The following is a 57,671-nucleotide window of genomic DNA, read 5'->3' as shown; positions in this document are numbered from 1 at the left end:
CGGCCAGGCCGAACCTGCCGCGCCCAGGCACGCGCCGCCCGAACGAGCTGCTCGGTCCGGCACACCACGGGCCCGGTCGCGCCGCGAATGTCGTACCCGAAGCACGCTGGCGCCCCCGGTGTGGCCCGCCGGTCGCGCACACCGCCGACGGCCCACTCTGGACCTGCGACGCCTGCGGTCAGGACTGGCCCTGCCCGACACTGCGGGCCACCCCGACGGACGCCGTCCGTCGGGCCACCCTGATCCCCGAGTTCTCCCGGATCACCCGCCGGGCGATCCGCGACCTGCGCGGTCAGCCGGGTGGCCCCGACCCGGTAGCCATCGTTCGCCGTTTCCTCTGGTTCCTGCCGCTGACCGACGAGGAGGCCCGTGCTGTCGCGCTGCGGCTGCGCTGAGCCGAGGTGGACGGGGCGCGCCGCCCTGACCGCACGCCTTCCTCGGCGTGAACGGCGAAGGCCGCCCCCGCCGAAGCGGGAGCGGCCTTCAACGATCGGTACGCGATCAGTTGGCGATCATGCGGCGCAGCACGTACTGCAGGATGCCGCCGTGCCGGTAGTAGTCCGCCTCACCCGGGGTGTCGATCCGCACCACGGCGTCGAACTCCACACCGGTGTCGGTGCTGACCTGCACGGTGCGCGGGGTCTCCCCGTCGTTGAGCGCTGTCACCCCGGTGATGGTGAACGTCTCGGTGCCGGTGAGGCCGAGCGACTCGGCGGTGACGTCCACCGGGAACTGCAACGGCAGCACGCCCATGCCGATCAGGTTGGAGCGGTGGATCCGCTCGTACGACTCGGCGATGACCGCCCGGACACCCAGCAGCATGGTGCCCTTGGCCGCCCAGTCCCGCGACGAGCCGGAACCGTACTCCTTGCCGGCCAGCACGACCAGCGGGATGCCGGCCTCCTGGTAGGCGACGGAGGCGTCGTAGATCGAGGTCTGCTCGCCGGTGAGGTGGTTGACGGTGAAGCCGCCCTCCACCCCGGGCACCAGCTGGTTACGCAGCCGGATGTTGGCGAACGTGCCCCGGATCATCACCTCGTGGTTGCCGCGGCGGGAGCCGTACGAGTTGAACTCGTGGCGCGGCACGCCGTGCTCGGCGAGGTACGTGCCGGCCGGGGAGTCGGCCTTGATCGCACCGGCCGGCGAGATGTGGTCGGTGGTCACCGAGTCACCCAGCTTGGCCAGCACCCGGGCGTCGGCGATGTCCACGACCGGGCTCGGCTCCTGCTGCATGCCCTCGAAGTACGGGGGCTTACGCACGTAGGTGGAGTCGTTCTCCCAGGCGAAGGTGTCACCCGTCGGGGTGGGCAGCGACTGCCACCGCTCGTCACCGGCGAAGACGTCGGCGTACGCGGCACTGAACCCGGTCGCGCCGATCGCCTGGGCGATGACGTCCTGGATCTCGGCGCTGTTCGGCCAGATCTCCCGCAGGAAGACCGGGTTGCCCTCGCTGTCCTCACCGATCGGCTCGTTGGCCAGGTCGATGTCCATCGTGCCGGCCAGGGCGTAGGCGACCACCAGCGGCGGAGACGCCAGGTAGTTCATCTTGACGTCCGGGTTGATCCGGCCCTCGAAGTTCCGGTTGCCCGACAGCACCGAGACCACCGACAGGTCGTGCTCGTTGACCGCTGCGGACACCTCCTCGGGCAGCGGGCCCGAGTTGCCGATGCAGGTGGTGCAGCCGTAGCCGACCAGGTTGAAGCCGAGCTTGTCCAGATACGGCGTGAGACCGGCCCGCTCGTAGTAGTCCATGACGACCTTCGAGCCGGGCGCCAGGGTGGTCTTGACCCACGGCTTGCGGGTCAGGCCCTTGTCGACGGCGTTGCGGGCCAGCAGCGCCGCACCGATCATCACCTGCGGGTTGGACGTGTTGGTGCAGGAGGTGATCGCGGCGATCACCACGGCACCGTGGTCCAGCTCGTACTCGACTCCGTCGCTGCCGGTCACCCGGACCGGGTTGCTGGCCCGACCGCCGCTGCCGACAGCAGCCGTCTCCAGGTCGCGCGGCTCGTCGGCCGGGTCGCTGAACTCGTTGGCCGGCGGGTCGCTGGCCGGGAAGGACTCGGCGCTCGCCTCGTCGGCGGGGCCGTTGGCGCCCACCGGCAGCTGCTCGCGGGCCACGCCCGGCTTGAGGTCACGCTCGCCGGCCGAGTCGTCGGCGACGTAGTCGGTCAGCGCCGAGCGGAACAGCGTCTTCGCGGCACCCAGTGGCACCCGGTCCTGCGGGCGCTTCGGGCCGGCGAGGGACGGCTCGATGCTGCCGAGGTCCAGCTCCAGGCGCTCCGAGTACTCCGGCTCCGCCTCCGGGTCGTGCCAGAGGCCCTGCTCCTTGGCGTACGCCTCGACCAGCGCGACCTGCGCGGCGTCGCGGCCGGTCAGCTCCAGGTAGCGGATCGTCTCCGCGTCGATCGGGAAGATCGCCACGGTGGAGCCGTACTCGGGGGACATGTTGCCGATGGTGGCCCGGTTGGCCAGCGGCACGGCGCTCACGCCGGGGCCGTAGAACTCCACGAACTTGCCGACCACACCGTGCTTGCGCAGCATCTCGGTGATGGTCAGCACCAGGTCGGTGGCGGTGGTGCCGGCCGGCATCTCGCCGGAGAGCTTGAAGCCCACCACGCGGGGGATCAGCATGCTGACCGGCTGGCCGAGCATCGCGGCCTCGGCCTCGATGCCGCCGACGCCCCAGCCCAGCACGCCCAGACCGTTGACCATAGTGGTGTGCGAGTCGGTGCCGACCACGGTGTCCGGGTACGCCTGGCCGTTGCGCTCCATGATCGTGCGGGCCAGGTACTCGATGTTCACCTGGTGCACGATGCCGGTGCCCGGCGGGACGACCTTGAACTCGTTGAACGCGGTCTGGCCCCAGCGCAGGAACTGGTAGCGCTCCTTGTTGCGCTCGTACTCCAGCTCGACGTTGCGGGCGAACGCGTCCTCGCGGCCGAACAGGTCGGCGATCACCGAGTGGTCGATGACCAGCTCGGCCGGGGCGAGGGGGTTGACCTTGGTGGCGTCGCCGCCCAGGTCGCGTACGGCCTCGCGCATGGTGGCCAGGTCGACCACGCAGGGCACACCGGTGAAGTCCTGCATGAGGACCCGCGCCGGGGTGAACTGGATCTCCACGCTCGGGGCGGCGGTGGAGTCCCACCCGCCGAGCTGGCGGATGTGGTCGGCGGTGATGTTCGCGCCGTCCTCGGTCCGCAGCAGGTTCTCCAGCAGGATCTTCAGGCTGTACGGCAGCCGAGCGTGGCCGTCCACCTTGTCGATCTTGAAAATCTCGTAGCTCGCGTCTCCGACGCGTAGCTGGGTCTTCGCACCGAAGGTGTCGAGGCTCGCCACGTTCTACTCCTTCACACCAGCGACCGTGAGTAGTCCTGAGCAGTCTGTCGCACCGGTCGGGGTGCCGCCGAGGTTAGGTGACACTTACCGCCGATTCCGCGCTCTACAAAACCGTACGTCCGTCTTGCTATTTGCGCAACCCGAGTGCCGGGCTCCGGTCCACGCCAACACCTAGCCTCCTAGGACGCCTTATGCGGGGTGCGGAAGGGCACTTCGGGCCGGTTGCCGCGGGTAGGGTTCGAAGCCCGGCCGGAGAAGGGGTCACCGTGTTCGACGTCCAGCACTGGCTCGTGTCGCTGCCACCGATCGCGGTATATCTACTTGTGGGCGGCGTCATCGGCGTGGAGAGCATGGGCATCCCGCTGCCCGGCGAGATCGTCCTGGTCAGCTCCGCGCTGCTCGCCGCCACGGGTGTGGTCGAACCGGAGTGGGTGGCCACCGCCGCGGCCACCGGTGCGATCGTCGGCGACTCCATCGGGTACGCGGTCGGCCGTCGCGGGGGCCGACCACTGCTGGCCCGACTGGGCCGGCGCTTCCCCCGCCACCTCGGCCCCGCCCAACTCGTCCGGGCCGAGCAGAGCTTCGCCCGCTACGGCGTCTGGGCCGTGTTCTTCGGCCGTTTCGTGGCACTGCTGCGGATCCTGGCCGGCCCGCTCGCCGGGGCGCTGCACGTGCCGTACCGGCGATTCCTGCTGGCCAACGCCGCCGGCGGGTTGGTCTGGGCGTTCGGCACCACCTACCTGTTGTTCAGCGTGGGTCGGGCGGCCGAGCACTGGCTCAAGGACATCTCCTGGGCCGGGCTGGCCATCGCGGTCCTCGCCGGTCTGGGCAGCACCTGGTGGCTGCGCCGCCGGGCCCACCGCATCGAGGCAGCCGAGCCGGTGGTGGACGTTGAGCCGGCGGAGCCCCTGGGGCCACGCGCTCGCTGAGCCCGTGCCTGACCGCTGGCGCTGGCGCTGGCGCTGGCGTTCGGTCGGCTGAGGGCTGGCGGCCGCGCGGAGTTGTGCCGCGAGCGTGCGGACCGGATACGGGCTGGGCTTGTGGGTTGGGTGTCCTTTCGAGCTGATGTCGTCAACGAATCATCTGCTCGGTTCGGTTCGGTTCGGCTCGGCTCAGCTCGGTTCGGTTCGGCTCGGCTCAGCTCGGTTCGGTTCGGCTCGGCTCAGCTCGGCTCGGCTCGTCGTGACTCGTTTACGGCATCAGCTCCAAAGGACTCGTGTGTAGTAGGCGGGCCGCTCCCGATCGCTCGAACTAGCCTGGATCTTGTTCGTTCTTTGACGTGGGCAACGCCGAAGGGCCGGTCCCCGTGGTGGGGTCCGGCCCTTCGGCGGTGGGTGCTGCTTAGCTGGTGGCGTAGCCGCGGGTGGCGATCCAGTCGGCGAGGTGCTCGACGGTCACCTCGTACGAGGCGGTGTTCGGGTTGGCGGAGTCGGCGATCTTGACGATGTTGCCGTTGTCGCGGTAGCCGACGACGCTGATGTAGTGCCCACCCTCGAAGGAGTGGATACCACCGTCGGTCCCCGACCACCCGACAGCACCCGCCACATCCGGCGAACCACCCAGCCAGCCAGTCCACCTGACCCGACACGACGGCCATGCGGCTTGATCGACTCGGATTCCTTGAAACCGCGCTGTCCCGATGCCGGGGATACCCCGACATCACAAAACACGAGTGGATCATGCCGCTCTGCGCCGTTCGAGCCCAGGCACCGACCCGCGCGAACACGAGCAGGGCCGAGCACGAGCAGGGCCGAGGACGAGCAGGGCCGAGCACGAGCAGGGCCGAGGCGCGGCCGACGGCACGTCCGGGATGAAGCACTCCACATGATCGTGCTCGGTCCAGGAAATAGGCCCTCGATGCGTCGACGAGGCCACTACAACCAGGATCGAGCGGATCAGTGGAGCCCGAGACCCCGCCTCGATGTCACGCCGCGGGGTGAACGTCCACCCGGGAGAGTCGGTGGTCAGGCGGTGTCAGCGGGCTTCGCGGCGTCGCCGGCCTGGGCGTGGCGTTCGCGCAGGCGCTGCCGGATCTCCTCCGGGGTGTACGCGCGTCGACGCCGTTCAGCCCGCGCGATGACCACGCCGGAGGCCGCCACGCCGGCGAGGCCGGCCAGCCCGAGGATCTTCCACCACCGCAATCCTTGCCGCATCGGCCTAGGCTAGTCCCTCATGAGCATCAGCCTGGATGAGGCCGTCGAGCTGACCCGCACCGGTGACGTGTGGGTGTTCCGGGGGCGCAGCGTGCCGGACCGGGCGATCCAGTTCACCACGAACAGCCCCGTCAACCACGTCGGGATGGCGGTGGTGCTCGACGACATGCCACCGTTGATGTGGCATGCGGAGCTGGGCAGGTCGTTGCCGGATCTGTGGTCGGGCACCCACCAGCGCGGCGTCCAACTCCACGACCTGCGGGACGCGGTCTGCGTCTGGGCCAACCGGTACGGCCAACGGGCGTGGCTGCGGCAGCTCGACCCGCCGGCCGGCGAGGAGATGGAGCGCGCGGTGCTGCGGACGATCGCGCGGTTGGACGGCACGCCGTTCCCGTCGACGGCCCAGTTGGCGTGGCGCTGGGTGCGCGGTCGGGTGCCGTCGCTGCCGAAGCTGGGCCGCCCGGCACTCCGATCGGCCGCGACGCCCCCGAGTGCGACGCCCCCGAGTGCGACGCCCCCGGCCGCGACGCCCCCGGCCGCGACGGCCCCGACTGCGACGCCTCCGGCCGCCACGCCCCCGGCCGCGCCGCCCCCGGCGACGATGTCCCCGGCCACTGGCGGGTCCGCGCGGGAGCGGGACCGGGCGCTGGAGACGGCGTACTGCGCCGAGGTGGTGGCGGTGACCTACGAGGCGATGGGGTTGCTGCCGGCGGGCCGGCGTCCGAACTGGTACGACCCGGGGCGGTTCTGGAGCGGGGATGACCTGGGGCTGGGCGCGGATGCACGCCTGGGTGCCGAAATTGAGGTCCGGGTGCCGCCGCGCTGACGGGGTGCGCCGACTGACCGGGACCGCCGGTGGGGTCGAGCCGTTTTCCGGGGCCTGCCGGCCGGTTGGTCCGTTCCGTACCCGCCGGGTGTCCGGTGGGTACGGTGCTGGCTACGCTGTCGCCTCGGTGGGACGAGGGGAGACCTGATGGCGGTGCGGCCAGATGGTGCGGCAGGGTCACGAGCGGCGCGGGTGTTGGCATCAATGCCGTGGATCGTGGTGCTGCTCGGTGTGTGTGCGCTGGTGGTGCTCCTGGTGATCGCGCTGCTGTCGTTCCGGACCAGGGAGCGGGACACCAGGCCGCTGGCCGCGCCTTCGGTGTTTCTGCCGACGGTGCCGGCTGCCGCGTCGGCCACCGGTGGGCCGACTCCGGGCGCGGTGGAGCGGCGTTCGGTGTCGCCGCGGCCGTCGCGTAGTAGCCGGACGCCGTCGCCGCGGGCCACGGTGACCGGTTCGCCGACGCCGGGGCGGACGAGCGCTCCGGCGGTGCCGGTGGCGCCGGTGGCGCCGACGGAGGGCACTGTGAGTGCCCGGTACCAGGTCGGCACGAACGGCTGGGACGGCGACGCGGCGGTGCTGTCGATCGCGAACGGGTCGAGTCGGTCGGTGGACTGGCTCGTGGAGTTGACGTTCGACGACGACCTGTGGGCGGTGCGGGTCGTCGACGACTCGGGTGTGTCGCTGCGCGGTCGGGGGGACGGCCAGTTCACGCTGCGCGGTACGAGTTCGCTGGCGGCGGGGGACTCCCGGACGCTGCGGTTGCGCGTCGGCTGGGGTGAGTCGGCGCAGCGGCCGCTCCGGTGCACGGTCAACGGGGTCGACTGCCGGCTCGGCTGAGTGGGGGTCGGGTCGGTGGCGCGCGGGGCGGGTCTTCGGGCGCTTCCGGCTCCGGCTGCCGATCGCTAGGCTGCCCGGACGGTGCGCTGAGGGAGGTACATGTCCGGCATGCGTCGTGCCCCGCGACTGTCGCACGGTCCGGCTGCGATCGTGTCGTCGCCCTGGATCGTGGTGGGCGCTGGTGTCCTCGTGATGGTGGTCCTGCTCTTCATGGCTCTGGGCGCGTACCGGGGGCGTAGTCCCGCACCTGACGGGGCACCGGTGCCGCCGGTGTTGCCGCTGCCGACGGCGGCGGAGGTGCCGAGCGTGCCCGGCCCGGCGTCGTCGCCTCCGCCGGTGCGGCCGGGATTGTCCGGGCGGGCGAGCGGGCTGCCGCCGAGCGCTTCGGCCGGGTCGCGGTCACCGTCGGGCAGCGCGTCCGTCCGTGCGACGGGCGGTGGGCCGGTGCTGACGCGGTCGCCGAGTCGCGCAGCGCAGGAGCCCTCGGCGATGACCGGGCGGTACCGGGTGGTGCAGAGCTTCGACGGGGGTTTCATCGGCGAGGTGGCGATGACCAACCGTTCTGGTGAGAGTCGTGCTTGGACGGTCAGGTTGGAGTTCTCCGGGGGGCGGTTGGTGACCGCCTGGGTGGAGGGCGTGCCGCAGGGGACGCTTCGCCAGTTCGGCGACGGGTTCACCTACGTCAGTGGGGTGGACGTGCGGCCCGGTGGTTCGGTGTCGTTGCGGTTCCACCTGGAACGGACCTCCAGCACGCCCCGGGAGTGCACTGTCGACGGGGTGCGCTGCGGCGGGTTCTGAGCGCTGTTAACGCCGCACGCTTCCGCAAGAATGCTGCTGTGTTGCGACAGTGTTTGCAAAGCATTGCAGATTGTTTCGGCGAGGGTTAGCGTGCGGCGCATCAGCGACCAGAGGAAGGCGTCGATGAAACCCACGCCGATACCGCGCACCGCCCTGCTGGCCCTCGTCCCCCTGCTCACCCTCACCCTCGCCGGCACTCCGGTCGCCGCGCATCCGGTCGCCGCCGTTCCCCAGGCGTCCGACACTGTCCCGCTCGCCGTGGGCGGCGCCACCCAGTGGCGTGCCGAACCCACCGCCGAGGCGCTGCTGACGGCGGGCGGCAACGCGGCGCGGGCCGAGCAGTTCTACTTCGTGCTGCCGGACCGGTTCGCCAACGGGGATCCCCGCAACGACAGGGGTGGCCTGACCGGTGACCGGTTGCGGACCGGGCTCGACCCGACCGACAAGGGCTTCTACCACGGTGGTGACCTCAAGGGCGTCATCGACAAGCTGGACTACATCCAGGGGATGGGCACCACTGCCATCTGGCTCGCACCGGTCTTCAAGAACCGGCCGGTGCAGGGCACCGGCGACGACATCTCGGCCGGCTACCACGGCTACTGGATCACCGACTTCACCCAGGTGGACCCGCACTTCGGCACCAACGAGGAGATGAAGCGGCTGGTCACGCTCGCCCACCGGCGCGGCATCAAGATCTACCTCGATGTGATCGTCAACCACACCGCCGACGTCATCAAGTACGCCGAGGACAAGTACGCGTACGTGGACAAGGCGACCTCGCCGTACACCGACGCGCAGGGGAGGCCGTTCGAGGACCGCAACTACGCCGACGGCAGCCGCGCGTTCCCGGCGGTCGACACCGAGTCGTTCCCGTACACGCCGACGTTCGCCGAGCCGGGTGACGCGAGCGTCAAGGTTCCGGCGTGGCTGAACGACGCGACCATGTACCACAACCGGGGTGACTCGACCTTCGCGGGCGAGAACAGCGAGTACGGCGACTTCTTCGGCCTCGACGACCTGTGGACCGAGCGGCCCGAGGTGGTTCGGGGGTTGACCAAGGCGTACGGGGACTGGATCGGCGCGATCGGCGTCGACGGGTTCCGGCTGGACACCGTGAAGCACGTCAACATGGAGTTCTGGCCGCAGTTCAGCCAGGGCATCGAGCGGGCCGCCGAGCAGGCCGGCAAGAAGGACTTCTTCATGTTCGGTGAGGTGTACAGCGCCGACCCGGAGATCAGTTCCCGCTACGTCCGGCAGGGTGGGCTGCCGGCCACCCTCGACTTCGCCTTCCAGGAGGCCGCCCGCGGTTACACCACCGGTGCCGGTTCGGCGAAGGCGCTCGCCGACGTGTACGCCCGCGACGACCTCTACGCCGCCCGGGACACCGACGCCGGCCGACTGACCACCTTCCTCGGCAACCACGACATGGGTCGGATCGGCTCGTTCGTCGCCGCCGGTGGCACCGACCCGGCCACGCACCTGCGCCGCGACCAGCTCGCGCACCAGCTGATGTTCCTGACCCGGGGCCAACCGGTGATCTACTCCGGTGACGAGCAGGGCTTCACCGGGCCCGGTGGGGACAAGGACGCCCGGCAGGACATGTTCGCCTCGAAGGTGCCCGACTACCTCGACGACGACCTGCTCGGCACCGACCGCACCCACGCCAGCGACCAGTTCGACACCGGCCACCCGCTGTACCGGACCATCGCCGAGCTGGGCCGGCTGCGTCAGGCGCATCCCGCCCTGCGCGACGGTGTGCAGGTCACCCGGTACGCCGCCGACGGCCCGGGAGTGTTCGCCGCCTCCCGGATCGCCCCCACCGACCGCACCGAGTACGTGGTGGCGGTGAACAACGCCGACACCGCGCAGACTGTCACAGTGGACACCTGGTCGGCCGGCGCCACCTTCACCGGCATCTACGGCGGAGCGGGCGGTGACCCTGCCGGCGGCGCGTCCCCGGCCGGTTCGACCGGGAAGGCCGGCACCGACGGCAGGCTGGCGCTGACCGTGCCGCCGCTGTCGGCGGTGGTGTACCGGGCCGGCACCCCCATCGCGCAGGCGGCCGGCAAACCGACAGTCACCATCACCGCGCCCGCCCCGGACGCGCCGGTCGCTACCCGGGCCGCGGTCACCGCCCAGGTGACAGGTGACCCCCTCGCCACCGTCACCGTCGCCGCCCGGGTCGCCGGTGGGAGGTGGACGTTGCTGGGCAGCGCCGACCACGCGCCGTACACCGTGCAACACGACCTGACCGGCCTGGCCGGCGGCACCCGCATCGAGTACAAGGCGGTGGTCCGCGACGGCCGGGGTCGCACCGCCACCGCCCGGTCCACCGCCACAGTGGGTACGCCCCCGCTGGGCGGCTCCCGGGAGTGGGCGGTGGTGCACTACCAGCGCCCCGCGGGCGGGTACGACGACTGGGGGTTGTACGCCTGGGGCGACCTCGACCCGGCGTACGTCACCGAGTTTCCCAAGGGGCAACCGTTCGCGGGGGAGGACTCCTACGGACGGTTCGCCTGGGTGAAACTCAAGCCGGGCGCGACGTCGGTGAGCTTCCTCGTGGTCGACGCCGGCGGCACCAAGGACGTGGCGCAGGACCGCAGCATCGACGTCACGGCCACCGGGGAGATCTGGCTGAAACAGGGCGACCCGGCGATCTATCCGAGCCGGCAGGCGGCCACCGGTGAGCCGGACCCACCGGTCGAGGAGGGCACCGCTGTCATCCACTACCGGCGGGCCGACAACACCTACGACGGGTGGGGTCTGCACGTGTGGGACGGCGCGGCCGACCCGACCGAGTGGTCGACGCCGTTGCGGCCGACGTCCGTCGACGCGTTCGGGGCGGTGTTCCGGGTGCCCCTGTCCGCCGGGGCGACCGGGCTGAACTACATCATCCACCAGGGCGACACCAAGGACCTGCCCGACGACCAGCGGCTCGATGTCGCCACAGTGGGCCGGGAGGTGTGGCTGCTCGCCGCCACACCGGGCCGGTTGCTGCCGACGACGGCGACGAGCGCCAGCGGGGACACCGACATCAGCAAACAGCAGGCGCACTGGATCGACAGGTCCACCGTGGCGTGGCAGACCCCGCCGACCGACGGCAGGACGTACGCGCTCGTCGTCGCGCCGACCGGCGGGGTCAGTGTGGTCGACGGGGAGCTGACCGGGGCGTACACCACCTTGCCGCTGCGGGCGCAGCGCAACGGGCTCACCGAGGCCCAGCGCACGGCGTTCCCGCACCTGTGGTCGTACCGTAGCTTCGCCCTTGATCGAGGTGACCTCGCGAAGGTGCCGGCGGCGCTGCGCGGGCAGTTGCTGGTGACCGAGCGCGACGCCGCCGGTGCCCTGCTCGCGGCGACCGGCGTGCAGATCCCCGGGGTGCTCGACGACGTGTACTCCGGGGCCACCGACGCCACCCTCGGGCCGACGTTCGTCGGGCGGACGCCGAGCGTCGCGCTGTGGGCGCCGACCGCCCGGAGCGTGCGGTTGCAGGTGTTCGACTCGCCCACCGCGTCGCCCCGGACCGTGCCGATGCACCGCGACGACCGCACCGGTGTCTGGTCGGCGCGCGGCACCGCCGCCTGGGTCGGCAGGTACTACCGCTACGAGGTGCAGGCGTGGCAGCCCGCCGCGCAGAAGATGGTCACCGCCGCGGTGACCGACCCGTACTCGGTGGCCCTGGCGGCGGACTCCACCCACAGCCAGTTTGTCGACCTGAACGACCCGGCGCTGGCCCCGGCGGGCTGGCGGACGCTGCGCAAACCGGCGCCGGTGCCCCCGGCGAAGGCGCAGATCACCGAACTGTCGGTGCGGGACTTCTCCATCGCCGACGAGACGGTGCCGGCCGAGCGGCGGGGGACCTATCTCGCCTTCACCGACCCGGCAACGGCCGGGATGGCCCACCTGAGGGCGCTCGGCGACGCCGGGGTCACCCACCTGCACCTGCTGCCGGCGTTCGACTTCGCGACGATCCCGGAACGGCGGGCCGACCAGCGTCAGCCGGCCTGCGACCTGGCGGCGCTCCCGCCGGACTCCGCCGAGCAGCAGAAGTGCGTGGCGGCGGTCGCCGAGACCGACGGCTACAACTGGGGGTACGACCCGTTGCACTACACGGTGCCGGAGGGCGGCTACGCCGTCGACCCGGTCGGTGCGGCGCGGACCACCGAGTTCCGGCGGATGGTGGCCGGGGTGAACGGCGCCGGCCTGCGGGTGGTGCTGGACGTGGTCTACAACCACACAGCGGCGGCCGGCACCGACGCGAAGTCGGTCCTCGACCAGGTGGTGCCCGGCTACTACCACCGGCTGTTGGCGGACGGCACCGTCGCCAACTCCACCTGTTGCGCCAACACCGCTCCCGAACACGCCATGATGGGCAAGCTGGTCGTGGACTCGCTTGTCACCTGGGCGCGGCAGTACAGGGTGGACGGCTTCCGGTTCGACCTGATGGGTCACCACCCGAAGGCGAACGTCCTGGCCGTGCGTGCGGCGCTGGACCGGCTGACCGTCGCCCGTGACGGCGTGGACGGCCGGTCGATCATGCTCTACGGCGAGGGCTGGAACTTCGGCGAGGTCGCCAACGACGCCCGGTTCGTCCAGGCCACCCAGGCCAACCTGGCCGGCACCGGCATCGGCACCTTCAACGACCGGCTGCGCGACGCGGTGCGCGGCGGTGGGCCGTTCGACGCCAACCCGCGGGCGCAGGGCTTCGCGTCCGGGCTCTACACCGACCCCAACGGCGACGACGTCAACGGGTCACCGGCCGAGCAGAAGGCCCGCCTGCTGCACGCCCACGACCTGATCAAGGTGGGTCTGACCGGCAACCTGCGCGGGTACCGGTTCACCGACACCGATGGGCGGCAGGTCACCGGGGCGCAGGTGGACTACAACGGCTCCCCGGCCGGCTACACCGCCGCGCCGGGGGAGGCCGTCAGCTACGTCGACGCGCACGACAACGAGATTCTGTACGACGCGCTGGCGTACAAGCTGCCGCAGGCCACCTCTGCGGCGGACCGCTCCCGGATGCAGGTGCTGGCCCTGGGCACCGTGGTGCTGGGTCAGGGCACCGGGTTCGTCACCGCCGGCACCGAGCGGCTGCGCTCGAAGTCGCTGGACCGCAACTCGTACAACTCCGGTGACTGGTTCAACCAGATCCGCTGGGACTGCGCACGGGGCAACGGGTTCGGTGTCGGTCTGCCGCCCGCGCCGGACAACGAGGACAAGTGGCAGTACGCCAAGCCGCTGCTGGCGGACCCGGCGCTGGTGCCGGACTGCGCGGCGATCACCACCACGAACGCCAGGTACGCCGAACTGCTGCGCATCCGGGCGTCGTCGCCGGTGTTCGGGCTGGCCACCGCCGAGCAGGTGCAGCGGCGGGTGGCGTTCCCGCTCTCCGGGGCGCAGGAGACACCGGGTGTGCTGACGATGACGCTGGACGCCCGGGGGCTGGGCGGGGCGTGGCGGTCGGTGACGGTCGTCTTCAACGGCACCCCGCAGGTGGCGAAGCAGACGGTGGCCGAGCTGCGCGGGGCGGACGTGGCACTGCACCCGGTGCTTGTCGAGTCGGTCGACGAGGCGCTGCGTACCGCCTCGTTCGACAGGGCCGCCGGCACGTTCACCGTACCGGCGCGCAGTGTGGCGGTGTTCGTCGGGAAGTGACAGGGGCCGGCCCCCTTCCGCGTCGCGCGGAAGGGGGCCGGCCGGTTGGGTCGTCGGTGATCAGGCGAAGCAGTTCTCGATGGCGCCGCCCGGGATGGCCAGGCAGTTCGTCGGGCGGTTCGCGGTGATCGCGGACTTGTCGTCCACGTTCACCGGCCCGAAGAAGGTGAAGACACCGCCCGGCGCGAAGGTGGAGAAGTTGTTGGCGACCTTCGTCCTCGACAGGTTGACCTCGCCGAAGATGTTGAAGATGCCGCCGCCGACCCCGATCGGGCCGATGGCCCGGTTGCCGACGACCTCGCTGTCGCGCAGCGTGGTGACGCTGCCAGCGTTGAAGACACCGCCGCCGAAGAAGCCGGCGGTGTTGTCCTTGATGCTGCTCTGCTCGAACGTGACAGCGCTGTCGAAGGCGATGGCCACACCGCCACCGACACCTGCGGTGCTGTTCTTCTCGATCGCCACGTGGTGCAGGTTGAGCTGGCTGTCCGCCGCGGCGAGGCCACCACCGGCGAGGATCGCGGTGTTCGAGGCGAACTTCGTCTCGTACGCCGTGGTGTTGCCCTCGATGTCGAGGTAGCCGCCGCCGAAGCCGAGCGTCTCGTTGTCGGTGATCTCGGCCTTCTTCAACTCGACGGTCCCGCCGTCGACGTTGTCGGTGAAGATCGGCGCGGCACCGTTGGAGATACCGCCACCACCGATCACGGCCGTGTTGTCGGTGATCTTCGACTCCTCGACCTTGAGCAGGCCGGCGTTGAAGACGCCACCACCGAAGAAGAAGGCGGTGTTGCGGGTGACGGTGCTGTGCCAGATCTTCGTGGTGCCGAAGTTGGCCACGCCACCGCCGTTGCCGCCGGACTGGTTGAGGACGATCTCGGACTCCAGGATCTCGGCGGTGCCGCCCGGCTGGACCAGGATGCCGGCACCGTCGTTGTCGTCCGGCTGCTCGACGAGCGGCGTGACGACACCCGGCGTGGCCTTCGGGGTGACCTTCGGCGCGGCCTTCAGACCCGCCTTCGGGTTGGCCTGTCGGGTGCTCAGCGCCTGGGCCAGCGGGGTGCCGGCCTTCACCTGCGCGGCGATCGCCTCGGAGTCCGAGTAGGACGCCCAGACGGCGGCCGGCGCGACGGCCTCGAACAGTTCGAGGGTCTGGCCACCCTTGATGGTCAGGCCCTTGATGGTGAGGTGACCGCCAGCGCCGACGTTGAGGATGCGGAAGTAGTCGGCGGTGGCTTCCCGGGCGATCGTGGTGTGCTCACCCTTGAGGGTGATGTTCTCGGTGATCACCGGGAGGCCGTTGCCCTGGTAGTCGTTGCGGCTCAGGTTGTAGGTGCAGCCCTTGGCCAGCTCCAGCACACCGCCGTGCTTGTTGTTGGCGAACACGATCGCCTGGATCAGCTTGTCGGTGTCGCAGGGCACCTCCTTCCCGCGCTCGTGGTCCTTGTCCCGGTCCTTGTCCTTGTCCCGGTCCTTGTCCCGGCCCTGGTCCTTGTCCCAGTCACCGTGCTGGTCGCCGTCCTTGCTGACCTGCGTGGTGTTCCAGTTCAGGCCGACCGCTCCGGCGCTGCCCGCGACGCCCACCGCCGCGAGGCTGATCACGCCTGTCAAACCGGCCACGCCACTGGCGAGCCAGAGCTTGCGGCGGCGCTTGGCCGTCGCCCGCCCGGAGGCTTCGTTGTTCGTTAGGTAGTTGGACATCGGAGCTCTCTGCCCTCTCCTCGTACCAGACAGGGTCGCCGCCGTCAGACGGGCGTCCCCTGCTACAAATCGGTTGTAGCTCCCAAAACCACCGTATGAGAAGGTTCCTCGCCTCGCGGGCTTATCCGAGAGAAGCCCACATTCGGTTCATGTTGCGCCCAGCTGGGGCCGGACCCCCACACCACCGCCCAAGCCGGCCGCGACGCCTGTGACCTGCCCAAATGGGTACGCCCCTCCGAACCGTGACCGGCTCGGAGGGGCGCGCCCTCTATGTGAATCAGCCCCACCCGATCAGGCGAAGCAGTCCGGAACGTTGAAGCAGTTGGTCGGGCGGTTGGCAGTGACAGCGGACTCGTCGTCAAGCGTCACGGTGCCGCCGAGGCTGTTGAAGATGCCCCCCGGCGGGAGGGTGGAGAAGTTGTGCGCCACTGTCGTCCGGTGGAGCGTCACCAGGCTCCCCTCGGTGTTGAGGATGCCGCCAGCACGGCTGAACGGGCCGAGGGCCCGGTTGCCGACGACCTCGCTGTCGCGCAACGTGGTGACGCTGTCGTCGTTGAAGAGGCCGGCACCGGAGAACCCTGCCTTGTTGTCCTTGATGGCGGTGTCCTCGATCGTCGCGGTGCTGTCCGAGACGACCGCCACACCGCCACCATCGCGCGCGGTGCTGTTCCCGGCCACCGTGGCGTGCTTGAGGGTGAGCTGGCTGTCGGCCACGGCCACGCCGCCGCCCGTGAGGACCGCCGTGTTGTCGGTGACCTTCGTGTCGTGCAGGGTCGTGGTGCCCTCGACGTCCAGGACACCGCCGCCGAAGCCGAGCGTCTCGTTGTCGGTGACCTCGCTCTTGTAGACCCAGACCGAGCCGCCGTCGACCTCCTCGGTGACGATCCGCGGCGCACCGTTGGCGATGCCACCGCCGCCGACGATCCCGGTGTTGTCGTTGATCTTCGACTCGTCGACCTGGAGTACGCCGGCGTTGAAGATGCCGCCACCGAAGAAGAAGGCGGTGTTGTGCGCGACAGTCGTCTTGCTGAGCCTGGTGCTGCCGAAGTTGGCCAACCCGCCGCCGTTGCCGCCGGACTGGTTGTAGAGCAGTTCGCTGTCCAGGATCTCCGCCTGTCCACCGGGCTGTACCAACACCCCGGCGCCGTCGTTGAACCCGGGCTCCTCGACCAGAGGCGCCACCGAGGTCCCGGCCGGCTTCGCCGCCGCGGCGATCGGCTTGGCGGCTGCCGCCGTCGCCGTCGCCTTCGCTGCGGGCTTGGCGGCCTCTGTTGCTGCGGCCTTTGTTGCTGCGGCCTTTGTTGCCGTGGTCGCCTGGCCTGCCTTGGCTGCCGTTGTGGCTGCGGGTTTCGCTGCCGTTGTGGCTGCGGGCTTCGCCGCGGTTGTGGCTGCGGGCTTCGCTGCCGTTGTGGCTGCGGGCTTTGCTGCCGTTGTGGCGGCCGGCTTCGCCGCCGGGTCGGCCGCGGTGGGCCCGATCACCGTCGAGTACGGCGCCCAGACCGTCGCGGGGTCAGCGGCCATCGGGGCCTGAAGGGTCTGGCCACCCCTGATGCTCAGACCCTTGAGGGTGAGGTGTCCGCCGGGGCCGACGTTGAGGATGCGGAAGTAGTCGGCAGTGGCCTCACGACCCAGGGTGGTGTGCTCGCCCTTCAGGGTGATGGGCTGGGTGATCACGGGAAGGCCGTTGCCGCCCTGGTTGCGGGTCAGGGTGTAGGTGCAGCCCTTGGCCAGTTCCAGCACGCCGCCGTCGTCGTTGTTCGCGAACGTGATGGCCTGGATCAGCTTGTCCGTGTCGCACGGGACCTGCTGGGCGCGGTCCTTCTCGTCGCGCTTGTCGTCCTCGCGCTTGCCGGCCTTGCCGGACCGGTCGTCGAAGCCGCTCCAGTCGTCGCCGCTCCACTCGTCGTCCCGGGCGTCGGTTTCCTTGGCGCCGCCTTCGTCCGTGCCGCCAGCGTCGCTGGCGTTCTGCCGGTTGGTCGACGGCTGCGCGTCGGAGACCTGGTCGGATTTGGGCTTGTCATCCCTGGCGGCCACTCCGCCGAGGGCCGCCAGACCGACCACCCCGGTCAGCCCGGCCACGCCGGCGACCCACAGCGCCCGCCGTCGTCGTGTCGGCGGAGCTGTTGAGGCCCCGCCGTCGGTACTCGTTACGTCGTTGGACATCAGAGCCTTCCGCCCTTTCCTGCTACCAGACGGGGTCGCACCGCCTGAGGCGCCACGACCAGCTACAAATGGGTTGCAGCCTCTGATCCCCACCGTATGAGAACCATCTTCGCGATGCGGACGTATCCGAGATAACCCCGCATTCGGCGCAGGTTAGATGTCGCCGGGCAAGCGGTCCCGGGCTGGCGAAAAGGGGGTGAGCAGCGCAAAGCGGTGACGCTGGCGGGTGAATGTCACCGCCAGCTGCGGCTCGGCTGGCAAGCAACCTGCGCGACCGCGCTGCGCAGGAACGGAGACCACCCATCCGGCCCGCGTGCCGCCCGACGCCCGCGCCGCAGGCCCGCCGAAAGCATGATCCACTCGGGTTTCATGGAAACCGTGGTGTCGGCGGGGTTTGGATAGCGCGGTTTCCGTGAACCCGAGTGGATCACGCCCGAGTGGATCACGGGGGAGGGTGCTTGGCCGGCCGCCTCCGGCTGGGCCGGAGGTCTTGTCGACGACGACGCACCGGCGCCGCCTGGCCGTTGGTCGGCCGGCGACGCCGGTGCGGTGAAAGCTGGGGCGGTGAAAGCTGGGGCGGTGAAAGCTGGTGCGGTGAAAGCTGGGGCGGTGAAAGCTGGGGCGGTGATCTGGCGGGCTGGTCAGCCGGGCAGGCGGGGGCCGGCCTCGCGCTGCTCGGCCAGCCAGGTCTCCACCTCGTCGGAGGTGCGCGGCAGCCCGGCCGACAGGTTCACCGCGCCGGTCGCGGTGACCAGCACGTCGTCCTCGATCCGGATGCCGACGCCGCGCAGCTCCTCGGGGACCAACTCGTCCTCGGGCTGGAAGTACAGACCCGGCTCGACGGTGAGCACGTAGCCCTCGCCCAGCGCGCCGTCGCGGTACGTCTCCTTGCGGGCGTTCGAGCAGTCGTGCACGTCGATGCCGAGCATGTGACCGAAACCGTGCAGCGTCCACCGCCGGTAGACGGTCGACTTCTCGTCCATCGCCTCGTCCACGCTCACCGGCAGCAGACCCAGGTCGGACAGGCCCTCGGCGAGGACCCGCATGCAGGTCAGGTGGACGTCCTTGAACTTCACGCCGGGGCGGATGGCCTCGATGCCGGCCTGCTGCGAGGCGTACACGATGTCGTAGACCTGGCGTTGCAGGGCGGTGAACCGCCCGTTCACCGGGAGCACCCGGGTCACGTCGGCGGTGTAGAGGTTGCGGCCCTCGACGCCCATGTCCATCAGCAGCAGGTCACCCGGGCGGGTGGCGCCGTGGTTGTGCACCCAGTGCAGGATCGTGGCGTGTTCGCCCGCGCCGACGATCGAGCTGTAGCCGACGTCGTTGCCGTCGTGCCGGGCACGCAGCGCGAAGACGCCTTCGAGGAGCCGCTCGGAGACCGCCCGGTCGGCCGGCAGGATCCGGGCCACGTCCTCGAAGCCGCGGACGGTGGCGTCGATCGCGTCCTGGAGTTGGCCGATCTCCCACTCGTCCTTGACCAGCTTCATCTCCGAGATGGCGATGGCCAGCTCCCGGTCGCGGGCCGGCTGCCCGTCGGCGCGCGGGCCGTCGTAGGGGCGCACTGCCGCGTCCACCTGGGCGTCGAAACCGCGCAACACCCGGGTACGCCCCGGCGCCAGGTCGGCGAGAGTCGCCTCCAGGCCGGTCAGGTCGGCGGTGGGCAGGCCCAGCTCGGTCGACTTCTCGTTGAGGGTGTGTCGCCGGCCCACCCACAGCTCGCCGTTGCGGCTGCGGAAGAACTCGTCGGTCTCCCGGGAGGATCGGGGCCGCATGTACAGCGTCGCGTCGTGCCCGGAACCGTTGGGGCGCAGCACCAGCACGCTGTCGGCGTCATGGTCGCCGGTCAGGTAGGCGAAGTCGCTGCCCGGCCGGAACGGGTAGTCCGTGTCGTTGGCGCGGACCTTCTCGGTGCCGGTGGGGATGACGAGCGTCTCGCCGGGGAAGGCCGCGGAGAGCGCGGCGCGCCGCTTGGCGTAGTTGGGCGTCTCCGGCCGGGGTGCCACGGGGAGCGCGGTGTCGCGCCAGCCCTGCCGCATGAAGGACAGGAACGCCTCCGGGAAGTCCGGATCGTGTGATTCCGTGCCGTCCGTCGGCGTACCGCCGGTTTGTCCCTCGGTCATTGCGCCGCTCCCTCCGCTTCGTTGCTGATCCCGACGGTACCGCGCGCCCGGTTCGCGCCGACGCCCCCGGCGGCCGGATCGACGGACGGCTGCGACGGGCCGACAGCACGCGTGGAAAGATGACGACCATGTGCGGACTTCTGGCCTTCTTCAGCGCGAACGGCAATGCCGCCGCGCACCGCGACCACATCGCCGGAGCGTTGGAATGCCTGCACCACCGCGGCCCCGATGAGACAGGGGTCGAGGTGGTCGGCGACGCTTCCGGCCGGTACGCGGACGGCGTGTTCGCCCACAAGCGGCTGGCCATCATCGACGTCGCGTCGAGCCACGAGCCGCTGCCCTACGCGAACGGTCGTTACCTGCTCACCTTCAACGGTGAGATCTACAACTACATCGAGCTGCGCGAGGAGTTGATCAGGAACTTCGGTGCGCAGTTCGCCACCGCCGGTGACGGCGAGGTGATCGTGGCGGGCTACCACTTCTGGGGCGAGCAGGTGCTCACCCGGCTGCGGGGCATGTTCGCCTTCGTCATCTGGGACCGGCAGGAGCGGCGCGCGTTCGGCGCCCGCGACTACTTCGGCATCAAGCCGATGCACTACCTGGAGACCGCCGACGGCCTCTACCTGGCCTCGGAGAAGAAGGCGCTGCTGCCGTTCGCGCACAGCAGCTACCAGGGTGACGCGGGTGTCGACCCGGCCAATCTGAGCCACTACCTGACGCTGCAGTACGTGCCGGAGCCCGGCACCCTGCACAAGGGCATCAGCCGGATCGGCTCGGGGGAGTACCTGAACTGGACCCCGGGCGGGCGCATCGACGTACGCCGGTGGTACCGGCCGGTGTTCCGGCCGGCGCCGGTCGACGACGAGCAGAAGCTGTACCACGAGATCCGGGAGACCCTGCGGGAGAGCGTGCGCATGCACATGCGCTCCGACGTGCCGGTCGGCTCGTTCCTGTCCAGCGGCATCGACTCGACAGCTGTGGTGGCGCTGGCCCGGGAGTTCAACCCGAACATCCTCACCTTCACCGTCGGCTACGACGTGCCGGGATATTCGGAGATCGACGTCGCGCAGGACTCGGCGCGGCACCTGGACGTCACCACCATCCCCACCAAGATCGGTCCGCAGGACATGATCGACGCGCTGCCGAAGATCGTCTGGCATCTGGACGACCCGGTGGCGGACCCGGCGCTGGTGCCGCTCTACTTCGTGGCGAAGAAGGCCGCCGAGCACGTCACAGTGGTGCTCTCCGGTGAGGGCGCGGACGAGTTCTTCGGCGGTTACACGATCTACCGCGAGCCGCTGTCGCTGGGCACCGTCAACGGCCTGCCCGGCGGGGTGCAGAAGGGCCTGCGGGCGGTCTCCAAGGCGATCCCGCAGGGGGTCAAGGGCAAGAGCTTCCTGGAGCGCGGCACCACCCCGATCGAGGAGCGCTACTACGGCAACGCGCGGATGTTCACCGAGGAGGAGAAGCAGCACCTGATGCGCCGCTACGACCCCTCGGTGCGCTACACCGACGTCACCGCCCCGATCTACGCCGAGTGCACCGAGCTGGACGACGTCACCAAGATGCAGTACGTCGACCTCTACACCTGGCTACGCGGCGACATCCTGGTCAAGGCCGACCGGATCTCGATGTCGCACTCGCTGGAAGTGCGGGTGCCGTTCCTCGACCGCGAGGTGTTCGACGTCGCGGCGAAGATCCCGGTGGACCTGAAGCTGCCGCCGCGCTCCGACGCCACCAAGTACGCGATGCGCCAGGCGTTGCAGGGTGTCGTACCGCCGGCCATCGTCAACCGCAAGAAGCTGGGCTTCCCGACCCCGACCCGCGTGTGGCTGCGCGGCGAGATGTACGAGTGGGCCCGGCACGTGCTCAGCACCTCGGGCGCGGGTGACCTGCTCGACCTGTCGTACGCGCTGCGGCTGCTCGACGAGCACAAGCGGGAGGAGGCCGACCACTCCCGCAAGGTGTGGACCGTGCTGATCTTCTGCATCTGGCACGCCATCTTCGTGGCGAAGACCCTCGACCCGGGCATCCAGCGCAACCAGTCCGCCCTGCTCACCAAGCCGGTGGTCGGCTCGATGGTGCGCTGACACCCACAGTGACCAAGAGGTTTGCGTCAGCCGGAGCAATCCGGTGACGCAAACCTCTTGATCATTTCAGGGGGTGGTGGCTACTTGCGGGCGCAGGTGACAGTCGGGAGTCCGTTCGTTCCCGTGCTGCTGGCCAGGAAGCCGAACGTGGTGCTGCCCTCCGGTGCGACAGTGCCGTTGTAGGAGACGTTCGTCGCTGTCACTGTCGAGCCGGACGTCGTCTGGGTGGCGCTCCAGATCTGACTTATCGACTGCCCGTTGGGCCAGGTCCAACTCGCGGTCCAGCCGGAGAACGGCGTACTGCCGTGATTCATGATCGTGACTTCACCCTGGAAACCGCCCTGCCAGGTGCTGCTCACCTTGTAGACCGCCATGCAGTCACCGCCCGGTGCCGGGGTGGTCGGGTTCGGCGGCGGCGTGGTCGGGTTCGGCGGCGGCGTGGTCGGGTTCGGCGGCGGGGTGGTCGGGTCCGGCGGCGGGGTCGTCGGGTCGGGCGACGGCGAGCCGTTACCCGGGCCCACCCCGGTCACCTGACCGCTGCCGCCGTCGAAGGTCACGTCGGAGCAGCCGAAGAAGTTCTCCTGCGAGTCCGAGCGCACCCAGCGGGAGTAGATGATGTGCCGGCCACTCTTGCCCGACGGCAGGTTGCCGCTGAAGTAGTAGTGCCCCTCGTTGGTGCCGACCGCGCCCTGCTGCGGCGGGTTGGTGACCGTCAGGAACGGCTCCTCCAGGTCACTCCAGGCCAGCGCCCGGGTCGGGCTCCAACTGTTCTTCGTCACGTAGAAGTAGAACGTGCCCGGGTGGTGCGCCCAGTTGCTGTACTTGAAGTCCAGCCGGGCCCCGGACGTCAGGTGGGTCAGTGGCCAGTCGGTGCGGGGCAGGTCGTAGCCGCGGAAGCCGGTGTTGCCGCCGCTGCACAGTTGCCCGTCCGGGATGAAGCCGGTGGTCCGGCCGCCCGCGTCGGAGCGCAGCACGCTGAACCAGTTGTAGAGCGAGTTCGCCCCGCTCTGGGCCACCGCGGCGGCGCACGCCGGGTTGTTCGGCCTGATCTCGCCGGTCTGGCTCTTACCGTCCTGCCAGCAGAGGTAGGTGCGGCTGCCCGGGGTCATCGCCGCACCGTGCGCGGCGGCCGGCTGGGGACTGGACGCCAGGGCGACAGCGCCCAGCGCGAGGGTCATGGCCGCGGTGAGCAATGCGGCCATACGGGAACGGTTCACGGGATCTCCTGACTCGCGAGGCGCGCCGCCCGAGCCGCCCCGCCGCAACCGGGTGGGACGTGGCCTGCTCGCCCCGCTGATGTGAGCGGTGCGACGATCACGGCGACGTGTCCCGGCGGAAGAATGGCCGGTGGACGCACGCCATCAACGGTCCTGTCAGGGACCGGCGCCCTCGCGTGTGACGAACCCGGCAACCGGTGGCGCGGCAGCCCTCGCACCGCCCGGTACCCACCATCTCAGCACGCCACCAGCCACCGCGCAATAGTCGTTGCTCGATGGATGAGTTGACCCACCAGCGGCCGTCGAACGCCATATCCTGCGGACGGGGAGACGTACCGAAAGAGGCGGCGGCCAGTGCCGGAGGTATTCGACGAGGTGCACCGCCGGTGCCGCGCCGGTGAGCCGGTCGCGCTGGCCACCGTCGTGGCCACCTGGCACTCCGCGCCACAACCGCCCGGCGCGACGATGGCGGTGGCGATCGACGGCACGGTCACCGGCAGCGTCTCCGGCGGCTGCGTCGAGGCGGACCTCTACGAACGGTGCCGCCAGGTGCTCGACACCGGTGCCGCCGAGCTGATCCGCTACGGCATCAGCGACGACGACGCGTACACCGTGGGCCTGACCTGCGGTGGCATCCTCGACGTGTTCGTCGAGCGCGTCGACCCCGACGCCCTGCCGAAGCTGGCGGCGGTCGCCGCCGCCCGCCGCGACGGGCGACCGGCGGCGATGGTCACCTGCGTGGCCGCCGACGCCAGCGATCCGCCGGGCGCGGTGCCGACCGACCCAGCTCGGCGGTTGGGCCGGCGGCTGGTGCTCACCGGCCAGCTGTCGATCGGCTCGCTCGGTGCCGACCGGCTCGACGACGCCGCCCGCGTCGACGCCCTCGGACTGCTCGCCGCCGGGCACAGCGGGGTGCTCCGGTACGGCTACCACGGGCAGCGGCGCGGCAGCGGCGTCAGCCTCTTCGTGACCGCGTACGCCACCCCGCCCCGGATGATCGTCTTCGGGGCGATCGACTTCGCCGCCGCGGTGGCCCGGATCGGTGCGTTCCTCGGCTACCGGGTCACCGTCTGCGACGCCCGAGGGGTCTTCACCACCGCCCGGCGCTTTCCCGAGGCCGACGAGGTGGTGGTGCAGTGGCCGCACCGCTACCTGCGCACGGAGTTGGCCGCGGGCCGGGCCGACGAACGGACCGTGGTGTGCGTCCTCACCCACGACCCGAAGTTCGACGTGCCGGTGCTGGAGTTGGCGTTACGCCACCGGTTGGCCTACGTCGGCGCGATGGGCTCGCGGCGCACCCACGACGAGCGGCACAAGCTGCTGCGCGCGGCGGGGCTCAGTGCGGCGCAACTGGCCCGGCTCGCCTCCCCGATCGGGCTGGACCTCGGTGGTCGTACCCCGGAGGAGACCGCGGTGAGTGTGGCCGCGCAGATCGTCGCGGCCCGCTGGGGTGGCAGCGGTCGCCCCCTCGCCGCGCTCGACGGGGCGATCCACCGGCCGGGGTGACGGGCGTCGGTGCACCGCCTTCGGCGCCCACCGGGCGGTGCGCTGTGCCAGCCTGAGGGCACGGCGATCGGCTCGGCGCGCGGCGGCCGGTGGTTGGTGACGACGAGAGGACCGACATGGGGTACGCGGTGGTGCTCGGCGAGGCGCTCGTCGACCTGCTCGACAGCGAACGCGACGGGGAGCGGGTCTACCGGCAGACGATCGGCGGTGGCCCGCTCAACGTCGCCGTCGGGGTGGCCCGACTCGGCGGCGCGGCACAGTTCGTCGGCTCCCTCGGCGACGACGTGCTCGGCGGCCGGATCCGCGCCTTCCTGAGCGCCGCCGACGTCGGGGTGGCCGGTGCGGTGACGGTGCCGGCACCGACCACGCTGGCGGTGGTCACGTACGCCGGGCCGGAACCCGACTTCCGTTTCTACGGCGAACCCCCGTCCTACGGCCTGCTCGGCCCCGACGACCTCGACCTCGCGCTGCTCGAGGGCGCCGACGTGCTCTCCTGCGGCTCGATCGCGCTGCTCCAACCCGGCCCGCTGGCCGCCGCCCGACGCGCCTGGTCGCTCGCCGCGGGCCTGCGGGTCTTCGACCCGAACGTGCGCCCCCGACTGCTGGACGGGCCGGGCCCGCTGGACGGGCTACGCCAGGTGGTGGCCGAGTTCGCCGCCGGCGCGCACCTGGTCAAGCTGAGCGCCGCCGACGCCCGGCTGCTCTACCCGGGTGAACCGGTCGAGGGGGTGGCCGCGTACCTGCGCGAGCTGGGCGCCGCCACGGTCGTGGTGACGCTCGGCGCGGCCGGCGCGGTGCTCGCCGCCGCCGAGGCCGACCCGGTCCGGGTGCCGGCCCCGAAGGTCGACGCCATCGACGCCACCGGCGCCGGTGACTCGGTGCTTGCCGCACTGATCGCCGACCTGCTCGACGACGGCGAACCGGACACCCCGGCAGGGTGGGTCGAGCGGGTCGCGTTCGCGCTGCGGGTGGCCGGCCTGGTCTGCGAACGTCCCGGTGGTGCCACCGCCATGCCCACCCGCGCGGACGTCGAGCGTCGCTTCGGGGTCTAGGCCTCGCCGTCCAGCTCGGCGTAGCCGCGGCGGGCGGCGGTCAGCGCGGCGCGGGCGCCGAAGGGTGCCTCCGCGGCCACCCGCTCGGGCGGTGCGCTGCCGGTGTGCGCGGCCCGGATCAGCCAGGCCAGCTTCACCAGGTCGGCATGTTGGGCCCGGACGAAGTCGACGTCCACCAACTCGCCGTGACCCGGCACCACAACGGTGCGCGAGGTGGTCAGCCGCAGCAGGTCCGCGACCGCGTCCGGCCACTTCAACGGGTACGCGTCCTCGAAGGCGGGCGGGCCGCTCTGCTCCACCAGGTCCCCGGCGACGAGCAGGTCGGCGTCCGGCACGTGCACCACCAGGTCCGCGTCGGTGTGCCCCCGCCCCGGGTGACGCAGCAGCACCCGCCGACCACCCAGATCGAGCGACGTCTCGGTGTGCACGGTGTGCGTCGGGGCGAGCAGTGGAGTGTCGGCCAGCTCGGCGGCGAGCGCCGGATGCTCCTCGCGCAGCTCCGCGTACGCCTCCCGGCGCAGCCGCTGCGGATCGGTGCGCAGCGCCGTGGCGGCCAGCTCGTGCGCGTACACCGGGCGGGGTGGGTCGCCGGCCAGGACCGCGTTGCCGAAGCAGTGGTCGTAGTGGTGATGGGTGTTGACGATCGTCAACGGACGGTCGGTGACCGCCCGGACGGCGGCGGCCAGCTCGGTGGCCTGCGCGGCCGACGAGAGCGTGTCCACCAGGAGCGCCTCGTCGGCCCCGACGACAAGCGTGACGTTTACCCGTAGCAACGGTTCGCGGAGCACGTGCACCCGGTCGGCGACCTCGACGAAACCGGTGGTCACGACGACCGCCCGGCGCGCTCGACGAAGCGTTGCCGATCCACCAGGATCCGATCCACCCGGCCCCGGGCCACCGTCTGGTCGCCGTCGCTGACCGTCACCTCGAACGACAGCCGGCGGCCGTCGACGCTCGCCAGCAGGGCCTGCGCCCGCACCGTGCGACCGACCACCGTCGGCGCCAGGTGTTCCAGCTCGACCCGCGTCCCGACTGTCGTCGATCCCGCCGGCAGGCCGGTCGCCGTCGCCGCGACGGTGGCCGCCTCGGCCAACGCGAGCACCCGGGGAGTGCCAAGCACCGGTACGTCCCCGGAACCGACCGCCTGGGCGGTGTCCGCGTCGGTGACGGTCAACTCGACCTGGGCGGTCAGACCCGGCGCGAAGGCCGGCTCGGGCTGCTCCTGCATGGTCGTCAGCCTAGGTGCTCGCTGACGGCGTCGGGCACGCGCCCGGCGATCCGGGCGCACCCACCCCGAACGGCCGACGGGTGGTCCCCGTCGGTCGATGCGTACCCGTCGTTAACCTTGACGACGATGGCCGTCGTGACTGACCCCCAGCCCCCCGCCCGGACCGACCCGCCCGCGTCCGGCGACGGGGGTCGTCGGCGCGTCGTCGCCATGACCGTCTGGGCGGTCGCCTTCGTCGCCGCGTGGCTGGCCATCGGGCTGCCCACCGACCCCGCGTACGCCTTCGTCTGGATCTGGCTCGCGACCATCGCCTGGAACAGCGACCGGCCGTGGCGCAGTCACCTGCGCTTCGCCCGGGACTGGGTGCCGGTGGTGCTGCTGTTCGTCGTCTACAACCTCTCGCGCGGGTTCGCCGACAACGGGGCCACCCCGCACGCGATGGAGCTGATCGTCGCCGACCGGTTCATGTTCGGCTGGGCCACCGGTGGTGAGGTGCCCACCGTCTGGTTGCAGCAGCACCTCTACCGCCCGCAGGTGCACTGGTGGGATGTCGCCGCGAGCTGGGTGTACTTCTCCCACTTCGTTGTCGCGTTGGCCGCCGCCGCGGTGCTCTGGCTGCGCGACCGGCACCGTTGGGCCGCGTACATGCGGCGCTGGGGTTTCCTGTGCGCCGCCGGCCTGGTGACCTACTTCGTGTACCCGGCGGCCCCGCCCTGGTGGGCGGCGCAGAACGGACTGCTGACCGAGGTCGCCCGGATCTCCACCCGGGGCTGGAAGGCGTTCGGCATGCACGGTGCCGGCAACGTCCTCAACGCCGGTCAGATCGCCTCCAACCCGGTCGCCGCGATGCCGTCGCTGCACACCGCGTGGGCGCTGTTCGTGGTCCTGTTCTTCCTGACCAGCACCCGCCGCCGCTGGTGGCCGCTGCTGCTCGCGTACCCGCTGGCGATGACCTTCACCCTGGTCTACTCGGGTGAGCACTACGTGATCGACGTGCTTGTCGGCTGGACGTACGTGGGGCTGACCTTCCTGGTGGTCGGCCTGGCCGAGCGCGCCTGGACAACCTGGCGAACCCACCACCCAAAACCCACCCCCACCCCACCCCCCGGACCCACCCCCACCCCGCCCGTCGATCATGAAGTTATTGCCGCGACACGCCGTTCGGACGGGCAATAACTTCATGATCAACGAGGAGGGCGCGAGGAGGGCGCGGGGCGCGCGGGGGGTGGGGTTGGGGGTTGGGTTAGGTGGGGTTGTGGGCCTGGTGGGCTCGGGAGGTTAGTTCGGCGGCCAGGGCCCAGGCCTCGGCCAGGTCGCGGTCCTGGGCGGTGGCACCGGAACCGCCAGCGGTGTCCGCGTGCACGGAGGCCAGCCCGAGGCGGCGCTGCACCGGGCCCTGCACCACCCGCACACTCTGGATGCGGGCGTACGGCAGGATCACCAACTGCCGGGTGAGTCGCCCGGACCGGGTGGCGAACACCTCCTCGAACAGCCCCGCACCGAACGCGCGACGGCCCAGCGGGTGCAGCCACCGGGTGCGGGTCGGTGGCGGGGTCAGCATCAGGGCGTCGAGGCGTACCCCGGGCAGCACCTCGGCGACGATCATCGTCGCCGTCGGCAGGTCACCGACCGGCAGCAGCCGGTCGGGCCGGTTGCGGTCGTCGGCGTCGGCGAGGGAATACCCGGCCACCTCCAGGCGCAGCCGCAGCCAGCCGTTCACCCGCCAGAGCAGCGGCCAGGTGGCCCGCACGGTCTGCACCCGCGCCAGCGGCACCGCCTGCGCCCGGGTCTCCAGCAGGCCGTTGTGCACCCGCAGCGTGCCGCCGTCGCGGGCCAGCCGGAAGTTCCAGTCGTCGAGCACCCGGCGGATCGGTTGCAGCAGCACGCCCGCCATCGCGGTGAGGGTGCTCGCCACCGCGACGAACGACCACGACCCGGCGGTGACGAACTGCACGACGACGAAGGCCACCCCGAACGGCAGCAGGAACGCCTGCGGGGTGAGCAGTTGGCTGACCAGCAGGTCCTTGTTGCGTACCGCGTGCAGTGGTCGGCCCGGCGCGGGCCTGGTCGGTGGTGCCGCCCCCGGGACCACAGCGGGCGTCGGGTCGCCCGGCGCGGTCGGCTGCGTCACCGGCCCGGCCAGCGCCAGCAGCCGCTCGCGCAGTCGGGCCGCGTCGGCCACCCCGAGGTACGCCAGTGGCGCCTCGGTCTTGCCCCCGCCGACCACTTCCAGGCGCAACTCGGCCAGACCGCTGAGCTGAGCCAGCAGTGGCCGGACCACCTCCACGGCCTGTAGCCGCTCCAACGGGATGGCCCGGGTACGCCGCCAGAGCAGCCCCTCGTAGACGCGCAGTTCGCGGCCCACCACGTGGTAGCCGGTGTTGTACCAGCTGATCACCGACAGCACTGTCGCGCCGAGCGCCAGCACCGCCACCATGGCGGCGAACCAGCCGAAGCCCACCCGGGACAGCGTCGACCAGGACAACCCGGCGATGACCACGGCCAGGGACTTGGCCCCGTGCAGTAGCGGGCTGAGCGGATGCAGTCGCTGCCGGGGCTCGCCCGCGCCGTCGCCCGGCGGCGCCGGCCAGGCGGCGGGCGGCGCCGTCGGCACCGGCCCGCGCGGTGTCGGGTCGGCCGGCGGTACGGTGCTCGGCTCGGCGGGACCGTCGGTCATAGGGTCGGCCCCCGGCCCGGCCGCTGCCCCGCGCCGGACGTGACCGGTTTGTCGCAGTGCGGGCGGCACCGGTGGCCCGCTCCCGCGCTCACAACCCCTCCGCCCGGTCCGCGCCGAGCGCGGTCAGCCGGTCGCGGAGCCGGGACGCCTCGGCCGGGCGAAGCCCGGGCACCCGGGCGTCGCTCGCCGCCGCGGCGGTGTGCAACTGCACGGTGGCGAGATCGAAAGCGCGCTCCAGCGGGCCGGCGCTGACGTCGACGAACTGCATCCGCGAATACGGCACGATGGAGAGCCGGCGGACCAGCAGCCCGTGTCGGACCAGCAGGTCGTTGTCCCGTTCGGCGTACCCCCAGGCCCGGACGGCGCGGACGATCGCCACGGCCCGCCACCCGCCGAGCAGCACCACGACGGCGAGGGCGATCCCGAACAACAGGTGCCCGCTCAACGCCCAGCCGACACCGGTCGCCGCCAGCCCGATGGCGACCACGACCGCCAGCCGGATCAGCTGCACCCAGATCAGGTCGGTGGAGATCGGCTGCCAGTGGACCGTGTCGGGCCAGGGCTCCAGCGGCCCCCGGCCCAGCGGCGCGGCCGTCGGGGTGTCGGATCCGGAAGGCGGTGGGGCGCCGGGGGTGCTCACGTGTCGAGCGTAGGCGATCCGGGCACCGCAGTGACGGCACGCAGGAAGCCGCGAGCGTCCAGGAAGTCACCGAGGCTGCTCCGGTGCTCGGCGCAGGCCAGCCAGGTCTTGCGTCGGTCGGCGTCGTGCAGCCGGGGATTGTTCCACTCCAGGGCCCAGACAGCGGCGGCCCGGCAGCCACGGGCCGAGCAGACGAGGGGGTCGTCGGCGCTGGAGAGGGTGCTCATCCGGGCCAGTCTAGGGGCAGCCGGACGGAAGTTTGATCGCCGGGCGACCACGGGGGGAGCCGCCCGGCGACGGGGTGAATCGTACACGCGGTAGGTGGGTCCTTGTACACCCTCACCGGGCGATTCTGCTGCTGAGGACCGCGCGGCGAAAATCGGCTTCTCCCCACCTCGACACTCAGCAAGGCATGCGAGTCTTGATACCGCACGAGCCGCGACGACCGACAAACGCTGTGGAGGACCGGTGGCCCAGCCGACCATGCCCGACGCCCCGACGCCGAACGGGGCGGCACCACAGACGCCCGCGGCGGTGACCACCCCCGCGCAGGACGCCACCCTGCTGGAGCGGGCGCTGTTCGAGATCAAACGCGTGATCGTCGGGCAGGACCGGATGGTGGAGCGGATGTTCGTCGCGCTGCTCGCTCGTGGTCACTGCCTGCTCGAAGGGGTGCCCGGGGTCGCCAAGACCCTGGCGGTGGAGACCCTCGCCAAGGTCGTCGGCGGGTCCTTCGCCCGGGTGCAGTTCACCCCGGACCTGGTGCCGGCCGACATCATGGGCACCCGCATCTACCGGCAGTCAAGCGAGAAGTTCGACGTCGAGTTGGGCCCGGTCTTCGTGAACTTCCTGCTCGCCGACGAGATCAACCGGGCACCGGCGAAGGTGCAGTCGGCGCTGCTGGAGGTGATGAGCGAGCGGCAGGTCTCCATCGGCGGCGAGAGTCACCGGGTGCCCGACCCGTTCCTGGTGATGGCCACCCAGAACCCGATCGAGCAGGAGGGCGTCTACCCGCTGCCGGAGGCGCAGCGGGACCGGTTCCTGATGAAGATCGTGGTGGGCTACCCGACCGACGCGGAGGAACGCGAGATCGTCTACCGGATGGGGGTGGCCGCGCCCGAGCCGACGGCGGTCTTCGACACCCCCGAGCTGATCGCCCTGCAACGCAAGGCCGACCAGGTCTTCGTGCACAACGCGCTTGTCGACTACGCGGTCCGGTTGGTGCTGGCCACCCGCGCCCCCGCCGAGCACGGCATGCCCGACGTCGCCCAACTGATCCAGTACGGGGCCAGCCCTCGCGCGTCACTGGGCCTGGTCCGGGCGACCCGGGCACTGGCGCTGCTGCGCGGGCGCGACTACGCCCTGCCGCAGGACGTGCAGGACATCGCGCCGGACATCCTGCGGCACCGGTTGGTGCTCAGCTACGACGCGCTCGCCGACGACGTGCCCGCCGACCACATCGTGCACCGGGTGATGTCGACGATTCCGCTGCCGGCGGTCGCCCCCCGGCAACAGGCCACCGCGCCGTCGACCGCGCCGCCGCCGGGCGCTGGCTGGCCCGGGCAGCGGCCGTGACCTCACCCACCCCTCGTCCCGTCCCCGACCGCAGCGAGGCCGTGCTGTCCCGGCTGCAACTGCTGGTCACCCGCAAACTCGACGGTCTGCTCCAGGGTGACTACGCCGGCCTGCTGCCCGGGCCGGGCAGCGAGGCGGGGGAGTCCCGGGAGTACCGCCCCGGCGACGACGTGCGCCGGATGGACTGGCCGGTCACCGCACGCACCACCACCCCGCACGTGCGGCGTACGGTCGCCGACCGGGAGTTGGAGACCTGGCTGGCGGTGGACCTCTCCGCCAGCCTGGACTTCGGCACCGGAAAGTGGCTCAAACGCGAGGTGGTGGTGGCCGCGGTGGCCGCCATCACCCACCTGACAGTGCGCGGGGGCAACCGGATCGGCGCGGTGATCGGCACCGGCGGCGGGTCCGCACCGGCCCGCCGCTGGCGGGTCGGACCACCGCCGCCGGCCGGACCCGGGGTGCTCACCCGGCTGCCGGCGCGCTCCGGTCGCAAGGAGGCGCAGGGCCTGCTGCGGACCGTCGCCGGCACCGCCATCCAGCCGGGCCGTGGTGACCTGGGCGCCCTCATCGAGATGCTCAACCGGCCACCGCGCCGGCGCGGGGTGGTCGTTGTGGTCTCCGACTTCCTCGCGCCGCCCGAGCAGTGGGCCCGGCCGATGCGCAAGCTGCGGGTCCGCCACGACGTGCTGGCGATCGAGGTGATCGACCCGCGCGAGCTTGAGTTGCCGGACGTGGGTGTGTTGCCGGTGGTCGACCCGGAGACCGGCGAGCTGCACGAGGTGCAGACCGCCGACCCTCGACTGCGGCAGCGCTACGCCGACGCCGCGACCGCCCAACGGGCCGCCATCGCCGCCGCCCTGCGCGGTGCGGGCGCGGCCCACCTGCGTCTGCGTACCGACCGAGACTGGCTGCTGGACATGGTGCGTTTCGTGGCCGCGCAGCGGCACGCGCGTACCCGGGGGACGACACGATGATCCGTTTCATGCAACCGTGGTGGCTGTTGGCGGTGCTGCCGGTGCTCGCCCTCGCGGCGTTCTACGTGTGGCGGCAGCTGCACCGCAAGTCGTTCGCGATGCGGTTCACCAATGTGGACCTGCTGCGGACGGTGGCACCGAAGGGGCTCGGCTGGCGTCGGCACGTTCCGGCGACCGCGTTCCTGCTCTGCCTGCTGGTGCTGGCCACCGCGCTGGCCCGGCCCGCTGTGGACACCCGGGAGCCGCTGGAGCGGGCCACCGTGATGCTCGCCATCGACGTGTCGTTGTCGATGCAGGCCGACGACGTGGCACCGAACCGGCTGGAGGCGGCCCAGGAGGCGGCCAAGCAGTTCGTCGGTGAGCTGCCGGAGAGCTACAACCTGGGCCTGGTGTCGTTCGCCAAAGCGGCGAACGTGCTGGTGCCGCCGGGCAAGGACCGGGAGTCGGTGACAAGTGCCATCGACGGTCTGGTGCTGGCCGAGGCGACAGCCACCGGCGAGGCGGTGTTCACCTGTCTGGAGGCGATCCGGTCGGTGCCGGCCGACGGTGCGGCGGGCATCCCGCCGGCCCGGATCGTGCTGCTCTCCGACGGCTTCCGCACCTCCGGGCGGTCGGTGGAGGAGGCGGCGGCAGCGGCGCAGGCGGCAAACGTTCCGGTCTCCACCATCGCGTTCGGCACCGACACCGGTCAGGTCGACATCGGCGGGCAGTTGCAGCGGGTGCCGGTGGACCGGTTGGCCCTGGCCGAGCTTGCCGAAACCACCGAGGGCTACTTCTACGAGGCGGCGTCGGTGAGCGAGCTGAAGCAGGTCTACCAGGACATGGGCAGCTCGATCGGCTTCCGGACCGAGCCGCGGGAGGTGACCCAGTGGTACGCCGGGTTGGCGCTGCTGCTGGCGCTCTGCGCCGGTGCGCTGAGCCTGCTGTGGTCGTCGCGGATGCTCTGAGCGATGGACCGGCGGCGGTCACCGACCGCCGCCGGTCGGCACCACCTCAGTGGCCGCCGCCGGCGAGCACGAAGACGATGGCCACCCAGACGGCGGCGAGGGTGAAGCCCAGCGGGGCGACGTAGCGGCTCATGGACGGCTCCGGGTGGCGGCTGGACGGTCCGCGTGCGGGGGCGGACCGCAGGGGGTGGGGACGCGCACACGAAGTCGTGACCGGGCGACTCCCGGCGACCGTCGGCGAACCGACGGCGCGGCACACACCTCGGCGTGGGCCGAGGGTGGGGGAGCGGAGCGGGGTCAGCTCACCAGACTGAGTCGTGGCTCAGCGGGGCTGACCATCGGCCCGGCCACGACTGGGAGGATCGCTATCTCGCACAGCGATCACCTCCTGCAAGTCGGGCGGGCCGGAACGTCGATGATCGTACACCCGCGGTGCCGGCGGAACGCACTCGGCCGACCGGCCGGCGACCCCTCCGCCGCCCGGTCGGCGTCGCACCCGCGGCTGGCCCGTCCGCACGACAGTGACCAGCGCCGCGGCGAGCACCGGCAACCAGCAGAGGCGCGCCAGCACCCAGCCCGGATCGTCCGGCGCGGTGTGCAGACCCGGCAACGCCAACCCGCCCCGGGCGGTGAGCGCGGTCACCCCCACCAGGATCGGCTGGTGGGACAGATAGATCCGGAACGCGAACCGGTTCACCTCGGTCACCGCCCGGCCCGGCAACGGCCGGGCCAGCAACCGTTCCAGTGCCGGCCGGGCGAGAAGCCCCAGCCCGACCTGGACCACCGCCAGCGCCACGGCCAACAACGACGGCGGGTTCAGGTTGGACACCCCGGCCCCGGGCACCCCCACCGCGCTCACCGGGTAGCCCAGCGCCAGCAGCGCCGCCAGTGCGACGGTCCCACCCGCCACCAACGTGCCGCCCGCCCGCCGGCCGTCCAGCCGCGCGTCGGCGTGCGCCACCCCCAGCAGGTAGGGCACCGACCAGGCCGCCAGCACGGTGAGCGGGGGCAGGTCGGTGCCGCCCGGCAGCAGGCGCACCGCCAGGTCGGCCGCGGCGACCATGACCACCCCCGGTACGACACAACGCGCCGCCCCCCACCGGCGTACGGCGGCGCGCAGCGGGCCGGTCGCCGCGACCAGGAACACCAGCGGCACCAGGAACCACAGCGGGCTGACCGCGAGCCGCAGCGCGACAGCGAGCGTGTCGTCGGAGGTGCCGACGACGGTGGCGGCGAGCAGCACCGCTGCGCCCACGCCGAGGAGCGCCACAGCGGGCAGCAGCAGCCGGCGCAGCCGGCCGGCCAGCCAACGGCCCGTACCGTCCGGGTGGCGGGCCAACGACCGGGCCGAGCCGAACCCGGCGGTGAAGAAGAACAACCCGAGCGTCTGCAACACCCAGGTCATCGGGGCCAGGCCGGGCAGGGCGGTAAGCGGACTGGCCTGGTGCAGCCCGCCGTCGCCGGTCAGCACCAACCCGGTGACCAGCCAGTGCCCCAGCACCACCCCGCCGATGGCGTACGCCCGCAGCGCGTCGACGGCACGGTCCCGGTTCACCGCGCGTCTCCGAGCCGGTCGGCGTCGGCGCTGTCCAGCACGACCGCCGCCACCGCGACAAGCGTGGCGCTGCCCGGCGCCAGGTAGCCGTCGTGCCCGCTCACCCCGCCCACCGGCAGCGGTTGGGCGCCGAACGACGGGTCACCGGGGCGGCGGCCGAAGCCGATACCGGGCAGTCGTACCGACGGAACCCGACGGATCCAGTCGGTGCTCGCCTCCGCCGCCCAGAGCCGCCGCCCGCCGGGCAGGTCGTCGGCGCGCTGCACGCCGGCACCAACACCGCCGAGGCTCACCACGTCGGTGACCTGGGCCGGGGCGTCCGCCGCCGCCAGGGCCACCACGAGCGCCCCGTAGCTGTGCCCGACCAGCGTGATCGTCGCCGCCGGACGACGCGCGGCCAGCTCCCGCAGCAGCCCGGCCAGCCCGGCCGCGCCGCGCCGGGCGCTACGGCCACCGGCGGCCGTCAACACCCCGTCGGGCGGGTCGTAACCGAGCCAGGCCAGCACCGCGACCCGCGCCAACGGCTCGCTCGCCCGCAACTCGCGGTAGAGCCGCCCGGCCTGCACCGCCGGCGCCCGCCGGGCCACCCCACCCAACCCCCTGTCGAAGTCGGCGAGGGTGCTGCCGACCCCCGGCACCAGCACCGCGATCCGGTCCGCCGTGGCCAGGTCGCCGAGCACCTCGACCGCCCGGCCGTCACCGCGCGCGTCGAACAGCAGGAACCGGCGTCCGTCGGCCGCCCAGTCCGCGTACGGCGGGCCGGCCGCGCGCATCGCCGCCGCCATCACGGGGTACGCCTCGACGAACCCCGCCGCCGCGACCGGCTCGGGTCGGGTCGGCAGGACCAGGTTCACGCCGAGCAGTGCGGCCAGCGCCAGCCGGCTGGCACCTCGTCGTCGCATCTCGTTCTCCCTCCGGAATGTCGTCCGGAGGGAGAGTGCGCGGGCGGGGGGTGCGTGATCGTCATGCCGGGGAGCCGTCTGCGGGGTGGCTCCACGGGACTACTCGCCGGCGGCCACCAGACCCGTCTCGTACGCCAGCACCACCGCCTGGGCCCGGTCGCGCAACCCCAGCTTGGCCAGGATCCGCCCGATGTGCGTCTTCACCGTCTGCTCGGCCACCACCAGGTCACCCGCGATCTCCGCGTTGTTGCGACCTCGGGCGATCAACCGCAGCACCTCGGTCTCCCGTGGGGTGAGCCCGGCCAGGTCGGTGGGGCGAGGCCGGCGACGGTCCGGGCGGGCCGCGAACTCGGCGATCAACCGTCGGGTGACCGCCGGGGCGAGCAGCGCGTCCCCGGCCGCCACCACCCGTACCGCCTGCACCAGATCGGCTGCCGGGGCGTCCTTGAGCAGGAAACCGCTGGCCCCGGCGCGCAGCGCCTCGTACACGTAGTCATCCAGGTCGAAGGTGGTGAGGATGAGCACCCGGGGGCGCTGCGCCGACCTGTCGCCGAGCAGCGTGCGGGTGGCGGCCAGACCGTCCAGGACCGGCATCCGCACGTCCATCAGCACCACGTCCGGGTCGAGCCGGCGGGCGGCGGCGACGGCCTGCGCGCCGTCGGCGGCATCACCCACCACGAGCAGGTCCGGCTGGGCGGCCAGCAGCGCCCCGAAGCCCTGTCGGACCATCGCCTGGTCGTCGGCGATCAGCACCTTGATCACGCGTCCCCGCCCTCCGGCTCGTACGGCAGCTCGGCCGCCACCGCGTAACCCCCGTCGGGCAGCGGCCCGGCGGTGAACGTACCGCCGAGCGAGGTGGCCCGCTCCCGCATGCCGGTCAGGCCGTGCCCGGAGCCGCCGTCGGCGGTCGGTCGGACGTCGGCCGGCGAGTTTTCGACGCGTACCTCCAGGCCGGACGGACCGACGCGGACGGTGACCCGCACCGCGGCCCCGACCGCGTGCCGGGCCGCGTTGGCCAGGCACTCCTGCACGATGCGGTACGCGGCCAGCCCGACCGGCGCGGGCACCCGGTCGTCGTCCACCAGCTCGGCGTCCAGGGTGACCGGCAGCCCGGCCCGGTGCGCCGCGTCCACCATCGCGCCCAGGTCGGTCAGGTCCGGCTGCGGCGCGGTCTGCGGTCCGGTCGTCTCGCTGCGCAGCACCCCCAGCAGCCGCCGCATGTCGGTGAGCGCGTCGCGGGCCGAGGCGGCGATGGCGACGAACTCGGCGGCCGCCGGGGCCGGCACGTCGCTCAGCCGGTACGGAGCCGTTTCCGCCTGCACCGCGATCAGCGACATGTGGTGGGCCACCACGTCGTGCATCTCCCGGGCGATCCGGGTGCGTTCCTCAAGCACCGCCCGACGCTCCTGCTCCCGTTCGCTCAGCTCCGTCTGCGCGGCAAGCGCCCGCCGGGACAACCGGTTGCGCCGGATCAGGTCGCCGCCGATCGCCGACGCGCCGAGTAGCGCCAGCACGGCCGGCCGGTTGTCGGGGTGCACGAGGGTGAGCACCGGCACCGTGCTGATCGCCACCACCCAGGCCAGCACCGGCCGGTCGACACGCGCGACGACCCCCGCGAGCACCGCCACCGAGCCGAGCGCCAGCGGCGGGGTCCACGGCCACGGCTGGTCGGCCGGCGCGTTGAACGTGCACACCAGCAGGGCCAGGACCGTCAGCCGCCAGGCCAGCAGCGGACGCCGGGGCAGCGCCAGCAGCGGCGCCACTGTCATCGCCGCGAACAGGACCGCGATCGGCGTCGGCAGGCCCCAGTCGCTCTCCACCGTCACCGTGATCCAGAAGAGACCGAGGGCGGCGAGCAGGCCGACCGGCCCGGCATGGCGGGCCAGCCCGGGCCAGCGGGCCAGCAGCGGCCGGCCGGGCGGGGCGTCCGGGCCCAGCAGGGTCTGCCGCAGCGCCCGCAGGGCCACGACGACAGGTTGCCGTCTCATCACCCGCAGGCTACGGGCCGAGGCCGTCACGGGGCGTGCCACCAGGGGTTGATCCCGGTGTCGTACCTCGGTGTGACACGACTCCCGTTAGCGCTTACCTGCCGGTAACGCCTAGGCTCCGACGCGTCCGTGCTGACCATCCGCAAGGAGGAACCGTGGCCCGTACCGTGCTGGTGACCGGGGGTAACCGGGGGATCGGCCTGGCCATCGCGCAGGCCTTCGCCAAGCAGGGCGACCGGGTGGCGGTCACCCACCGCAGCGGCGACGCCCCCGAAGGGCTGTTCGGCGTACGCGCCGACGTCACCGACGCCGCCTCCGTCGACGCCGCGTTCGACGCCGTCGAAGCCGAGCTGGGGCCGGTCGAGGTGCTTGTCGCGAACGCCGGCATGACCGCCGACACGCTGCTGCTGCGAATGACCGAGGAGCAGTTCACCGGTGTGGTGGACACCAACCTCACAGGCGCGTTCCGGGTCGCCAAGCGGGCCTCCGGGAAGATGCTCCGCGCCAAGTGGGGCCGCATGATCTTCATCTCCTCGGTGGTCGGCCTCGCCGGCGGCGCCGGGCAGGTCAACTATGCCGCCAGCAAGGCCGGTCTGGTCGGCGTGGCCCGCTCGATCACCCGGGAGCTGGGCAGCCGCAACATCACGGCCAACGTGGTGGCGCCCGGCTTCATCGACACCGACATGACGGCCGGCCTGCCCGAGAACCGCAAGGCGGAGATCCGCAAGACGATCCCGGCCGGCCGGATGGCCAGCCCGGACGAGGTCGCCGGGGTGGTCACCTGGCTGGCCTCCGACAGCGCCGGGTACGTCTCCGGCGCCGTGATCCCGGTCGACGGCGGCCTCGGCATGGGCCACTGATCAGCGCATCTCAACAACGTACGGAGGAACTCCCGGATGTCCGGACTGCTCGCCGGTAAGCGGCTGCTCGTCACCGGTGTCATCACCGACGCCTCGATCGCCTTCTCGGTGGCGAAGCTCGCCCAGGAGAACGGCGCGCAGGTCGTGCTCACCGGCTACGGCCGGCTCTCCCTGGTCGAGCGGATCGCCAAGCGGCTGCCCGAGCCGGCTCCGGTCATCGAGGTGGACGTCACCAACCCCGACCACCTGGCCAGCCTCGCCGACCGGGTCCGCGAGCACGTCGACGGCCTCGACGGCGTCGTGCACTCGATCGGCTTCGCCCCGCAGAGCTGCCTGGGCGGCGGCTTCCTCGACGCCCCCTGGGAGGACGTGGCGACCGCGCTGCACGTCTCCACCTTCTCGTACAAGTCCCTCGCGATGGCGGCGCTGCCGCTGATGTCCCCCGGCGGCGCGGTGGTCGGCCTGACCTTCGACGCGAAGGTGGCCTGGCCGGTCTACGACTGGATGGGCGTGGCCAAGGCCGGTCTGGAGTCGGCGTCGCGCTACCTCGCCATGCACCTGGGCAAGCAGGGCATCCGCAGCAACCTGGTCGCCGCCGGGCCGCTGCGCACCATCGCCGCGAAGTCGATCCCCGGCTTCGACGAGTTCGAGGACGCCTGGTCCGAGCGGGCCCCGCTCGGCTGGGACCTCGGCGACCAGGTGCCCGCCGCGAAGGCCTGCCTGGCGCTGCTGTCCGACTGGTTCCCGGCCACCACCGGCGAGATCGTCCACGTCGACGGCGGCTACCACGCCATCGGCTCCTGACGTTCCCCCGACGACGCCCCCGACCGCCGCCGACGTGACCCACACGGCCGGACCAGGGGGCGTCGCCGGGTGGTCCCGGCCGACCGGCAAGAATGACACCATGTCGTACGACGCGGTGGTGCTGGTGTCCTTCGGTGGCCCGGAGCGACCCGAGGACGTGATGCCGTTCCTGCAGAACGTGACCCGGGGTCGAGGCGTGCCGCCGGAGCGGCTGGCCGAGGTCGCCGAGCACTACCAGCACTTCGGCGGGGTCTCCCCGATCAACAAGCAGAACCGCGAGTTGCTCGCCGCGATCCGCGCCGACTTCGCCGCGCACGGGCTCGACCTTCCGGTCTACTGGGGCAACCGCAACTGGGACCCGATGCTCGCCGACACCGTGACCCAGATGCGCGACGACGGCATCACCCGGGCGCTCGCCTTCGTCACGAGCGCGTACGGCGGTTACTCGTCCTGCCGGCAGTACCAGGAGGACATCGCCGCCGCGCGGGCCGCGGTCGGCCCGGACGCCCCGGTGATCGAGAAGCTGCGCCAGTTCTGGGACCACCCCGGTTTCGTCGAGCCGCACACCGACGCGGTCCGGGCGGCCCTGGGGCAACTCGACCCGGCGCGGCGGGACACCACCCGGCTGGTCTTCACCGCCCACTCCATCCCCAGCTCCATGGCGGCCAACGCCGGCCCGCACGGCGGCCGGTACGAGGCACAACTGCACGAAACCGCCCGCCTGGTGGCCGCGGCCGCCGCCCCCGACCTCGCGTACGACCTGGTCTGGCAGAGCCGCTCCGGTCCACCCCAGGTGCCGTGGTTGGAGCCGGACATCAACGACCACCTGGCCGCCCTCGCGCAGGGTGGCACCACAGCTGTGGTGGTCAGCCCGATCGGGTTCGTCTCCGATCACCTCGAGGTCGTCTGGGACCTGGACACCGAGGCGCTGGAGACGGCCAAGCAGTTGGGCCTGGACTTCGTCCGGGCCGCCACCCCGGGCACCGACCCGCGTTTCGTGACAATGGTGCGGGAGTTGATCACCGAGCGGACCGAACCGGACGGCGCGCAGCTGCGCCGTCGCCTCGGTGAGCTGCCGATGTGGGACTCCTGCCCGACCGTCTGCTGTGTACCGACCCGCCGTCCGACGCCTGCTGGGAGCACCGATGCATGACCGTAAGCCCGTGCAGAGTTGGCTGACCGACATGGACGGCGTGCTGGTGCACGAGGGGCAGCCGGTGCCCGGGGCGCCGGAGTTCATCAACCGGATGCGTGCCTCCGGCAAGCCGTTCCTGGTGCTGACGAACAACTCGATCTACACCCCGCGTGACCTGACGGCCCGGCTGAGCCGGATGGGGCTGGACGTGCCGGAGGAGTCGATCTGGTCGTCCGCGTTGGCCACCGGCCAGTTCCTCGCCGACCAGCGGCCGGGCGGCACCGCGTACGTCATCGGTGAGGCCGGACTGACCACGGCGCTGCACGCGGTCGGCTACGTGCTCACCGACTTCGCCCCGGACTACGTGGTGCTCGGCGAGACCCGCACCTACAGCTTCGAGGCGATCACCAAGGCGGTCCGCCTGATCAACGACGGGGCGCGGTTCATCTGCACCAATCCCGACGTGACCGGCCCGTCCGTGGAGGGTGCGCTGCCCGCCGCCGGCTCGGTCGCCGCGATGATCTCCAAGGCGACCGGGGTGGAGCCGTACTTCGTCGGCAAGCCCAACCCGATGATGATGCGCTCGGCGCTCAACACGATAAACGCGCACTCGGAGAGCACCGCGATGATCGGTGACCGGATGGACACCGACATCCTCTGCGGTCTGGAGGCGGGGCTGGAGACCATCCTGGTGCTCACCGGGATCAGCAGCCGCACCGAGGCGGAACGTTACCCGTACCGCCCGTCCCGGATCATCAACTCGGTCGCGGACCTGCTCGACGAGATCTGACCGCACGGCGCTGCCGGCGCTTGCCCGTGCCGCTGACGCTGCCGCGCGCTGCCGAGCGCGGCCTGTGATGATCGCGCGGCCTGTGATGATCGCGCGGCCTGTGATGATCGCGCTCTATCCAGGATGTAGTGGTCACCAGCTGCGCCGAAGGCCACTACATCCATGTTCGAGCGCGATCATGGCCGGTGCGCGGGCGTGTCGGGCCGGTGCGCGGGCGTGTCGGGCCGGCGTCGGGGCGTGTCGGGCCGGTGCGCGGGCGTGTCGGGCCTTGCGGCGGGCGCATCGGACCGGCGGCTGGCGCGTCGGGCCTTGGCGGCGTGGCGCGGGTCCTCGTGGTGTGGCGCGGGGTGATCGGGTCAGGGGCGCAGGGGGGCGTTGCAGGCGGCCACCAGCGCCTGACGGCAGGCCGTGGTGAGGGGACGCAGAGCCGCGTCGCGCTGCTGGGCCTCGTAGTTGTTTATCGCGCCGCCGGGTGCGGCGTGCCCGGCCAACGCGAGCACCCGATCGAGCACCGCGGCGCGGGCGAAGAGCCGGCGGGCTCGCGGATCGAAGCCCGGTGGCAGGTCGGTGGCGCCGTCCGGGCGGCGCAGCGCGGCCAGCGCGCCGGCCAACTCGGGCCGCCACTGGGCCACGTCGAGTCGGGTCAGCGCGGCGGTCGTCTCGGCCAGCGCGGCGGCCAGCTCGGCCTCCGCCTCGGCGGCGCCGGGCAACGAGAGTGACGCGGCGGGCGCGTTTGCCGGCAGCGGATAGACCCGCCAGAGCACCGTCTCGAAGCAGTCTCCCGAGCCGGAGGTGTGCGAGCGCACCTGGGGGATCAGACCGAGCCCGCCGGCGACCACCGCCTCGCCCGTGACCAGTGCCGCCCCGGCGAAGTCGCCCGGCCCGGGCAGCCCTCGGGGGTCACCCGGCGCGGGCAGCACCAGGCGGATGTCGTCCGGGGAGAGCTTGGCCAGGGTGGGCAGCGCGGCACCCAGCGGGATGTCGGTCCAGGTGCCGGGGGCGTCCGCGACGAGGTGTTCCTCGTCGCCGGCGATGGCGTCGGCGACCTCGTCGTAGGGCACCAACCCGGCGCGCCACGCGCGCACCCAGGCGACGAACCGGCTCGACCGGCGCGGCGTGAGTGTGGCCGCGCCCGCTGCGGGGGTGGACATGCCGAAAGGGTACGTGGTCCTGACCGGCCCTGTCTCGACTGCCGCTCCGGTCGCCCGGCCTGCCCCGAACTACCCTGTTCGCCCCGATTTTCTGCCACGCTGCCGGGCCCCGGCCCGGCCGGCGGGTGGGGGCGGGTGGGCGGTGTGTCGGGGCCGGGGGCGGAGCCGCGGAGGTTAGCGTGATCGTCATGGCGGGGCGATACAGCGAGGACGTGTTGGCGGGGGACTGGCGGCGGCGGAAGGTCACCCCCGAGGTGGACGCCGAACCGGATCTCGTCGTGGAGGATGCCGACTCCGGGTTCTGCGGGGCGGTGGTGGGCTTCGAGGCCGGCGCCGTGGTCCTTGAGGACCGGCATGGCCGGCGGCGCAACTTCCCGCTACTGCCGGCCGCGTTCCTGCTCGACGGCCGCCCGGTGACCCTGCGCCGTCCGAGCCGGGCCGCGGTGCCGGCGGCCCGGCGACGGACGGCCTCCGGTTCGGTGGCGGTCGACAACGTGAAGGCCCGGGTGGCCAAGGCCAGCCGGATCTGGGTGGAGGGCATCCACGACGCCGCGCTTGTCGAGCGGATCTGGGGCGACGACCTGCGGATCGAGGGTGTGGTCGTGGAGCCGTTGGACGGCATCGACGCCCTCGACACCGAGGTACGCGGCTTCGACCCCGGCCCGACCCGACGCCTCGGCGTGCTCGTCGACCACCTCGTGCCGGGCAGCAAGGAGAGCCGGATCGTCGCCCAGGTGACCTCGCCGTACGTGCTCGTCACCGGCCATCCCTACGTGGACGTCTGGCAGGCGGTGAAGCCGGCGGCGCTGGGCATCGCGGCGTGGCCGGTGGTGCCACCGGGGCAGCCGTGGAAGGAGGGGGTCTGTGCCGCCCTCGGGGTGGCCGAGCCGGCGGCGATGTGGCGGCACATCCTGTCCCGGGTGAACAGCTTCGCCGACGTGGAGACGCCGCTGATCAACGCGATGGAACGCCTTATCGACTTCGTCACCGAACCAACCTGACCCACCCGCGCGGTCCCGCGCCCGCCTCCGCCACGATCCGCGACGGCTGCCTTCGGGGCGCTGGGGGGAGCGACATCAGGCAAGGTTCGCGGATCGTGGCAGGCGCCCGGGGGCTCGGCGCGGTTGCGCGGGCTGTCGGGTGCGACGGAGGGGTCCGCCTCGGCCGGAGCGGCGCGACTCAGGGCTCCTGGTCGGGGGTGCGGGTGTAGACGAAGGTCGCGATGTCCAACGCGACCGCCCGGCCCTGCTCGTCCCGGCGCACGCTGAGAATCTCGCCGTCCTGCTCGCCGGCGCGCCCCCGCCACCTGTCCGGCCCCTCGGCCACGAAGCGGAGGTCGGGTGCGCCGACGGGGCCGGCGTGCAGGTCACCTGCGGCGTCGGCGTACACCTCGATGAAGGTGCCCATCCACCACCAGTGGCCGGTCAGTTCGGCGAGGTCGGCGGGCGGCGCGGCCTCGGCCGGCCGCCACGGGGTGACAGGTGCGGGCTCGGCGTCCAGGACCAGCGTGAGCAGTCGCCGGCCGAGCGCGCCGATGTGACCACTGCGGAAGCCGTACGAGTTGGCGAAGCCGACAACGGCGGTGCGGCTGGGCCGGTGTACGGCCAGTGAGGCTACGTAGCCGGGCATCGAGCCGCCGTGGCCGACGAAGACGCGGTCGCCTTCCCGGTGGAGTTCGAGGCCGAGACCGTGCCCGTGGGTCCAGGACTTCAGGTCACTGATCACCACGGGGGAGCACATCTCGGTAAGGGTGTCGGCGGCCAGCACCGACGGGTCGGGGTCGGCGAGGAACGCGGCCCAGCGGCCCAGGTCTTCGATCGTCGACCAGAGTTGCCCGGCGGGGGCCATCGCACCGGTGTCGGTCCGCGGCTCCTCGCGCACTGTGTCGTGCCAGGGGTGGACGACGTAGCCACGGGCGAACGGCTCGATGGCCGCGTAGGTGGTGCGGGGCAGGCCCAGCGGGGTGAGGATCCGCTCGCCGAGGAGGTCCACCCAGGGGGTCCCGGTGAGCCGTTCGAGCAGCCCGCCGAGCAGCGCGTACGCCAGGTTGGAGTAGTGGTAGGTGGCGTGCGGCGGATAGGCGATCTTGTCGGGATCGACCCCGGCGAGCAGGGTGGTCAGGTCGACCCCGGCGGTCCGCTCCCACCACTCGCCCTCGGGCTCGCGCTGGATGCCGCTGGCGTGCCCGAGGAGCTGGCGCAGGGTGAGCGAGCCCACGCCGGTGCCGGGGAGGTGCTCCTCGAGCGGGTCGTCGAGGGCGAGGCGGCCGGCGTCACGCAGTTGCATGATCAGGGTCGCGGTCATCGTCTTGCTGATCGAGCCGAGCCGGTACTGCAGGTCGGCGTCCGGGCGGGGGTGCTCGCCGGCGGTGGCCAGGTGGACCAGCGCGCCGTCGCGGACCACGCCGAGTACCAGCGACGGGGCGTGCCCGTCCAGCTGCGCCTGGGCGACCTGGGCGTCGATCCGTCGGGCGGTCTCGGGCAGCAGGGTCAACGGGATCTCCTCGGGGTCGGACCTTCGGATCGTGGTCGAAACTGGGCGGCGCCGAGCCTACTGATCTTCCAGAGGAGGCCGCGCGTGCATTTGCGTGTCACGATCGTGGGGTGGACGCCGTGGTGTGGATCGTATTGGGTGTGCTGCTGGCCGTCGCCGAGATCTTCACGACGACGCTGTTTCTGATCATGTTCGCGGCTGGTGCCTTCGCCGCTGGCGGTGCCGCCGCGCTGGGTGCGTCGGTAGCGGTACAGGCGCTTGTCTTCGCGGTGGTGTCGGCGCTGAGTCTGTTGGTGGCCCGGCCGGCCCTGCGGCGGCATCAGCGTTCGGCGCTGGAGAGCGGCGACCAGCCGTTCGGCCTGGAGGCGATAGTGGGTTCCACGGCCTTGGTGCTGGAGCGGGTGGACGCCGACCACGGCCTCGTCAAGATCGACGGTGAGCTGTGGAGTGGCCGCTCGTATGACACGACGCAGACGTTCGACCCGGGTCAACGGGTTCGGGTGATCAAAGTCCGGGGCGCGACCGCCCTGGTCTGGCAGGACGATATTTCTTCCGCCGGCGAGCTGCCGGAAGCGAGAGGGTGAACGGGATGACCTTAATCGGGGTGGTGGTGATCGCGGTGGCGTTGATCGCCGTGATAACGCTGGCGAAGGCGGTGCGGATCGTGCCGCAGCAACGCCAGGACGTGGTGGAACGGCTTGGCAAGTACAAGCGCACGCTCACCCCGGGCCTCAACCTGCTGGTGCCGTTCATCGACGCGGTGCGCACGAAGGTCGACATGCGGGAGCAGGTGGTCAGCTTCCCGCCGCAGCCGGTGATCACCTCGGACAACCTCGTGGTCTCGATCGACACGGTGCTCTACTTCAAGGTGGTCGACGCGGTCCGGGCGACCTACGAGATCTCCAGCTTCCTGCAGGCCATCGAGCAGCTCACCGTCACCACGTTGCGTAACGTGATCGGCTCGCTCGACCTGGAGCGGGCGTTGACCAGCCGGGACGAGATCAACCGGCACCTCTCCGGGGTGCTGGACGAGACCACCGGCCGGTGGGGCATCAAGGTGACCCGGGTCGAGATCAAGGCGATCGAGCCGCCGGCCAGCATCCGTGACTCGATGGAGAAGCAGATGCGCGCCGAGCGGGACCGCCGGGCGGCGATCCTCACCGCGGAGGGACACAAGCAGTCGCAGATCCTCACCGCCGAGGGTGAGAAGCAGTCGGCGGTGCTGCGGGCCGACGGTGACCGGCAGGCCCGGATCCTGCAGGCCGAGGGTCAGGCGAAGGCGATCCGGACGGTCTTCGACGCGATCCACCAGGCGAACCCGAGCCAGAAGGTGCTCGCATACCAGTACCTCCAGGCCCTGCCGCAGATCGCGCAGGGCAGCGCCAACAAGGTCTGGATCGTCCCGGCCGAGCTGACCAAGGCCCTGGAGGGGATGGGTGGCGCGCTCGGCGGGTTGAGCCAGATGGTCGGGGACCTGCCCGCACCGGAGGCCGCGGACCACGCGAGCCAGGTGGAGCGCGAGGCCGCGGAGGCGGCGCAGGCCGCGGCCGCCGCCGCCCAGCAGATCCACGACGAGGTACGCGTCGCCGAGGCGCAGGCCACCGGCGGCAACAAGCCGCAGGGGCTGCCCGCGCCGGAGCCGGTGTCGCCGGCCAGCCTGACCGAGGATCCGGCCGACAAGCGCGAGCGCGGCTGATCCAGGACGCCGGTCGCCCGACCGGATAAATGCGAGAAAGACTCATGGGGCGCTCCGAAGCCTGCCACGATCGGTCCTAGGACGGGTGGTGACCAGGCAATCGGGGCGCCCCGGCGCGTTCCGCACCACTCGCGGACGAGCGAGGTGACGCATGAAGGATCCGGCGAATCGGATGTGGTCCTCGGCCCCGGTGCCCGGCGCGCACGACCCCCTCGCCCCGCTGGGATCCCGCAGCACCGGTGGCGGGTTCGGCGTACTGCCGTTCGTCGACGAGCCGACGCCGGGCAGCCCGGCCACCAACGCCAGCTGGGCCTGGTCGGTGCGCCGGTTCGCGCGGGCGGCCGTGTGGCTGCTGCCCGCGTACGCCATCCTCTACGGCGTGGTGGCGATGGCCAGCGACGGCGGGGTGGGCAACGACCCCTATCCGGCCGACGGCCGGGCGGCGTACCTGATCGGTTGGGTGGCCGCGGTCTGGCTCGGCCTGCTCGCGCTGCTGGCCCTCACCGGGCTGCTGGCGGCGACCCGCAGCCGCCGGGTGGCCGCCGCCGGGCTGCTGGTGAGCATCGCCGGCACCGTGCTGATGCTGCCCTTCGCCGGGCTCGCCGAGCAGACGCCGGTCTTCGGCACCACCGCACGGTCGCTGGTCCTGCTCGGCGCGACGTTCTACAGCGTGGGCTGGTTTCTCACCGGGTGGGCGGTGGCCCGCTCGGGCACCTTCAGTCTTGGTGACGGGGTCATGCTGATCATCGCCGCGCCGCTGCTCGGCCTGGGCGGTGCCCTGATCGGCTCGCTGCAGACGTTCGGCGCGATCTTCGTGCTGATCGCCGGCATCGGTATCGGCTACCGTTCCGGCCGCCTGATGCCCCGGGAAACCGCCCGCGACGCGGCCAGCGCCAGCCTCTCCACTCCGGCCGGGCCGCCCACCGCCCCGGGTGGCCCCATTTCCGCCGCCTGATTCGTGCCGGCGATAAACCTGCCGCGGGTTAGCCCATACGACGAAATGAGGTTGTCCCGCGGGCCTACGGCGGCGGGAAAGACGGTTCCACGGAACTGTCGGATCCGTGACCTTCGGGTTGGTCGGGTCGAGCCGTGGTCGGCCTGTGCCGACATCGTCACCGCCACTCGTCGATAGCGGTGAGGCGGCTGGTGACGTCGGGGCGGACAACGGTTTCGTCGACGTAGCCTCGGCACTCGACAGTGCGCCGCCGCTGGTGACGGCCCAGTTCGCGGGCTCAGAGCGCGGCTGGGCAGCGGCCGGGCACCGATCCGGTCGACGCGCCCCGGCTCCGTCGGGCGGTGATCCGCCCGAGGTCCGACTGTGTGGCCCCGGAAAGCACACAGCCCATGGCGCCCCGTCCCAACGGCGCGGCACGGGTCCGTTTGGCCATTGTCGGCGGACGCAACGCGGAGGCGTCTCGCCGCGGGATCGTGCCACCATTGGTGCTCAATTCCCGGCGATGTCGACATTCATGGAGCAATATCGTGGCTGCGCTTCCCCGATTGACCGTGCTGCTCTGCGATAACGATAGTTCCGCTGCGGGCCGGCTCTACCAGGAACTGACCTCCAGCCCTCTGGTGGAGCGGGTGGTGGCGGTCGAGACCCTTGCCGACGCCGCAGCGCGGGTCGCGGGCGCGACGGAATTCGACGTGCTCATCGTCGATCCACTCAGCACCGATCTGGCTCAGGCCGCCCGGTTCGTTCTCGCCCGGACGGACGAGGGCATCGCGACGGTGCTCTACGTGGACCTGGCCCGGGTCGAGGAACAAGCGGTGACGTTCTACCACGGAGACCGCACCCGGCTGCGCGATGCCATCACCCTCGACAAGCGCACTCCGCCGGAGATGTTGGGGGCCGAGGCCGACGTGGTCCTGACCAAGTGTCAGGCGTTCCGGCTGCTCGCCACCGGCAGATCCCGGGCGGATCGGCTCCTCGGCGAGGTGCGCGAGCGGGCGAGCAGCACTGGCGACGACGAATTGGAACGCCTGGTCGACGACGTCGACCAGGTGCGGATTCTGGAGCATGTTCGGCCGGAACCGGGCCTGGTGCGACCGAAGGTCGCCAGCAACACCGTTTTCCTGTCCTACCGCTTCAAGGAGGAGGACGGCTTCGTCCGGGGTCTCACCGGATTGTTGGAGGACCAGGGTTTCACCGTGATCACCGGCCGGGCCGCGGACGGGTACGTCGGAATGGCGGTGCTCAACCGTATTCGGGAGTGCGAGTACTTCGTATCGTTGATGACCCGGGCCCGGCAGTTTGCCGAGCCCGGGGAGAAGTTCGCGACAAGCGCCTGGCTGATCGAGGAGAAGGGAGCCGCCCTCGCCTTCAGCAAGTACATGGTGCTGCTGGTGGAGGAGGGGGTGGACGACATCGGCGGGCTGCACGGCGACTGGCAACGGCACCAGTTCACCGCGCCGACGTTCACCACGGCGGCCCGCGCCGCCGTGCAACAGTTGCGTAAACGCAGTGGCCGGCCCGACTGAGTCGCCCGGTGCGCAATTCAGCCGTTCGGCTTGAATGTCCGGCCGATGGTCGGTGGCGATCAGCTTATTGGTCTGCTACTAGTGGCGAATGAGGTGCTGTGGTTGCAGATCCTGAAACAATCCAGGCGTACACGAGCCATTGTCATGCGTCATTGCCCTACTATCAGGTCGGCGGCAGCTCTGACTTCGTCGGAGGGCATTGTGGCGGAAGCGATCGGCGCGGTGGGCACAGGCGCCACCAACCTGCCACCACAGCCCGATCCGACAGGTGACGCGAGCCGTTGCCCGTCACCACACTTCGAGTGCGAGCGGCATCGTCGAGCCGCGCTGGCCGCCATCCACGCCGGTCAGCTGCCACTCAAGTTCGCCTACGCCGGCAGTGCCGCCCACACGCACGACGCGTACGCCAGCACCGACGACTACCTGAGCATGCTCACCTCTGCCCGGCACGAGGCCGAAGCCCTGCTGGCGGCCCAGGCGCTGACCGCCGACGCGCTCGCGGTAGCCGAGATCGGCCCCGGCAACGGCCGGCGCAGCAGCGCCTTCCTCGGCCACCTGACCAGCCTCGGTCACCCCTGCCAGCGTTACCTCGCGTTGGACTTCAGCGCCACCCTGCTCGCCATCGCCTGTCACCGGTTGGCCCGCTTCGCCGCCGGCCGGATGAGCGTTGACTCTCACGTGTGGGACATCGAGTCCGGCGTGTCCGAGGGTGTCGAGCGGTGGCGACCCGGTCCTGAACCGGTGGTCGTCTGCCTGCTCGGGCACACACTCGGCAACCTGGAATGCCCGACCGCTGCCCTGGCCAACATCCGAGCCTCGCTGCGCCCGCACGACGTGCTCGTGCTCAGCGTGGTGGTCGGTCGGCCGGACGAGCCGGCGGAGACGGTGCTTGCGCCGTACCGCTGCCCGGAGTTCCGCGCCGCGGCCCTGGAGCCGCTGCGCGCCGCCGGTCTGCCCGAGGTCGACCTGGATTTCGTGCTGCAGTGGCGCGACGGGGCGGTGACCGGCGAAGCAGTGCTGCTCCGACCGGGCGTCCTGGGTGGCGCAGAGGTGCAGGCGGGCCATCGCGTCCGCTGTTTCCAGTCCCGCAGGTTCCACTATCCCGACGCCATCGCCGCCGTCAGGGAATCAGGGTGGCTCATCCGGCACGCCGAGTTGGTGCCCGGGAGCCATCATTTGGTGATCACGGCGTCGCGAGGGTGAGGGAGTGGTCGAGATGACCGAGCGAAAGGGGGCGCCGGGGAGGGTCACGCCAGCCGACCTGATCGACCGGGCGCGGCGGGCCAGCCTCTTCTACCGGGCCTCCTACGAGGGCACCGACCCCAACTCGGTGCGGCTACCCGGCGCGGCGATGGACGAGTTGGTGCAGGGGTTGGTCGCCGGGGTGCACGACGAGCTGTGCCAGATAGTCCCGTACACCACCGCGAGCCGGTCCGTCGACCCGTTCTCCCGGGCGATGTTCCGCCAGTTGGCGCAGCGGGCCACGGTACGCCGCATGTACCTGGTGCCCGGGGAGGACGTGGGCACCGGCGCTGTCGACAAGCAGTTGGCCGAGGACCTGGAGCATGATCTGGACGCGGTGATGGTGCCGGTGTTCATCGCCGGTGAGCCGCCGCTGGCGCCGATGACCGACATGTGGCTGATCGACGGTCAGGTGGTGGTGCGGCAGGAGGTGGGCGGCGACGGCCTCGCGTCCTGGGTGGTCAGTGGTCACTCCGACGAGGTGAGTCAGGCCCGCCTGCTCTGGGATCGGCTGCGCAGCCAGGCATGCCTCCCCGACCGTGGTCGACCGCGCCGGCCCGGCCTGGAGCTGACCCGCTGGCTGCTCCAGTCGGCGAACATGCTGTACGCGATGGCCCCGATGTCCTGCGGACCGTCCCACCTGGACCGGACCGGCTGCTCCTGGTACCACCAGTCCTGGCAGTACCTGCGGCTGTTCGACATGGTCAGCAGCCCGCAATGGCACGCCGAGTTCTACACCAGGCAGTTGGCCGAGGCGTTCCGCCAGGGCGCCCGCCGGGTGTTGATCAGTGGCACCGCCGACTACACCCTGCTCGCCTACATCCTGGAGGCGGCCCGGTCGGCGGTCGGTGTCCTCCCCACCGACCTGGACGTGCACGTGCTCGACATGTGTCAGACGCCGCTGCTGGCCTGCGACTGGTACGCCAAGCAGGTCGGTTCCCGGGTCCAGGTGCACCAGGCGGACGTGACCTGTCCCGACGCGGTCGCCCGGCTCGTCGAGGACGGCCGGTTCGACCTGGTGCTGGCCGACGCGTTCCTGACCCGGTTCAACCGCGACTCGGCGGACACCGTGCTCGGCAGCTGGTCGGCGCTGCTGAACCCGGGTGGTTCGGTGATCACCACCGTCCGGTTGCACCCGGGCAACGAGTGGCCCAGGGATGACGAGGAGCAGGACGACCGGCACCGGGTGTCCGATCTCGTCGACGACTTCGAGCTGCGCTTCCGTGAGCGGGCCGCGGGCTGGCGGGGGCTGCTCTCGGTGGAGCTGGACGATCTCGCCTACGCGGCCCGCCGGTACGCCACCCGGATGGCCAGCCACGACCTCGGGGACGCCGACGACGTGCGGGCGGCGTTCAACCGAGCGGGATTCCGGGTGTCCGATTCGGACGTCGAGTCGGTCGACGGCGAACTGGTGCGGACCCAGTACCTCCGGCTGCGGGTGGACCTGCCCTGCGACAGCACGAGGATTGGCGGTTAGCATCAACATGTCGTGGTGATGTGGTTGACCCACGGTGATCGCCGAAGGGGGGGTCGGTGCCCGACTATTCGCCCTGGTTGGCCGTCAACGCTCTCAGCCCCAACGCGAGCGCGTACGAGCTGCTCACCGCCGCCCACAAGGACCTCACCGCCCAGACGGCCATGCTCGACAAGCGACCCGCCGCGCTGCGGGTCGTCAGCGCGGCGACGGAGTTCCTCGACGGGGTGGGGCACGAGCTGGTCGTCCGGGTCGAGGCGATGGGGCGCCCCACCGAGGTGCGACTCTCCGAGGATGCCGTCCGGGCCACCACCGAGGACACCGACGGCACGCACGGTGTCACGCCGCTGGTGCTACTCGCGTACGCGCTGCAGAAGGACCCGTTCGGTCCGAGCTGGCGGCCCAAGCGGGTCGGGCACGCCGAGCGGCCCTCGGCCGCCGCGATGGAGTACTACGCCAAGCTGGACCGGTTGACGGAGAGCTCCACGAAGGTCGAGCTTCAGCTCGAAGAGGGCCGCGACGTGGTGGTCATCGGCGAGCACGGCTGCGGGAAGTCCGCGCTTGTGGCAAACGTCGCCGACAAGCGCTCCGGTGCCGGCGACGGCGTCGTCTGGCTCAACCTCGCCGACCCGGCCGACGGCCCGGAGTCCATCATGCTGGCGCTGTTGGAGCAGGGGCGCAGCAACACCGGCCACTACCTGGTGGTCCTGGAGAACCTGCACGCGAACCCGCCGGTGCTCAACGAGATGTTCGACTGCCTCAACCGGCTGCGCTCCGACTTCGGGCTGGACGTTCAGGTGCTCGCCACGAGCTGGAAGTCGGCCGGCCCCAGACTCGCCGGCGGCGAACCCACCCGGGAGCTGCGCCAGGTCCTCGCCGAGGGAAAGTCGCTGATCAGCCAACTGTTGGTCGAGAGCGGCATCAGCGAGGCAAACTGGCCGACGATCCGGCGGTTGGCTCAGGACGACGTCCACATCGCGCTGACCGCGATCGACCTCTACGGTTTGCGCGGTGGCGTGCCCACCGAGGCGGACCTGGAGGCCTACTACACCCGGCAGGTGTCCACCGACGACCAGCGGGAGATGCTCTACCGCCTGGCCTGCCTCGGCGTGCTGGAGCTGCAGATGGCGACCCGCGAGGCGGGTCAGTTGCGGACGACACTCGAGCAGTTGCGCGACGACGGCCTCATCTTCCAGGTCGACGGCGCCTACCTGATCGGCTCCCGCCGTCGGGCTCAGCTGGTGATGAACCACGCCCTCCAGCACTGGAAGGCTGCCGACCTGTGGAAGCGCCCGGAGCACAACGTGTGGCTGCATCTGCAGCGCGGTGGAGAGCGCCTGATGAAGGCGACGCTGGGTCGGCTCGACCAGCTGGTCTCGCCGGACATGGCCCGTACCGACAGCCTGCACCTGCTCACCACCTGGGAGATGCTGATCCGGCACGGCCGGTCGATGCGGCGGCAGAGCGCCGAGGACCCGTCCTGGGGGGACAATCTCGGCGCCGCCGTCTTCGCGGCGAGTGCGCTCGTTCAGCTCAACCACGTCGAATCCTGGCAGGAGATCGCCGACAAGGTGCGAGCCCGCTGGAGCTACGACGCTCCCGACTGCAAGCTGCCCGAGCCCGTGGGTGGTGTGACCGCCGACTACGAGGACTTCGTCAAGATCCAGGAGTCGATGGCCGAGGAGGACGCCATCCTCGGGGCGGCGCCACACCTGGCCGGCATCCGCGCCGACGAGCTGGACACCGATCGGATGTACCGCAACTGGGTGCTCGGTCTGCTGCTGGGCTTCGAGGGCGCCGCGCCGGCGAAGTACCAGGACCAGCAGCGGATCGACCTCCTGATCGAGGTGGCCCGCCGGGCACAGGAGGACGACGGCAACTTCTACCCGGCGAGGGTGCCCTGGGTGACCGCGCGGGTGGTGCTCGGCCTGTGCCAGGCGAACCTGCGGGTGGACCACCCGGTGGTCGAGGACGCCTGCAAATGGCTCCAGCTGCAGGTGTCCGAGGGCGGGCCGTTCGACAACTGGTGGCGCAGCGGCACCGGCACGTGGAACCGCGACGAGGCCACCACCGCCATGAGCCTCAGTGCCCTGAGGCGAGCCGGGGTGCCGATGCGGCCGGGGATGAATACCGCTTATGCCTGGCTGCTGGGGCGGGAACGGGAGTGGGCCACCCAGGGCCGGGAGATCGACATGGCTCAGGCGCTGGAGGCGACGCTGCTCTGCACCGAAGCCGCCAGTGACGCCCCGCACCACCTGAAGACGCTGGTCCAGCGGATCACCACCGAGCGGAGGAGCCCGACGCTGCTGCGCACCGCGCCCGAGGAGCGGCTACGCATTCCCTTCGTGGCCGCCCAACTCGCCGACATCGTGTGGCGCATCGTGCAGCTGGAGAGCCTGAAACTGTTCGCCGACGTCATCAACCCAGGTCGGCCGGAGCCGTCCGAGCTGTCGGAGGTGGCCGTGGCGCCGCAAACCGTCGAGTCGTCCGCCAACGGGGCGACGATGTCCAGGCGTCTTCTGCGCGCCTGGCAGCGCGGCTGCGAGCAGATCGAGGGGACCATCCGCGACAAGATCAGCAAGCGCGACGGACCGATGCGGACGCCCGCCGTGGAAAAGGTGATCAGCGAGCAGTTGGCCTACCGTGCTCAGCTCACGGAGCTGAGCAGTCGGCTCGACGAGCACGCCGATCGGGAGCTGTTGGAGCAGATCGACGCGCTCGGTAGCACTGTCTGCGGCGTCGCCTGGCCGGATCTGCCGTGGCCGGACTTCGGGCCGGAGGAGGACGCGTGAGCATCGCGGTGCCGGCGCCGTCAACGCTCAACTTCCTGGCCGGGCTCTTCGCCGGGGCCGGGATCAACATGCTCACCTCCGTCTCCACCGGCCCACCGGGCAGCGACGTCTCCACCGGCAAGATCGCGCTGGATTCGGCGCTCTGGGTGGTCGCCGCCGGCTTCCTGACCTGGGCGGCGCACCTGTTCCAGGCGGCTGAACGCGACGCCGACCTCTACATCGACCGTGATTTCAGCGAGCCCGAGAAGCACGAGATCCGGCAGGAGTACCTGCGCCGGGCGTTGCGTCGCGCCCGGCTGCCGTTGACGATGACGGTTCTGGCGCTTGTGTGCGCCGTGCTCCTGTTGCCCGGGTTCATCCGCTGGAGCGGCGTACTGGGGGGTTGACGGTCGGGCCGCTGCCACGGTTGGCGGTGAATTGCCTGACAATCGCCGCCCACGCTGGCCGTTTTCCGAACTCCGTGGCAATCCTGGGAAACATGGCCGCCCCCCGCTCGCCGCTGTCGCGGCTGTTCACCGTGCTGCTCGCCGGCGTGTTGGCCGGGCTTGTCCTGGCCGTCGCCGCGCTCCCCGGCAACCTGCTGCTCGGGCTCGGCGCCCGCGCCGCGCTCGGGTCGTACGCCGCGTTGCCGGCCTCCCTGAAGACCCCGGCCACCCCGCAGCGCTCGTACCTCTACGCCAACGACGGTAAGACGCTGATCACCACGTTCTACGACGTGAACCGCACCGACGTCCCGTTGTCGGAGATCGCCCCGGTGATGCGGCAGGCGATCGTGGCCGCCGAGGACCGGCGCTTCTACGACCACGGTGGGGCGGACCTGCGCGGCCTCGCCCGGGCACTTGTGGCGAACGTCAAGGGCGGTGGCACCGAGCAGGGCGGCTCGACGCTGACCATGCAGTACGTCCGTAACGTCCTCAAGACCGACCCCACCCGCACCGCCGAGGAGCGGGCCGCCGCCACCGACCCCACCGTCGGTCGCAAGATCCAGGAAATCCGGTACGCGAGCGCGCTGGACAAGAGCCTCGGCAAGGACGAGATCCTCGACCGGTACCTGAACATCGCCTACTTCGGCTCCGGCGCCTACGGGATCGCGGCGGCCAGCCAGCGGTACTTCGGCAAGGCACCGGCGCAGCTGACCCTCGCCGAGTCGGCGCTGCTCGCCGGCCTGGTGCAGTCCCCGGACGCGTACAGCCCGATCAGCGGAGACAAGGACGACGCGCTGGCCCGCCGGTCGTACGTGCTGGACTCGATGGTCGCCACCAACGCGATCACCGCCGCGCAGGCCGCCCAGGCCAAGGCGGAGCCGCTGGCCCTGCACCCCACCGCGCAGCCCAACGGCTGCACCGCCGTGTCCCAGGGGCACGACGACTGGGGCTACTTCTGCGACTACCTGCGGCGGTGGTGGGTGGCCCAGCCGGCGTTCGGGGCGACCGTCGCGGAGCGCGAGCAGGCGCTGCGCTCCGGGGGCTACACCGTGATCACCTCGCTGGACCCGAAGATCCAGGCCACCGCGCAGCAGCAGGCCACCAAGGTCTACGGGTACGACAACAAGCGCGCCCTGCCGATCGCGGCGGTCCAGCCCGGCACCGGCCAGGTGTTGGCGATGGCTGTCAACCGGCACTACAGCCTGGCTGACAACCCGGCCGGACAACCGAACTACCCGAACACCGTCAACCCGTTGATCTCCGGCGGGGCCAGCGTCGACGGGTACCAGGCGGGTTCGACGTTCAAGCTGTTCACCATGCTCGCCGCGCTGGAGTCGGGCCGTACCCTCTCCACCGGCTTCGACGCGCCGGCCAAGCTGCCCACCCGGTACGCCGCCGAGGGGCCGGGCAGCTGTGACGGCAAATGGTGCCCGGCGAACGCCAACCCGGACTGGATGGACGGGTACCGGATGATGTGGGACGGCTTCGGCCGCTCGGTGAACACCTACTTCGTCTGGTTGGCCGAGCAGGTCGGCCAGGACAAGGTGGTCGAGATGGCGCAGCGGCTCGGCATCACCTTCCGCGCCGACTCCGATGCCGCCTTCGCCAAGAACAACGCCGAAAACTGGGGTTCGTTCACCCTCGGCGTGGCCGCCACCACCCCGCTGGACCTGGCCAATGCGTACGCCACGGTGGCCGCCGACGGCACCTACTGCGCCCCGGTGCCGGTGGTCTCGGTGACCGACGCGAACGGTGCGAAGGTGCCGGTTGGTCAGCCAGCCTGCAAGCGGGTCCTCGACCCCGACGTCGCCCGTGCCGCCACCGATGCCGCGCGCTGCCCGGTGGGTCAGCAGTCGGCGTTCGGGCAGTGCAACGGTGGTACCGCGACCGGGGTGAACGACATCCTCGACGGCCGGCCGGTGGCCGGCAAGACGGGTAGCTCGGAGCAGAACTCCACCGAGACGTTCGTCGGCTTCACCCCGCAGGTCGCGGTGGCCGGCATCGCCGCCAACCCGGACGACCCGGCCGACTCGGTGGGGTCGGCCGTGCAGACCAAGGTGATCGACGCGGTCGCCCGGGTCATCGCGACAGCCGTCAAGGGCCAGCCGGAGAAGGCGTTCGCCGCACCGAGCCACGAGTTGGCCGGCGACCCGCACCGCCCGGTAGAGCGCCCCAGGACCCCGCAGCCTCCCCAAAACCAGAACGAAAACCCGCTGTCCCCGCTGGAACGCTGGTTGAACCGCCGAGGCTGAACCCCACCCCCGCCCCCACCCCCGCCCCCGTCCCCACCCGTCGATCATGGACCTGTGGTGCCCGTTGTACGGGTATTTGCGGGCCTCTGTCCACCACCACAACTCCATGATCGACGGGGCAGGGGGTGGGGCCGCG

General features: G+C 71.5%; 44 protein-coding genes and 1 pseudogene (1 of these 45 running past the window's edge). 27 read left to right on the top strand and 18 right to left on the bottom strand.

Going from position 1 to position 57,671, the window contains the following annotated elements; translation table 11 throughout:
* Positions 1-395, top strand: partial view of a hypothetical protein gene (locus tag AB0B86_RS27535; RefSeq protein ID WP_357408898.1) — the 3' portion only. Its footprint begins 79 nt before the window's first position; the window shows 395 of its 474 coding nt (coding positions 80-474); its start codon lies off the left edge, out of view; its stop codon occupies positions 393-395.
* 106 nt (positions 396-501) lie between these two features.
* Here AB0B86_RS27535 and AB0B86_RS27530 read toward each other — a convergent pair whose 3' ends face one another.
* Positions 502-3,339, bottom strand: coding sequence for an aconitate hydratase (locus AB0B86_RS27530; RefSeq protein WP_357408896.1), 2,838 nt, complete (start codon positions 3,337-3,339; stop codon positions 502-504).
* A 266-nt stretch (positions 3,340-3,605) separates the two neighbouring features.
* Here AB0B86_RS27530 and AB0B86_RS27525 point away from each other — a divergent pair, with 266 nt between their 5' ends.
* A complete protein-coding gene (locus tag AB0B86_RS27525; protein ID WP_357408894.1) occupies positions 3,606-4,268 on the top strand; it encodes a DedA family protein in 663 nt (220 codons plus the stop codon).
* A 412-nt stretch (positions 4,269-4,680) separates the two neighbouring features.
* Here AB0B86_RS27525 and AB0B86_RS27520 read toward each other — a convergent pair.
* Positions 4,681-4,863: pseudogene (locus tag AB0B86_RS27520) on the bottom strand (phytochelatin synthase); the annotation flags it as partial.
* Positions 4,864-5,303: 440 nt separating this feature from the next.
* On the bottom strand, positions 5,304-5,492 hold the full coding sequence (locus AB0B86_RS27515; RefSeq protein ID WP_357408892.1) for a hypothetical protein: 189 nt from the start codon (positions 5,490-5,492) through the stop codon (positions 5,304-5,306).
* 19 nt (positions 5,493-5,511) lie between these two features.
* Here AB0B86_RS27515 and AB0B86_RS27510 point away from each other — a divergent pair, with 19 nt between their 5' ends.
* From AB0B86_RS27510 to pulA, 4 genes are all read left to right on the top strand, one after another.
* Entirely contained in the window at positions 5,512-6,318 is an 807-nt protein-coding gene (locus AB0B86_RS27510) for a hypothetical protein (protein WP_357420103.1), read from the top strand.
* A gap of 204 nt (positions 6,319-6,522) precedes the next feature.
* Positions 6,523-7,155, top strand: coding sequence for a hypothetical protein (locus AB0B86_RS27505; RefSeq protein ID WP_357420102.1), 633 nt, complete (start codon positions 6,523-6,525; stop codon positions 7,153-7,155).
* 99 nt (positions 7,156-7,254) lie between these two features.
* Complete coding sequence (locus AB0B86_RS27500) at positions 7,255-7,953, top strand: cellulose binding domain-containing protein (protein WP_357420101.1); 699 nt, start codon at positions 7,255-7,257, stop codon at positions 7,951-7,953.
* 123 nt (positions 7,954-8,076) lie between these two features.
* On the top strand, positions 8,077-13,608 hold the full coding sequence (gene pulA / locus AB0B86_RS27495; protein WP_357420100.1) for a pullulanase-type alpha-1,6-glucosidase: 5,532 nt from the start codon (positions 8,077-8,079) through the stop codon (positions 13,606-13,608).
* Between the two features lie 60 nt (positions 13,609-13,668).
* Here pulA and AB0B86_RS27490 read toward each other — a convergent pair whose 3' ends face one another.
* The 3 genes from AB0B86_RS27490 to AB0B86_RS27480 all read right to left on the bottom strand — a co-directional run bounded on the left by AB0B86_RS27490 (position 13,669) and on the right by AB0B86_RS27480 (position 19,589).
* Positions 13,669-15,303 (bottom strand): hypothetical protein, encoded by a 1,635-nt coding sequence (locus tag AB0B86_RS27490; RefSeq protein ID WP_357420099.1) that lies wholly within the window; start codon positions 15,301-15,303, stop codon positions 13,669-13,671.
* Between the two features lie 291 nt (positions 15,304-15,594).
* Positions 15,595-17,466 (bottom strand): right-handed parallel beta-helix repeat-containing protein, encoded by a 1,872-nt coding sequence (locus AB0B86_RS27485; protein WP_357420098.1) that lies wholly within the window; start codon positions 17,464-17,466, stop codon positions 15,595-15,597.
* A gap of 641 nt (positions 17,467-18,107) precedes the next feature.
* Positions 18,108-19,589: an aminopeptidase P family protein gene (locus AB0B86_RS27480; RefSeq protein WP_357408877.1), complete on the bottom strand. Its 1,482-nt coding sequence runs from the start codon at positions 19,587-19,589 to the stop codon at positions 18,108-18,110.
* Between the two features lie 128 nt (positions 19,590-19,717).
* Between AB0B86_RS27480 and asnB the strand changes: the two genes are divergently transcribed.
* Positions 19,718-21,679: an asparagine synthase (glutamine-hydrolyzing) gene (asnB, locus tag AB0B86_RS27475; RefSeq protein ID WP_357408875.1), complete on the top strand. Its 1,962-nt coding sequence runs from the start codon at positions 19,718-19,720 to the stop codon at positions 21,677-21,679.
* A gap of 80 nt (positions 21,680-21,759) precedes the next feature.
* Here asnB and AB0B86_RS27470 read toward each other — a convergent pair whose 3' ends face one another.
* A complete protein-coding gene (locus tag AB0B86_RS27470) occupies positions 21,760-22,881 on the bottom strand; it encodes a lytic polysaccharide monooxygenase (protein ID WP_357408998.1) in 1,122 nt (373 codons plus the stop codon).
* A gap of 369 nt (positions 22,882-23,250) precedes the next feature.
* Here AB0B86_RS27470 and AB0B86_RS27465 point away from each other — a divergent pair, with 369 nt between their 5' ends.
* The gene (locus tag AB0B86_RS27465) at positions 23,251-24,402 is read left to right on the top strand and encodes an XdhC/CoxI family protein (protein WP_357408873.1); all 1,152 of its coding nucleotides are present in this window, start codon (positions 23,251-23,253) and stop codon (positions 24,400-24,402) included.
* Between the two features lie 116 nt (positions 24,403-24,518).
* Positions 24,519-25,454 (top strand): PfkB family carbohydrate kinase, encoded by a 936-nt coding sequence (locus AB0B86_RS27460; protein WP_357408871.1) that lies wholly within the window; start codon positions 24,519-24,521, stop codon positions 25,452-25,454.
* On the opposite strand, the gene AB0B86_RS27455 is transcribed toward AB0B86_RS27460, so the two are convergent.
* Positions 25,451-26,281, bottom strand: a complete 831-nt coding sequence (locus AB0B86_RS27455) for an MBL fold metallo-hydrolase (protein ID WP_357408869.1) — start codon at positions 26,279-26,281, stop codon at positions 25,451-25,453. The two genes, AB0B86_RS27460 and AB0B86_RS27455, sit on opposite strands and share 4 nt — an antisense overlap.
* Positions 26,278-26,682 (bottom strand): hotdog domain-containing protein, encoded by a 405-nt coding sequence (locus tag AB0B86_RS27450; protein ID WP_357408867.1) that lies wholly within the window; start codon positions 26,680-26,682, stop codon positions 26,278-26,280. Before AB0B86_RS27450 ends, AB0B86_RS27455 begins: the two co-directional genes overlap by 4 nt.
* 126 nt (positions 26,683-26,808) lie before the next feature.
* On the opposite strand from AB0B86_RS27450, the gene AB0B86_RS27445 reads away from it, so the two are divergent.
* A complete protein-coding gene (locus AB0B86_RS27445; RefSeq protein ID WP_357408865.1) occupies positions 26,809-27,858 on the top strand; it encodes a phosphatase PAP2 family protein in 1,050 nt (349 codons plus the stop codon).
* Between the two features lie 67 nt (positions 27,859-27,925).
* Here AB0B86_RS27445 and AB0B86_RS27440 read toward each other — a convergent pair whose 3' ends face one another.
* The 3 genes from AB0B86_RS27440 to AB0B86_RS27430 form a co-directional block, all read right to left on the bottom strand.
* Positions 27,926-29,359 (bottom strand): PH domain-containing protein, encoded by a 1,434-nt coding sequence (locus tag AB0B86_RS27440; RefSeq protein ID WP_357408863.1) that lies wholly within the window; start codon positions 29,357-29,359, stop codon positions 27,926-27,928.
* Between the two features lie 88 nt (positions 29,360-29,447).
* Positions 29,448-29,942: a PH domain-containing protein gene (locus tag AB0B86_RS27435; RefSeq protein WP_357408996.1), complete on the bottom strand. Its 495-nt coding sequence runs from the start codon at positions 29,940-29,942 to the stop codon at positions 29,448-29,450.
* A 53-nt stretch (positions 29,943-29,995) separates the two neighbouring features.
* A complete protein-coding gene (locus tag AB0B86_RS27430; RefSeq protein ID WP_357408860.1) occupies positions 29,996-30,226 on the bottom strand; it encodes a hypothetical protein in 231 nt (76 codons plus the stop codon).
* A 241-nt stretch (positions 30,227-30,467) separates the two neighbouring features.
* Here AB0B86_RS27430 and AB0B86_RS27425 point away from each other — a divergent pair, with 241 nt between their 5' ends.
* The 3 genes from AB0B86_RS27425 to AB0B86_RS27415 are packed head-to-tail and all read left to right on the top strand — an operon-like array spanning position 30,468 to position 33,495.
* Positions 30,468-31,574: a MoxR family ATPase gene (locus AB0B86_RS27425; RefSeq protein WP_357420097.1), complete on the top strand. Its 1,107-nt coding sequence runs from the start codon at positions 30,468-30,470 to the stop codon at positions 31,572-31,574.
* Positions 31,553-32,548, top strand: a complete 996-nt coding sequence (locus AB0B86_RS27420) for a DUF58 domain-containing protein (protein ID WP_357420117.1) — start codon at positions 31,553-31,555, stop codon at positions 32,546-32,548. The genes AB0B86_RS27425 and AB0B86_RS27420 overlap by 22 nt, the downstream gene beginning before the upstream one ends.
* Positions 32,545-33,495, top strand: a complete 951-nt coding sequence (locus AB0B86_RS27415; protein ID WP_357408856.1) for a VWA domain-containing protein — start codon at positions 32,545-32,547, stop codon at positions 33,493-33,495. Before AB0B86_RS27420 ends, AB0B86_RS27415 begins: the two co-directional genes overlap by 4 nt.
* A gap of 322 nt (positions 33,496-33,817) precedes the next feature.
* On the opposite strand, the gene AB0B86_RS27410 is transcribed toward AB0B86_RS27415, so the two are convergent.
* From AB0B86_RS27410 to AB0B86_RS27395, 4 genes are all read right to left on the bottom strand, one after another.
* Positions 33,818-35,050: an acyltransferase gene (locus tag AB0B86_RS27410; RefSeq protein ID WP_357420096.1), complete on the bottom strand. Its 1,233-nt coding sequence runs from the start codon at positions 35,048-35,050 to the stop codon at positions 33,818-33,820.
* Positions 35,047-35,952, bottom strand: coding sequence for an alpha/beta hydrolase (locus AB0B86_RS27405; protein ID WP_357420095.1), 906 nt, complete (start codon positions 35,950-35,952; stop codon positions 35,047-35,049). Before AB0B86_RS27405 ends, AB0B86_RS27410 begins: the two co-directional genes overlap by 4 nt.
* A 99-nt stretch (positions 35,953-36,051) precedes the next feature.
* Positions 36,052-36,714, bottom strand: coding sequence for a response regulator transcription factor (locus AB0B86_RS27400; RefSeq protein ID WP_357408850.1), 663 nt, complete (start codon positions 36,712-36,714; stop codon positions 36,052-36,054).
* Positions 36,711-37,940: a histidine kinase gene (locus AB0B86_RS27395; protein ID WP_357420094.1), complete on the bottom strand. Its 1,230-nt coding sequence runs from the start codon at positions 37,938-37,940 to the stop codon at positions 36,711-36,713. Before AB0B86_RS27395 ends, AB0B86_RS27400 begins: the two co-directional genes overlap by 4 nt.
* Before the next feature lie 155 nt (positions 37,941-38,095).
* Between AB0B86_RS27395 and fabG the strand changes: the two genes are divergently transcribed.
* The 4 genes from fabG to AB0B86_RS27375 all read left to right on the top strand — a co-directional run bounded on the left by fabG (position 38,096) and on the right by AB0B86_RS27375 (position 41,529).
* Entirely contained in the window at positions 38,096-38,800 is a 705-nt protein-coding gene (gene fabG, locus AB0B86_RS27390) for a 3-oxoacyl-ACP reductase FabG (protein ID WP_357408846.1), read from the top strand.
* A gap of 36 nt (positions 38,801-38,836) precedes the next feature.
* Positions 38,837-39,604: an enoyl-ACP reductase FabI gene (gene fabI, locus AB0B86_RS27385; RefSeq protein ID WP_357408844.1), complete on the top strand. Its 768-nt coding sequence runs from the start codon at positions 38,837-38,839 to the stop codon at positions 39,602-39,604.
* A gap of 100 nt (positions 39,605-39,704) precedes the next feature.
* A complete protein-coding gene (locus AB0B86_RS27380) occupies positions 39,705-40,757 on the top strand; it encodes a ferrochelatase (RefSeq protein WP_357408842.1) in 1,053 nt (350 codons plus the stop codon).
* Positions 40,750-41,529, top strand: a complete 780-nt coding sequence (locus AB0B86_RS27375) for an HAD-IIA family hydrolase (RefSeq protein ID WP_091403868.1) — start codon at positions 40,750-40,752, stop codon at positions 41,527-41,529. The genes AB0B86_RS27380 and AB0B86_RS27375 overlap by 8 nt, the downstream gene beginning before the upstream one ends.
* Before the next feature lie 356 nt (positions 41,530-41,885).
* Here the strand turns inward: AB0B86_RS27375 and AB0B86_RS27370 are convergent, their stop codons facing one another.
* Positions 41,886-42,680, bottom strand: coding sequence for a hypothetical protein (locus tag AB0B86_RS27370; protein ID WP_357408840.1), 795 nt, complete (start codon positions 42,678-42,680; stop codon positions 41,886-41,888).
* Between the two features lie 188 nt (positions 42,681-42,868).
* On the opposite strand from AB0B86_RS27370, the gene AB0B86_RS27365 reads away from it, so the two are divergent.
* Positions 42,869-43,681: a DUF3097 domain-containing protein gene (locus AB0B86_RS27365; protein ID WP_357408838.1), complete on the top strand. Its 813-nt coding sequence runs from the start codon at positions 42,869-42,871 to the stop codon at positions 43,679-43,681.
* A 178-nt stretch (positions 43,682-43,859) separates the two neighbouring features.
* Here AB0B86_RS27365 and AB0B86_RS27360 read toward each other — a convergent pair whose 3' ends face one another.
* Positions 43,860-45,173: a serine hydrolase domain-containing protein gene (locus AB0B86_RS27360; RefSeq protein WP_357408836.1), complete on the bottom strand. Its 1,314-nt coding sequence runs from the start codon at positions 45,171-45,173 to the stop codon at positions 43,860-43,862.
* A 110-nt stretch (positions 45,174-45,283) separates the two neighbouring features.
* Here AB0B86_RS27360 and AB0B86_RS27355 point away from each other — a divergent pair, with 110 nt between their 5' ends.
* The 9 genes from AB0B86_RS27355 to AB0B86_RS27315 all read left to right on the top strand — a co-directional run bounded on the left by AB0B86_RS27355 (position 45,284) and on the right by AB0B86_RS27315 (position 57,535).
* On the top strand, positions 45,284-45,757 hold the full coding sequence (locus AB0B86_RS27355) for an NfeD family protein (protein WP_357420093.1): 474 nt from the start codon (positions 45,284-45,286) through the stop codon (positions 45,755-45,757).
* Between the two features lie 5 nt (positions 45,758-45,762).
* On the top strand, positions 45,763-46,869 hold the full coding sequence (locus AB0B86_RS27350) for an SPFH domain-containing protein (RefSeq protein WP_357420092.1): 1,107 nt from the start codon (positions 45,763-45,765) through the stop codon (positions 46,867-46,869).
* Between the two features lie 151 nt (positions 46,870-47,020).
* Complete coding sequence (locus AB0B86_RS27345) at positions 47,021-47,824, top strand: hypothetical protein (protein ID WP_357408830.1); 804 nt, start codon at positions 47,021-47,023, stop codon at positions 47,822-47,824.
* A 527-nt stretch (positions 47,825-48,351) separates the two neighbouring features.
* Positions 48,352-49,350, top strand: coding sequence for a hypothetical protein (locus tag AB0B86_RS27340; RefSeq protein WP_357420091.1), 999 nt, complete (start codon positions 48,352-48,354; stop codon positions 49,348-49,350).
* 201 nt (positions 49,351-49,551) lie between these two features.
* Entirely contained in the window at positions 49,552-50,553 is a 1,002-nt protein-coding gene (locus tag AB0B86_RS27335; protein ID WP_357408826.1) for an L-histidine N(alpha)-methyltransferase, read from the top strand.
* 13 nt (positions 50,554-50,566) lie between these two features.
* Positions 50,567-52,069, top strand: coding sequence for a class I SAM-dependent methyltransferase (locus AB0B86_RS27330; RefSeq protein ID WP_357408824.1), 1,503 nt, complete (start codon positions 50,567-50,569; stop codon positions 52,067-52,069).
* Positions 52,070-52,125: 56 nt separating this feature from the next.
* Positions 52,126-54,858 (top strand): hypothetical protein, encoded by a 2,733-nt coding sequence (locus AB0B86_RS27325; protein ID WP_357420090.1) that lies wholly within the window; start codon positions 52,126-52,128, stop codon positions 54,856-54,858.
* The gene (locus AB0B86_RS27320; protein WP_357408820.1) at positions 54,855-55,244 is read left to right on the top strand and encodes a hypothetical protein; all 390 of its coding nucleotides are present in this window, start codon (positions 54,855-54,857) and stop codon (positions 55,242-55,244) included. Before AB0B86_RS27325 ends, AB0B86_RS27320 begins: the two co-directional genes overlap by 4 nt.
* Positions 55,245-55,270: 26 nt before the next feature.
* A complete protein-coding gene (locus AB0B86_RS27315; RefSeq protein ID WP_357408818.1) occupies positions 55,271-57,535 on the top strand; it encodes a transglycosylase domain-containing protein in 2,265 nt (754 codons plus the stop codon).
* Positions 57,536-57,671: the final 136 nt, after the last annotated feature.

This window comes from Micromonospora sp. NPDC049047, from assembly GCF_040649135.1.
Classification (GTDB): domain Bacteria; phylum Actinomycetota; class Actinomycetes; order Mycobacteriales; family Micromonosporaceae; genus Micromonospora.
Note: the sequence above shows the minus strand (reverse complement) of the source record. Positions and strands in the feature narration are given on the sequence as shown.

Excerpts from the sequence above, each read along its gene's own strand:
- AB0B86_RS27515 (WP_357408892.1), bottom strand. The coding sequence starts at position 5,492 with ATGCGGCAAGGATTGCGGTGGTGGAAGATCCTCGGGCTGGCCGGCCTC.
- AB0B86_RS27510 (WP_357420103.1), top strand. The coding sequence starts at position 5,512 with ATGAGCATCAGCCTGGATGAGGCCGTCGAGCTGACCCGCACCGGTGAC.
- AB0B86_RS27505 (WP_357420102.1), top strand. The coding sequence starts at position 6,523 with ATGCCGTGGATCGTGGTGCTGCTCGGTGTGTGTGCGCTGGTGGTGCTC.
- AB0B86_RS27500 (WP_357420101.1), top strand. The coding sequence starts at position 7,255 with ATGTCCGGCATGCGTCGTGCCCCGCGACTGTCGCACGGTCCGGCTGCG.
- pulA (WP_357420100.1), top strand. The coding sequence starts at position 8,077 with ATGAAACCCACGCCGATACCGCGCACCGCCCTGCTGGCCCTCGTCCCC.
- AB0B86_RS27490 (WP_357420099.1), bottom strand. The coding sequence starts at position 15,303 with ATGTCCAACTACCTAACGAACAACGAAGCCTCCGGGCGGGCGACGGCC.
- AB0B86_RS27485 (WP_357420098.1), bottom strand. The coding sequence starts at position 17,466 with ATGTCCAACGACGTAACGAGTACCGACGGCGGGGCCTCAACAGCTCCG.
- AB0B86_RS27480 (WP_357408877.1), bottom strand. The coding sequence starts at position 19,589 with ATGACCGAGGGACAAACCGGCGGTACGCCGACGGACGGCACGGAATCA.
- asnB (WP_357408875.1), top strand. The coding sequence starts at position 19,718 with ATGTGCGGACTTCTGGCCTTCTTCAGCGCGAACGGCAATGCCGCCGCG.
- AB0B86_RS27470 (WP_357408998.1), bottom strand. The coding sequence starts at position 22,881 with ATGGCCGCATTGCTCACCGCGGCCATGACCCTCGCGCTGGGCGCTGTC.
- AB0B86_RS27460 (WP_357408871.1), top strand. The coding sequence starts at position 24,519 with ATGGGGTACGCGGTGGTGCTCGGCGAGGCGCTCGTCGACCTGCTCGAC.
- AB0B86_RS27450 (WP_357408867.1), bottom strand. The coding sequence starts at position 26,682 with ATGCAGGAGCAGCCCGAGCCGGCCTTCGCGCCGGGTCTGACCGCCCAG.
- AB0B86_RS27445 (WP_357408865.1), top strand. The coding sequence starts at position 26,809 with ATGGCCGTCGTGACTGACCCCCAGCCCCCCGCCCGGACCGACCCGCCC.
- AB0B86_RS27440 (WP_357408863.1), bottom strand. The coding sequence starts at position 29,359 with ATGACCGACGGTCCCGCCGAGCCGAGCACCGTACCGCCGGCCGACCCG.
- AB0B86_RS27430 (WP_357408860.1), bottom strand. The coding sequence starts at position 30,226 with ATGAGCACCCTCTCCAGCGCCGACGACCCCCTCGTCTGCTCGGCCCGT.
- AB0B86_RS27415 (WP_357408856.1), top strand. The coding sequence starts at position 32,545 with ATGATCCGTTTCATGCAACCGTGGTGGCTGTTGGCGGTGCTGCCGGTG.
- AB0B86_RS27405 (WP_357420095.1), bottom strand. The coding sequence starts at position 35,952 with ATGCGACGACGAGGTGCCAGCCGGCTGGCGCTGGCCGCACTGCTCGGC.
- AB0B86_RS27395 (WP_357420094.1), bottom strand. The coding sequence starts at position 37,940 with ATGAGACGGCAACCTGTCGTCGTGGCCCTGCGGGCGCTGCGGCAGACC.
- fabI (WP_357408844.1), top strand. The coding sequence starts at position 38,837 with ATGTCCGGACTGCTCGCCGGTAAGCGGCTGCTCGTCACCGGTGTCATC.
- AB0B86_RS27380 (WP_357408842.1), top strand. The coding sequence starts at position 39,705 with ATGTCGTACGACGCGGTGGTGCTGGTGTCCTTCGGTGGCCCGGAGCGA.
- AB0B86_RS27375 (WP_091403868.1), top strand. The coding sequence starts at position 40,750 with ATGCATGACCGTAAGCCCGTGCAGAGTTGGCTGACCGACATGGACGGC.
- AB0B86_RS27370 (WP_357408840.1), bottom strand. The coding sequence starts at position 42,680 with ATGTCCACCCCCGCAGCGGGCGCGGCCACACTCACGCCGCGCCGGTCG.
- AB0B86_RS27365 (WP_357408838.1), top strand. The coding sequence starts at position 42,869 with ATGGCGGGGCGATACAGCGAGGACGTGTTGGCGGGGGACTGGCGGCGG.
- AB0B86_RS27350 (WP_357420092.1), top strand. The coding sequence starts at position 45,763 with ATGACCTTAATCGGGGTGGTGGTGATCGCGGTGGCGTTGATCGCCGTG.
- AB0B86_RS27345 (WP_357408830.1), top strand. The coding sequence starts at position 47,021 with ATGAAGGATCCGGCGAATCGGATGTGGTCCTCGGCCCCGGTGCCCGGC.
- AB0B86_RS27330 (WP_357408824.1), top strand. The coding sequence starts at position 50,567 with ATGACCGAGCGAAAGGGGGCGCCGGGGAGGGTCACGCCAGCCGACCTG.